Annotated in this window: 46 protein-coding genes and 1 tRNA gene (2 of these 47 running past the window's edge); 20 read left to right on the top strand and 27 right to left on the bottom strand. The window is 59.1% G+C overall.

Annotated features, from left to right (window positions below; all coding sequences use genetic code 11):
* Positions 1–473, bottom strand: partial view of a DNA polymerase IV gene (gene dinB / locus HDF16_RS04675; RefSeq protein WP_184213935.1) — the beginning only. The gene continues 697 nt to the left of window position 1, outside the view; the window shows 473 of its 1,170 coding nt (coding positions 1–473); the start codon lies at positions 471–473; its stop codon lies beyond the left edge, outside the window.
* A 67-nt stretch (positions 474–540) separates the two neighbouring features.
* On the opposite strand from dinB, the gene HDF16_RS04670 reads away from it, so the two are divergent.
* Positions 541–1,389, top strand: a complete 849-nt coding sequence (locus tag HDF16_RS04670) for a PGN_0703 family putative restriction endonuclease (RefSeq protein WP_184213934.1) — start codon at positions 541–543, stop codon at positions 1,387–1,389.
* Between the two features lie 7 nt (positions 1,390–1,396).
* Here the strand turns inward: HDF16_RS04670 and HDF16_RS04665 are convergent, their stop codons facing one another.
* The 5 genes from HDF16_RS04665 to HDF16_RS04645 all read right to left on the bottom strand — a co-directional run bounded on the left by HDF16_RS04665 (position 1,397) and on the right by HDF16_RS04645 (position 7,491).
* Positions 1,397–2,398 carry a glycoside hydrolase family 43 protein gene (locus HDF16_RS04665; RefSeq protein ID WP_184213933.1) on the bottom strand — a complete coding sequence of 334 codons (1,002 nt, stop codon included), beginning with the start codon at positions 2,396–2,398 and terminating at the stop codon, positions 1,397–1,399.
* Between the two features lie 138 nt (positions 2,399–2,536).
* A complete protein-coding gene (locus tag HDF16_RS04660; protein ID WP_184213932.1) occupies positions 2,537–4,627 on the bottom strand; it encodes an FUSC family protein in 2,091 nt (696 codons plus the stop codon).
* A gap of 2 nt (positions 4,628–4,629) precedes the next feature.
* The gene (locus HDF16_RS04655) at positions 4,630–5,850 is read right to left on the bottom strand and encodes a biotin/lipoyl-binding protein (protein WP_184213931.1); all 1,221 of its coding nucleotides are present in this window, start codon (positions 5,848–5,850) and stop codon (positions 4,630–4,632) included.
* Between the two features lie 7 nt (positions 5,851–5,857).
* A complete protein-coding gene (locus tag HDF16_RS04650) occupies positions 5,858–6,160 on the bottom strand; it encodes a YtcA family lipoprotein (protein WP_184213930.1) in 303 nt (100 codons plus the stop codon).
* The gene (locus tag HDF16_RS04645) at positions 6,157–7,491 is read right to left on the bottom strand and encodes a TolC family protein (RefSeq protein WP_348641239.1); all 1,335 of its coding nucleotides are present in this window, start codon (positions 7,489–7,491) and stop codon (positions 6,157–6,159) included. The genes HDF16_RS04650 and HDF16_RS04645 overlap by 4 nt, the downstream gene beginning before the upstream one ends.
* Before the next feature lie 600 nt (positions 7,492–8,091).
* On the opposite strand from HDF16_RS04645, the gene HDF16_RS04640 reads away from it, so the two are divergent.
* A tRNA-Ser gene (locus tag HDF16_RS04640) sits at positions 8,092–8,184 on the top strand.
* A 461-nt stretch (positions 8,185–8,645) separates the two neighbouring features.
* Here the strand turns inward: HDF16_RS04640 and HDF16_RS04635 are convergent.
* The 3 genes from HDF16_RS04635 to HDF16_RS04625 form a co-directional block, all read right to left on the bottom strand.
* Positions 8,646–11,786, bottom strand: a complete 3,141-nt coding sequence (locus tag HDF16_RS04635) for an efflux RND transporter permease subunit (protein ID WP_184213929.1) — start codon at positions 11,784–11,786, stop codon at positions 8,646–8,648.
* Positions 11,783–12,874 (bottom strand): efflux RND transporter periplasmic adaptor subunit, encoded by a 1,092-nt coding sequence (locus HDF16_RS04630; RefSeq protein WP_184213928.1) that lies wholly within the window; start codon positions 12,872–12,874, stop codon positions 11,783–11,785. Before HDF16_RS04630 ends, HDF16_RS04635 begins: the two co-directional genes overlap by 4 nt.
* A gap of 86 nt (positions 12,875–12,960) precedes the next feature.
* Positions 12,961–13,590: a TetR/AcrR family transcriptional regulator gene (locus HDF16_RS04625; RefSeq protein WP_184213927.1), complete on the bottom strand. Its 630-nt coding sequence runs from the start codon at positions 13,588–13,590 to the stop codon at positions 12,961–12,963.
* A 65-nt stretch (positions 13,591–13,655) separates the two neighbouring features.
* On the opposite strand from HDF16_RS04625, the gene HDF16_RS04620 reads away from it, so the two are divergent.
* Complete coding sequence (locus HDF16_RS04620; protein WP_184213926.1) at positions 13,656–15,140, top strand: efflux transporter outer membrane subunit; 1,485 nt, start codon at positions 13,656–13,658, stop codon at positions 15,138–15,140.
* Positions 15,141–15,161: 21 nt separating this feature from the next.
* Here the strand turns inward: HDF16_RS04620 and HDF16_RS04615 are convergent, their stop codons facing one another.
* From HDF16_RS04615 to HDF16_RS04575, 9 genes are all read right to left on the bottom strand, one after another.
* Positions 15,162–16,628, bottom strand: coding sequence for an ATP-binding response regulator (locus HDF16_RS04615; protein ID WP_184213925.1), 1,467 nt, complete (start codon positions 16,626–16,628; stop codon positions 15,162–15,164).
* A complete protein-coding gene (locus tag HDF16_RS04610) occupies positions 16,621–18,753 on the bottom strand; it encodes an ATP-binding protein (protein ID WP_184213924.1) in 2,133 nt (710 codons plus the stop codon). Before HDF16_RS04610 ends, HDF16_RS04615 begins: the two co-directional genes overlap by 8 nt.
* The gene (locus tag HDF16_RS04605; protein WP_184213923.1) at positions 18,750–19,754 is read right to left on the bottom strand and encodes an ATP-binding SpoIIE family protein phosphatase; all 1,005 of its coding nucleotides are present in this window, start codon (positions 19,752–19,754) and stop codon (positions 18,750–18,752) included. The genes HDF16_RS04610 and HDF16_RS04605 overlap by 4 nt, the downstream gene beginning before the upstream one ends.
* Before the next feature lie 7 nt (positions 19,755–19,761).
* Complete coding sequence (locus HDF16_RS04600; RefSeq protein WP_184213922.1) at positions 19,762–20,163, bottom strand: anti-sigma regulatory factor; 402 nt, start codon at positions 20,161–20,163, stop codon at positions 19,762–19,764.
* Complete coding sequence (locus HDF16_RS04595) at positions 20,147–20,542, bottom strand: STAS domain-containing protein (RefSeq protein ID WP_184213921.1); 396 nt, start codon at positions 20,540–20,542, stop codon at positions 20,147–20,149. Before HDF16_RS04595 ends, HDF16_RS04600 begins: the two co-directional genes overlap by 17 nt.
* Before the next feature lie 2 nt (positions 20,543–20,544).
* Positions 20,545–21,408, bottom strand: a complete 864-nt coding sequence (locus tag HDF16_RS04590) for an STAS domain-containing protein (protein WP_184213920.1) — start codon at positions 21,406–21,408, stop codon at positions 20,545–20,547.
* Positions 21,409–21,666: 258 nt separating this feature from the next.
* Entirely contained in the window at positions 21,667–22,563 is an 897-nt protein-coding gene (locus HDF16_RS04585) for a transglutaminase family protein (RefSeq protein WP_184213919.1), read from the bottom strand.
* A gap of 8 nt (positions 22,564–22,571) precedes the next feature.
* A complete protein-coding gene (locus HDF16_RS04580) occupies positions 22,572–25,064 on the bottom strand; it encodes a circularly permuted type 2 ATP-grasp protein (protein WP_184213918.1) in 2,493 nt (830 codons plus the stop codon).
* Positions 25,061–28,261: a transglutaminase family protein gene (locus HDF16_RS04575; protein ID WP_184213917.1), complete on the bottom strand. Its 3,201-nt coding sequence runs from the start codon at positions 28,259–28,261 to the stop codon at positions 25,061–25,063. Before HDF16_RS04575 ends, HDF16_RS04580 begins: the two co-directional genes overlap by 4 nt.
* A 172-nt stretch (positions 28,262–28,433) precedes the next feature.
* On the opposite strand from HDF16_RS04575, the gene HDF16_RS04570 reads away from it, so the two are divergent.
* Both HDF16_RS04570 and HDF16_RS04565 read left to right on the top strand, forming a co-directional pair.
* Positions 28,434–29,420, top strand: coding sequence for a transglutaminase-like domain-containing protein (locus HDF16_RS04570; RefSeq protein WP_184213916.1), 987 nt, complete (start codon positions 28,434–28,436; stop codon positions 29,418–29,420).
* A 238-nt stretch (positions 29,421–29,658) separates the two neighbouring features.
* Positions 29,659–30,369, top strand: coding sequence for a PP2C family protein-serine/threonine phosphatase (locus HDF16_RS04565; protein WP_221312474.1), 711 nt, complete (start codon positions 29,659–29,661; stop codon positions 30,367–30,369).
* 22 nt (positions 30,370–30,391) lie between these two features.
* Here HDF16_RS04565 and HDF16_RS04560 read toward each other — a convergent pair whose 3' ends face one another.
* Positions 30,392–31,717 carry a glycerate kinase type-2 family protein gene (locus tag HDF16_RS04560; RefSeq protein ID WP_184213914.1) on the bottom strand — a complete coding sequence of 442 codons (1,326 nt, stop codon included), beginning with the start codon at positions 31,715–31,717 and terminating at the stop codon, positions 30,392–30,394.
* A 224-nt stretch (positions 31,718–31,941) separates the two neighbouring features.
* Between HDF16_RS04560 and HDF16_RS04555 the strand changes: the two genes are divergently transcribed.
* The 7 genes from HDF16_RS04555 (at position 31,942) to HDF16_RS04525 (ending at position 40,660) form a co-directional block, all read left to right on the top strand.
* On the top strand, positions 31,942–33,210 hold the full coding sequence (locus tag HDF16_RS04555; protein ID WP_184213913.1) for an MFS transporter: 1,269 nt from the start codon (positions 31,942–31,944) through the stop codon (positions 33,208–33,210).
* Positions 33,200–35,197 (top strand): YjhG/YagF family D-xylonate dehydratase, encoded by a 1,998-nt coding sequence (locus HDF16_RS04550; RefSeq protein WP_184213912.1) that lies wholly within the window; start codon positions 33,200–33,202, stop codon positions 35,195–35,197. The genes HDF16_RS04555 and HDF16_RS04550 overlap by 11 nt, the downstream gene beginning before the upstream one ends.
* The gene (locus HDF16_RS04545; protein ID WP_184213911.1) at positions 35,194–36,015 is read left to right on the top strand and encodes a fumarylacetoacetate hydrolase family protein; all 822 of its coding nucleotides are present in this window, start codon (positions 35,194–35,196) and stop codon (positions 36,013–36,015) included. The genes HDF16_RS04550 and HDF16_RS04545 overlap by 4 nt, the downstream gene beginning before the upstream one ends.
* Before the next feature lie 93 nt (positions 36,016–36,108).
* A complete protein-coding gene (locus HDF16_RS04540; protein WP_184213910.1) occupies positions 36,109–36,822 on the top strand; it encodes a gluconate 2-dehydrogenase subunit 3 family protein in 714 nt (237 codons plus the stop codon).
* Between the two features lie 25 nt (positions 36,823–36,847).
* Entirely contained in the window at positions 36,848–38,419 is a 1,572-nt protein-coding gene (locus HDF16_RS04535; protein WP_184213909.1) for a GMC oxidoreductase, read from the top strand.
* A gap of 10 nt (positions 38,420–38,429) precedes the next feature.
* Positions 38,430–39,296 (top strand): sugar phosphate isomerase/epimerase family protein, encoded by an 867-nt coding sequence (locus HDF16_RS04530; protein WP_246408647.1) that lies wholly within the window; start codon positions 38,430–38,432, stop codon positions 39,294–39,296.
* A 62-nt stretch (positions 39,297–39,358) separates the two neighbouring features.
* On the top strand, positions 39,359–40,660 hold the full coding sequence (locus HDF16_RS04525; RefSeq protein ID WP_184213908.1) for a peptidoglycan DD-metalloendopeptidase family protein: 1,302 nt from the start codon (positions 39,359–39,361) through the stop codon (positions 40,658–40,660).
* Here HDF16_RS04525 and HDF16_RS04520 read toward each other — a convergent pair.
* Complete coding sequence (locus HDF16_RS04520) at positions 40,653–41,771, bottom strand: LacI family DNA-binding transcriptional regulator (protein ID WP_184213907.1); 1,119 nt, start codon at positions 41,769–41,771, stop codon at positions 40,653–40,655. The genes HDF16_RS04525 and HDF16_RS04520 overlap by 8 nt on opposite strands.
* A 94-nt stretch (positions 41,772–41,865) precedes the next feature.
* Here HDF16_RS04520 and HDF16_RS04515 point away from each other — a divergent pair, with 94 nt between their 5' ends.
* The 4 genes from HDF16_RS04515 to HDF16_RS04500 are packed head-to-tail and all read left to right on the top strand — an operon-like array spanning position 41,866 to position 46,592.
* Entirely contained in the window at positions 41,866–42,711 is an 846-nt protein-coding gene (locus tag HDF16_RS04515) for a phytanoyl-CoA dioxygenase family protein (RefSeq protein ID WP_184213906.1), read from the top strand.
* Positions 42,708–43,787, top strand: coding sequence for an alcohol dehydrogenase catalytic domain-containing protein (locus tag HDF16_RS04510; RefSeq protein WP_184213905.1), 1,080 nt, complete (start codon positions 42,708–42,710; stop codon positions 43,785–43,787). Before HDF16_RS04515 ends, HDF16_RS04510 begins: the two co-directional genes overlap by 4 nt.
* On the top strand, positions 43,780–44,598 hold the full coding sequence (locus HDF16_RS04505; RefSeq protein ID WP_221312472.1) for an alpha/beta hydrolase: 819 nt from the start codon (positions 43,780–43,782) through the stop codon (positions 44,596–44,598). The genes HDF16_RS04510 and HDF16_RS04505 overlap by 8 nt, the downstream gene beginning before the upstream one ends.
* Positions 44,595–46,592, top strand: a complete 1,998-nt coding sequence (locus HDF16_RS04500) for an alpha-L-arabinofuranosidase C-terminal domain-containing protein (RefSeq protein WP_184213903.1) — start codon at positions 44,595–44,597, stop codon at positions 46,590–46,592. The genes HDF16_RS04505 and HDF16_RS04500 overlap by 4 nt, the downstream gene beginning before the upstream one ends.
* Before the next feature lie 38 nt (positions 46,593–46,630).
* On the opposite strand, the gene HDF16_RS04495 is transcribed toward HDF16_RS04500, so the two are convergent.
* Positions 46,631–49,090, bottom strand: a complete 2,460-nt coding sequence (locus HDF16_RS04495) for an ADOP family duplicated permease (RefSeq protein WP_184213902.1) — start codon at positions 49,088–49,090, stop codon at positions 46,631–46,633.
* A 70-nt stretch (positions 49,091–49,160) separates the two neighbouring features.
* On the opposite strand from HDF16_RS04495, the gene HDF16_RS04490 reads away from it, so the two are divergent.
* Positions 49,161–49,616 (top strand): MarR family winged helix-turn-helix transcriptional regulator, encoded by a 456-nt coding sequence (locus HDF16_RS04490; RefSeq protein WP_184213901.1) that lies wholly within the window; start codon positions 49,161–49,163, stop codon positions 49,614–49,616.
* Between the two features lie 119 nt (positions 49,617–49,735).
* On the opposite strand, the gene HDF16_RS04485 is transcribed toward HDF16_RS04490, so the two are convergent.
* Together HDF16_RS04485 and HDF16_RS04480 are read right to left on the bottom strand one after the other, a co-directional pair.
* Positions 49,736–51,220 carry a methyl-accepting chemotaxis protein gene (locus tag HDF16_RS04485; protein ID WP_184213900.1) on the bottom strand — a complete coding sequence of 495 codons (1,485 nt, stop codon included), beginning with the start codon at positions 51,218–51,220 and terminating at the stop codon, positions 49,736–49,738.
* Positions 51,221–51,278: 58 nt separating this feature from the next.
* Positions 51,279–51,647 (bottom strand): energy transducer TonB, encoded by a 369-nt coding sequence (locus HDF16_RS04480; RefSeq protein ID WP_184213899.1) that lies wholly within the window; start codon positions 51,645–51,647, stop codon positions 51,279–51,281.
* 260 nt (positions 51,648–51,907) lie between these two features.
* Here HDF16_RS04480 and HDF16_RS04475 point away from each other — a divergent pair, with 260 nt between their 5' ends.
* Positions 51,908–53,305 (top strand): APC family permease, encoded by a 1,398-nt coding sequence (locus tag HDF16_RS04475; protein WP_246408645.1) that lies wholly within the window; start codon positions 51,908–51,910, stop codon positions 53,303–53,305.
* A gap of 49 nt (positions 53,306–53,354) precedes the next feature.
* On the opposite strand, the gene HDF16_RS04470 is transcribed toward HDF16_RS04475, so the two are convergent.
* Complete coding sequence (locus tag HDF16_RS04470; protein ID WP_184213898.1) at positions 53,355–53,912, bottom strand: inorganic diphosphatase; 558 nt, start codon at positions 53,910–53,912, stop codon at positions 53,355–53,357.
* A 231-nt stretch (positions 53,913–54,143) separates the two neighbouring features.
* Between HDF16_RS04470 and purS the strand changes: the two genes are divergently transcribed.
* Positions 54,144–54,389, top strand: coding sequence for a phosphoribosylformylglycinamidine synthase subunit PurS (gene purS, locus HDF16_RS04465; RefSeq protein WP_184213897.1), 246 nt, complete (start codon positions 54,144–54,146; stop codon positions 54,387–54,389).
* A 71-nt stretch (positions 54,390–54,460) separates the two neighbouring features.
* On the opposite strand, the gene HDF16_RS04460 is transcribed toward purS, so the two are convergent.
* Positions 54,461–55,360, bottom strand: a complete 900-nt coding sequence (locus HDF16_RS04460; RefSeq protein ID WP_184213896.1) for an undecaprenyl-diphosphate phosphatase — start codon at positions 55,358–55,360, stop codon at positions 54,461–54,463.
* Between the two features lie 107 nt (positions 55,361–55,467).
* Positions 55,468–56,484, bottom strand: a complete 1,017-nt coding sequence (locus HDF16_RS04455) for a hypothetical protein (protein ID WP_246408643.1) — start codon at positions 56,482–56,484, stop codon at positions 55,468–55,470.
* Between the two features lie 139 nt (positions 56,485–56,623).
* On the opposite strand from HDF16_RS04455, the gene HDF16_RS04450 reads away from it, so the two are divergent.
* Positions 56,624–57,076: a hypothetical protein gene (locus tag HDF16_RS04450; RefSeq protein WP_184213895.1), complete on the top strand. Its 453-nt coding sequence runs from the start codon at positions 56,624–56,626 to the stop codon at positions 57,074–57,076.
* Positions 57,077–57,094: 18 nt separating this feature from the next.
* On the opposite strand, the gene HDF16_RS04445 is transcribed toward HDF16_RS04450, so the two are convergent.
* Positions 57,095–57,671, bottom strand: the 3' portion of a protein-coding gene (locus HDF16_RS04445; protein WP_184213894.1) for a threonine ammonia-lyase. The gene runs 455 nt beyond the window's last position; the window shows 577 of its 1,032 coding nt (coding positions 456–1,032); the start codon falls outside the window, past its right edge — the gene reads right to left on this strand; it ends in the stop codon at positions 57,095–57,097.

The following is a 57,671-nucleotide window of genomic DNA, read 5'->3' as shown; positions in this document are numbered from 1 at the left end:
GACGCGATCTTGGCGAGAAACTTGTTCGGCGCAACACCGGCAGAGGCGGTCAGGTTTAGTTCCTCACGGATCTCCTGCCGGATCCTCTTCGCAACCCGCGTTGCCGTTGCGAGCCCGAGCTTGTTCTCCGTGACATCAAGGTAGGCCTCGTCGAGCGACAACGGCTCGATGAGATCCGTGTGGCGCTCGAAGATCTCGCGCACGGCCCGTGAGACCGCCTTGTAGCGGACAAAGTCAGGCGGGAGGAAGACAGCCTCCGGACAGAGCCTCTCGGCTCGCACCGCAGGCATCGCCGATCGTATGCCGAACTTACGCGCCTCATACGAAGAGGCGCACACGACCGAACGAGCGCCACGCCAGGCGACCACGACCGGACGGCCTCGAAGCTCGGGATTGTCGCGCTGTTCCACCGACGCGTAGAAGGCGTCCATGTCGACGTGAACGATCTTGCGAAATGCCGGTGGCTCGCTCATGGACTCTCGATTAGACTCTCGATCAACCCGAGTCGAATTCGCTAAATCTTCGCCTATTATAGGAGCTATGTCGTCCGATGAGCAATCAGGATTCGTGATCCCGGCGGGGCTAAGTCTGCGGAGCGAACTGAGCCTTCGCAGCCTCCGGCTTGCCGTCTTGAGCGGCCACCTGCACGAGCGGACGGACGGGCAGCTCCCCAGCATTATCTTCGGGCAGGATGAGCACGGACGGCATGGAAACTTTCACCCGGATGCCTACGCCGCGATCCTTCAGCGCGAGGCTTGGGCGAAGCGCCTGGAGAAGGTTCATACCGCTTCGAAACGCATGAAGCCACGTTCCAACTGGCAATGGAAGGAACTGGATTGTTCGAACAGTTCCGATGCGCTCTTGATGAACATCTTTTGCCATCCCGGAACGATGGCGAGCGGCGGACTGCGAACGTTGCTGAATGTGGAGTGCACTGCGCAGCCGGAGTTCGGGTTCAAGCCCCGAGTTCCTTTGCAGAGAGCGAAGAGCGACGCGACAGAGGTGGACCTCAGGCTTGGCGATCTTTTGATCGAAGCCAAACTGACGGAGTCGGACTTCCAATTTGCAGCCTCGAAGTTAGTCTCGCGCTATCGCGCTATCGACGAGGTCTTCGACCTGTCAGAGCTTCCCATGCGAGACGGCAGACATGCCGGCTATCAGCTGATCCGGGGCACGCTTGCCGCATACGCTCTTGGCTGTTCGTTTTGTGTGTTCTGCGACGCTCGACGGCCTGACCTGATCGAGATGTGGTTCAAAGTGATGCGGGCGGTGAGTTCCGCCGAGCTTCGGTGCCAGCTCAAACTGCTCACCTGGCAGGAACTAGCTTTTGCCCTTCCGCAGGAACTGCAAGAGTTTCTAGCCTCGAAGTACGGTATCTTTCCGGCGTGACAGACCATTACGGAGCATCGAGGTCTGTTCGCTCTCGCACGACTTCCAGATGGTCTCCGGCATCCTTCATCGCATAGATCTTCCCCCGCGCATTTTTGAAGGGCTGATGGAGGACCATCACCAGCGAACCATCGAACGTGTGGAAGAGCATGCCGTGTCCACTGTCTTCATAGACCAGCGGAGCCAGTTGCTCCCACGGCCCTTCGATGGTGCCCGTCTTCGATCGTGCGACCGTCTGAATATACTTGCTATCGTTCGAGTAGCTTGACCACAACATCAGTAGGTGGCCGTCATGCGTGCGGAAGAGTTCAGGCCCATCCGTGACGTACTGGCTGGAGTCTGTTGATGGGACAACGTCCTTGTCCAGCCAGGGTGCGTCAGATGCTTTGAAGAGAAAGATGGGCGCCGCCGCGCTCTTCGCGAGGTCGTCGGTTAGTCGCACAGCCTCTATAGTTCCATCTGTCTTCTGCAACCATTCATGAGCGTACACGAGCCACGGTTTTCCGGCGGGATCGACATAGAGCGTTCCATCCAGGGTCATGAAGTCCGACGGTGGCAGCGGCCCATTCGGATTCAAAGGATGGAAGGGGCCAAGCGGGCTGTCGCTCACCGCGCTGATCGTCCCGCGGCGGTAGGCTGGACGCACGGCATTGTGGCCGGGCGGCAGCGGCTTCGAATCATCGAAGACCGTGGTGAAGAGATAGTACCTACCCTTCCAGCGATGCACCTCCGGAGCCCACGCTCCGCTCTGCGCCCAACTCATCTCGGACGTGTGAAAGACCACGATCGGCGGCTCCCAATGCTTCAGATCGGCGCTCCGGTACACCATGGTTCCAACGCCGCTCACGCCTGAGACCTTGGGGACGTTGGAGGTGTACAGGTAGTAGGTCTTGTCCGCTTCATTCGTCAGGATCCAGGGATCATGCAAAGGCATGTTGGGCAGGGTCAACACTGCGCTCGATGCCTGCTGCGCCTTAGCTGTGGTTACGCTGAAGAGCACCGCCAGCATTAGAGGAAAGATTGTGCACCGAAGGACCCTTCTCCATGCAAATCCCGCAAGGTTGGTCCGAGGTCCAGCGTCATCATTTTGCCAATGCAATTTGCCCACCTTTGTTGTCTCCTCGTCCTCGCAGGGCATAAGCGCTACCTAGTTGAGAGCGGCGACGAACTTCTCCAACTCAGCGTGACGCGCGATCAGATGCTCCGTGTATTCACCTAGCTGGGGATCTTCCAGGAGTCCTTGATTCGTGGGCTCTGGCGTGCTCTCCGGGACGACCGGCTGGTGCTCAGCCACCAGGTCTGCCATGACGAGCAAGCGGGCGGCAAGATGGTCGCGCAGCTCTCGACGAGCTGGTTGAACGGGCACCTCTTCCTCCTGGAGGCTGTGAAGCATGGCGATCTCGTTCCAGAAGAGAGCCGCGGCGGTAAGGGTCGCGCGAAGGATGGCGTCACCCTCCTGGATGTGACGGTCACGGTCCGGGCTAAAGTCGTAAGGCACCGCGGTATTGCTGCTCCTCAGTCCAGCCACTGTCTTACCCAGACGATCTCGCAGGACGTCGGCATCGCGAAGGATAATCTCCTTCTCTTTGCCGGAGTCCAGCAGGTTCAGCAGATCTGCTCCGAGCCGGAGGACGGAGGCGAAGCCTCGGCGCATCACCGTGATCGTACGCACGGGCCAAAGTTGATCGAAGACCAGCCACATCGCCGCGAGCGCGATCAGGATGCCGGCAAGACGGTCGCGCGCGGGCGCAAGCTCGGTCGGCGCGCTTAACCCCTCGAAGGCCACAACGTAAAAAGAGAACGCTATCTGGAGACCGATGTAATTGAACTTCGGCCCGGCGGCAACCCACGCCGAGATGAACGCGACTACCGATTCGAGAACCACCAGTGAGGTGATGGAGTCCATATGCGGGAACAGGAAGACCGTCGCTCCAATGCCAAGGAAGAAGCCGCCGATAATAGCGCCCAGCAAACGGAAGACCAGCTTCTGCTTGATCGCGCCGGTGCTGCTGAGTCCGGTTACCAGCACGGTGGTCACCGAGGTTGCGATTCCTGGCCAGGCGACGGCGTGGTAGAAGATGTAACAAAATGTGGCACAGAGACTGATCTTCAAACCGAAGGCAATATTCTCTACCTGGCGAAGAGCACCGGGAATGAAGAAGGGGACCTTATGGCTGGGCAGGCTCACCAGCTCCCTGTTCTTGGTCGGATTGATGTCCAGTGGCATGGTCAGGATGGCGTGCAACGACCCTTCCACGCGATCGAGCAGGGTGTAGCTTCCCTCTGGACCAGGTCTTAGGCTGCTGCTCGGCTCGGTTGGAACTCCAGGTAAGAGACGGTGGCATTCGTCCGCGATGCGCGCGCACCGGAGTTGCACCTCCGGATCGACAGTTACGGGGTTCTGCAGGCCGAAGGCGGCGGCATTGTCCATCAGCTGCGCCAGCATCGTGATCCGAGGACGTATGGCAATAGGCAGTGTCCCGGTGTCAAGGTCGCGCTCGACGATCGTGTTGTAGAGGGCGATCATTCCCGCCTGGCCAGCGATGGCTATGCGCGAGACCTTGCTCGCGGCCTCAAAGCGCTGAGCCGGAGGCGCGTCATTGGCATAGAGCCGGAACAACGTTTCGAGCGCGGAATAGCGAACGTGGCGTTGCTCCTGGAGCGCTGCGGCAGGGTTGCGGACTCCGAAGATGTACTCGACGACGATGGCGCTGCCGAGCGAGATGCAAAACGTACCCAGGAGATAGAGCGAACTCTTTACCAACCGGTCTGCGGGCGCATGCAGCTCCCAAAGGCTGATCACCGTGCAGTAGATGAGCCCGAAGGTCGAGCCCAACGGTGGCGTGTTAGTCGTGACCACGAGCAGGCCCGAGACGAACGTTACAACAGCGACGCTCAGCAACCGGGCTACGGGATCGTTGTCCGTCAAGATCACCACGCCAAGTTCCACCGCAATCGCGAAGAGCACGATCGCGAAGGAGAACACGCCGCTGCGCAGCGAGACGGCGGGACTGTCCCTGCCAATCAGGAAGATGAAGTACATGCCGATCGAGAGGAACGGCATCTGCAGCGCCTCCAGCAACAGCAGCGCAATGATCGAGGCAAGTACGACGCGCATCGTGCTGCCGAGCCGTCCGGGCACGGGCTCGAGGTCCTGCAAAAGAGCGTGTACCCAGGCCCGGGGAAGGGAGGTGAGCTTGCTGGCCAGCGGAACCACATCCGCAACAGCGGTCGCCATGGCTAACGCACGACCGTCACAGCGGTCGCTCCGATGCGGAAGAGTTCGGGGTCAGGGTCGTTCACCCGGATACGGACCGGGAAGCGCGAAGAGAGATGTACCCAGTTCAGTGTGCGCTCGATGTTAGGCAGGCCTTGCGCCACTGCGCCATCCTCCGGGAAGACACCGTAGCCCACGCTCTCAACGGTGCCATTGAAGCGGCGGTCGGGGTGCCCCATCAGGTAAAGGTCTGCGTGCTGACCGATATGGATGTTCTTCAGCTTCGACTCGCGATAGTTTGCGATCACATACCAGGTGCGCGTGTCGATCAGGGTGAAGAGGGGAGCTCCCGGTCGCGCATAAGCGCCCACCGAGATGTTCATGTTGGTGACGTAAGCATTGAACGGCGCCACGACGCGTGTTCGTTCGAGATCAAGGCGCGCGCTATCCACCTTCGCCGCTTTCGAAGGCCGCTGCGAGACCAGCGTGTCCACCGTGTCGATCGTATGCAATGCTTGGCCTAGCTTTGCCTCCTGCTCGATGGAAAGAGAACTCGCCTCAACCTTTTTCAGACTTGCCTGCTGTTGCGACGCCTGCGCCTGGAGCAGGGCGGCCTGGGCCTCGTCGTAGTTGCCCTGGGCGACGCGGACCGCGGTATTCGCCTGGTCGATCTGTTCGACCGTGACGTACTTCTTTTCGAGCAAAGGTTCGATGCGATGCAAGTTGTTGGTGACCAGTTTCAGTTGTGCACCAGAAGCCTCCACTGCGGCTTTCGCTCGCGTCACGGCTGCGGTGGCCACGTCGATGTTGCTGCCCGCTGTCTGTATCCCGGTACGAGAGTTGTAGACCCCGGCGCGAGCAGCTTCGGCGGCGCTGGCCTGTGCGGCAATATGACGCTTCGCGTCGATGATCTGCTGCTCCAGAGCGTCCTGGTCAGAGAGCGCCTGCTGGAGAGCGTACTCGTAGGGGCGAGGATCGATGACGAAGAGCGTATCGCCTTGTTTGACGAAGGCGTTGTCCTTGACCGGGAGATCAACCAGCCGTCCGCTGACCTCGGGTGCAATCTCAATGAAGTTCGCTCGCACGCTGGCGTCATCGGTTCGGGGATGAAGGTCGACCTGCAGCGTGACGATGCCAAACAGGAGCAGCGCGGCTACAACCACGACAATGCCGATGATGCGTCCTGTGCTGGATTTAGGCTTAGCCGCTGCGGGAGAAGCTGATGTTTGATCCATCGTGTCCATGTGGCTCCTACCGGAAGAAGATCAGCCACAGAAGGCTGGTAAGCAGAATGACGAGGCAGGGATAGAAGAGGGCCAGAGGGCCCACTTCGTTCTCCAGGTGGAAGCGAACCAGCGCGACCCGCGCCGCGAAGGTTAGCGGAATCGCAATCGCGATGCAAAGCATCCAGACGGGGAAGAACGATCCGATGACGTCGATGTTGGGGGCGTGATTGCAGCCGGCAAGGAACAGGCAAGCCGCGGCAGTCGCAATCGATCTCGCAATCGATCTCGCAATCGATCTCGCAATCGATCTCAAGGATAAGAGGGTCATTTCGCGGGTCCTTCAGGTGCGTGAAGTTTGGTTGCCGGAGGCAGGCTTCGCAGTAGATTGCCAGTGACAAACTCCAGGTCTACGGCTTCGAGGAACAACTGCGACCGTGCCGATACTCCGGAAAGGCGGGCCTGCGCCAGTTGACGCTCAGCCGTGACCACATCGATCAGGTTCTTCACTCCATATTTGTAGGCCTCAAGCGAGGCCCCATACGATTCATTCGCAGCCTCAAGCAACGCCACCGCAGCCTGCTGCTTCCGCAACGCCGTCCGGAATGCGATGTAGGCGGTCCAGACTTCACGCGTCGCCTGGTCGCGCTTCTCTGTCAGTTCATCCAATGCCTCGCGCTTCTTCGACTGCGCTGCAGCGAGCTCGTTGCGCCTCGCTCCGCCGTCGAAGACCTTCCACTCTATGCCAAGTATGGCGGCCCATGTTGGCTGACTGGCCTGTCCGAGGGAGCCAGCGTCCGGCGATGGCCAGATCGATGTCTGCGCACCATTGCCTGAAAGCGTGATGCGCGGCCGGTACTCTCCCTTGGCCACGCGGATGCGGTCGTCCGCGGCGCGGATCTCCGCAGCCTGCGCGGCGAGGTCCGGCCGGTCCTTGATCGCGCGATCGATCAGCTCTTCAATCGACACAGTCAATTGCTCCGGCAACGGCGCGTTGGTCATGGCATCGATGTTCACGTTTGGAGAAGGTTCCGCTCCCACTGCCTCGGCAAGCTGCACCCGGGCGATCTTCTCGTCGCCATCGGCCGACTCCATATCGAATACATCCTGCGAGGTCTCCGCCTTCGCATTCAAGACATCCGGGACGGTGGAGCGACCGTTTGCGAGCTGCGCCTCGGCAGCGTCCTGCGTGGTCTGGCCGGTCTTCAAAGTCTCTCGCGTTGCCTGCAGGCGCTCCTGTGCGGTCAGCAGCCGATAGTAGGCCGTGGCCACGCGGAAGGCGACCTCTTGGTTGGCCTGCACAAAGTTGGCGCCCGAAGCGATCTTCTCCGCCAGCGCGCCGTCCACGCGGGCCTCTCGCGTCCCGAAGTCGTATAGAAGATATTGCAGCTCCAGCTCAGGCTGCACGATCGGGATCTCGACCATGTTGTACCCACGCGGCTCCAGCGCCTTCGGAAACGGGCTAATCGTGCGCTGATCGCCCCCGATCGCTTGGAAGACGATGACCGGTAGATACGCGCTCTTCGCGATACCAAGTTCATTTGCCCGCTGCCGCGCTCGCTCCCACGCGATCCGTGTGCGTGGGTTGTTCTGTTCCGCCAGGTCGATCAGTTCGGTCAAGGTGTAGGTATGCGCGGCGTCGAGCTGCGCGACCGTCGCCACGGGCACATTCCTTGCGGCGCAGTCAGCCGATGCGGCGGGAGATAGTGCGGTCCCCGCGCAACTGGTTTGTCCCAGCAGCCTTGCTGCGGCGAGGCTAAAAAGCGCGCAAAGAAGGAGACAGCTTCGCAGCGCAAGGCTTGGAAAAGCGACACTCCGGGAACTGCCGGTTCGCGATGATACGGCCGGCCCCGGATGTTTCAAGAAGCGTCTGTTCTTATTCTTACGAGACAGGTCATACCCCAGTCGAGATCGAATTCGCGGCGCAACTTTCACCTGCCGGCCACATCTGCGAGTGTATCCGCGTGCCCCCAATCTAATACGTCACGGGTGAGTTGCACGAACAATTTCATGGCTGCGGTTGACGGGTGATGAGCCTGCCCCACTCGGAAGTATCGATCAATATCCGAGAGCTGGGACCACCCGTTCCGGTGGCCATCAGGTGTTTGTCCGGATCCAGTCGACTGCTCCGCGCCATCGACCACGCTGGTTTCTTCAACCGCTGATTTCAGCTGAAGCCTTAAAAAGGCGAAGCGAAGTGGACCCCGCCACGCTATAATCACGTCAGCACAACGTTGCGCCCGCAGCGCTGGTATCAAAGCCGGAGAGTTGGCCGAGTGGCTGAAGGCGGCGGTTTGCTAAACCGTTATAGGACCAAAAGTTCTATCGGGGGTTCGAATCCCCCACTCTCCGCCAGACAGTCCCGCAGGGATATCTCTAAATCAAAGCGAAACTTTCGCCGATCCCGCCCGACATTCCGCATGTTTTTGCGCGGTGCATGGCTTCGGGGAAAGTTATGTAGCACCTGGGGAAGACCTGTCGCAGGTGCCTCTCCGTCACGGTGAGGCGCGAAGATCTCCGTTCGCGGCCGTAAGCGGTGCCGATCTTCGAGAGCGTTTCGACGCGACCGGTCTCGTATTCCCTCCGCCCATCTCCGGCGCTCAACCACTGAGACGGGTCGGCATACAGAAGAGGAGTATTCTTCCGGAGTGCAAAGGGTGGCGAACTATTTTTCCGGGCGAAATCAAGACTTCCCCCCGGGATGCAAGCCGCGAACATTAGCGATTGCAAGAGTCTCTTCAGCTCAGTAAGTGTGAAGGCATCTCGGGGAACCGCCATAAGGTTTGGCGAATCCCCGATAGGACGCCTTCGCCTACTCAATGCACAAGCAACTCCGCCTGTTGTGCCGGCTCTCGAACCGTCGGCTTTACTCGGAACCAGATGGTGTAGAGCGCAGGCAGGAAGACCAGCGTCAGCACGGTGCCAACTGCGGTTCCACCGATCAGCGTGTATGCGAGCGAGCCCCAAAACACCGAGTAGGTCAAAGGGATGAATGCAAGCACGGCAGCGAGTGCTGTGAGGATAACGGGACGTGACCTTTGTACCGTCGCCTCGACCACTGCGTGAAAATCATCGAGTCCTTCTTCCTTGTTCGTCTTGATCTGGCCGATCAGAATGAGCGTGTTGCGCATCAGTATTCCGGCAAGAGCAATCAACCCTAGGATTGCGTTGAAGCCGAACGGTACATGAAAGAGCAGAAGCGTTGGGACAACACCGGCAAGTCCCAGCGGAGCTGTGAGAATCGTCATGGCCAATGCGGATAAGGACCTAACCTGAATGATGATGACGACCAGCATGCAGACAAGCATGATGGGAAATATCTTGGCGAGCGCGACGTTGGCTTTCAACGATTCTTCGGTGTTGGCGCCAACTTCGATCCTGTAATCCGGAGGCAATTTGGCGATGATGGGCTGGAGCGATTTCATCACCTCCGCTGATACCTGCGGCGGCTGTACCTCCTCGTCATGGTCGCTTTGGACGGTAATGGTCGGCGTACGATCGCGGCGCTTGAGGATCGGATCTTCCTCCTGAATCTCTACGTTGCCCACCTGGCTCAGTGGCACCAGTTTGCCGTCACTGCTTCTCAACGTCATGTTGAGCAACTTGGTGGGATCGAGGCGATTCGGTCCCGAGGTCCGCGCCACTACATCGACGGTGCGAATGTTCTCGCGCACCTGGGTCACGGTAAAGCCGGTCGTCAGGAATTGAATCTGCTGACCGGCATCGTTCGATGAGAGGCCGAGGAGACGAAGTCGATCCTGATCGAGGATGAAGCGCACGGAGGGGGCCCGCTCATTCCAGTCTTCATTGGCCTGACGAACATGGGGATTCGCCTGCATCTTCGCCAACACCTGATCGGCGATGGTGCGGACCACATTCGGGTCAGGTCCCATGACGCGAAACGCTACGGGATACGGAGAGTAAGGACCAAACACAAAGCTCACAGCACGAACACGCGCCTCTGGAGCGAGCCCGCTTGCGACCTCCTGGCGGAGGCGGACCATCAACTTGTCCCTCTCCTTTGCATTGGGAGTGAGGATCATCATCTTTGCGAAGTTAGGGTTCGGCAGCTCCGGATTGTAGGCCAGCCAGAAGCGGGGAGCACCGCCGCCGACATAAGAGCTAACGATCTTCGCCTCGGGCTGCGCCCGCACCCATTTCTCGATTCGGACGACCGTGGCCTGCGTCTGCTCGATCGTCGCGCCTTGCGGGAGCACAACATCTACCAGCACCTCCGGGCGGTCAGAACTCGGGAAGAACTGCTGCTTTACGAAGCCCATCCCAAATACCGACGCGAAGAATATAAGTACCACGGCACCGGCGACCGGAAACTTATGCTCGACAGACCAGACGATCACACGACGCAGCTTCCGATAGCCGGCCGTCTCATAGATCGCTGCGTAACCTCCCTCCAGCGCCTGAATGTTCGGCAGGAGCTTCACTCCCAGATACGGTGTGAACGTGACCGCGACGATCCAGGAAAGCAGCAGCGCAATGCAGACGATCCAGAAGATGTTGCCTGCGTACTCTCCGGCGCTCGACGCCGCGAAGCCGACGGGCATCAGACCGATAATGGTTACCAGCGTCCCCGCAAGCATCGGTGCGGCTGTGTGGCTCCATGCGTAGGCTCCCGCTTTGACTCTGTCCCAACCTTCTTCCATCTTCACGACCATGGTTTCAATCGAGATGATCGCGTCGTCGACGAGCAGGCCTAGCGAAAGAATCAGGGCGCCCAGCGTGACGCGGTCAAGATCTTTTCCGGTGGCCAGCATGACGACAAGGGTCGCGGAGAGCGTGATGGGAACAGCTGCGGCAACAACAATACCGACTCGCCAGCCAAGGCTGATAAGGCTGACGATCATAACGACCATGAGGGCCACGAAGAACTTAAGCTGGAACTCTCCGACCGATTCGAGGATGACCGCAGACTGGTCCGTCACCTTTGAGAGTGCCATCCCGGTTGGCAGGTTCGCCTGAATCTTCTTCTGTTCCGCTTCCAAAGACTTGCCGAGTTCCAGACCGTTGAAGCCATCGCGCATGACGACGTTCAACATCATGGCCGGCTCGCCGTTGTGCCGGACCAGGAAGCTCGCGGGGTCTTCGTAACCACGCTGAACGTCAGCGATATCGGAGAGCTTGAATGTTCGGCCTCCACTGGTGATGGGAGTATCGCGAATCTTTTCGAGATCGTTAAGCGCACCGTCGAGCCGGATGTACACCTGCTGATTCTGGGTGTCGATGGAGCCGGCTGGCGTCACTGCATTCTGCCTGACGAGAGCGTCGAAGATATCGCGCGCACTGATCCCAAGCGTTGATAGCCGCTCATAAGAGAACTGCACGAAGATTCTCTCAGGGCGCTCTCCGAAGAGGTTGACCTTCATCACTCCGGGGACGTGCAAGAGATCCTGACGCAAGGTCTCAGCCTCTCGGGTCAGCAGCCGAGGAGGTAGCCCCGGTGCCTCCAGCGAGTAGATGGCAAACGCAACGTCTGAATATTCGTCATTCAGGATCGGAGGCAGCACTCCCTGCGGAAGCCGCGAAGCCTCATCCTGAATCTTCTTTCGCCCCTGATAGAACTCGTCCGGAACAGCCTTGGGAGGAGTGAAGTCTTTGAGCGTGATGGTCAGGAATGCGAGACCCGGCCTTGTGAATGTTTCCACATGGTCGTAGTACGTGAGTTCCTGCATCCGCTTCTCTAAAGGTTCAGCGACCAGGTCCTGCATCTCTTCGGCAGTTGCGCCCGGCCACGCCGCCACGACGGTGAAGACCTTGACCGTAAAGTGCGGGTCTTCAGCACGTCCCAACTTGAAGTAGGCCAGCGTGCCAGCGAGAATCACCGCGAGGAGAAAGAAGAGTGTGACGGACCGTTCACGGATCGCAAGCGCGGAGAGGTTGATACCGTGCGAGGCCGCCTGCTCTTTTTCAAAGTGGGGCTTTTGAATCTGAAATTCGCTCATCGGATCGCCGCCTTCTCTTCGGCCACACGAACCTGCTGGCCTTCGCTGAGGAGATGTGCCCCGAGGGCGACGATCTGATCTCCCGGATGTACGCCGTCGGAGAGAGTCGCATCCTCATCTCCTAAGCGCGCGATTTTGACTGGCTGAAATGAGACCGTTGAGGCTTTCTCATTCAAGGCCCATACACCGGGTCCCTTGCCACGGTCGGTGATTGCAGCAATGGGCACTGTCATCGCATCCGATCCCGCAAGTCCGGGAAGTTGAATCGTGACCGTTGCGCCCAACGGAGCTTTCGCTTCAACGCCACCGAGAACGTATCGAGCTTCAAAGGTGCGCGTCATCGGGTCCGCGGCATCCGAGAGCTGACGGAGACGAGCGTCAACACTATCGGTCTTGCCGTAGACGATTGCGCGGACGATCGAGCCCAGCGCCGGGCGAATCGTCTCAGGCAGGTTGATGGCAGCTTCGCGTGGACCGGCATGGGCCAGCTTGATGACGGTCTGTCCGGCGGCGACAACCTGCCCCGGCTCTGCGAGTGTCTCGACGACAGTTCCGTCGGAGTCGGCGACGAGGAGGGAGTAGTCTCCTTCGTCCTTCGCTACCTGCGCCTGGGCCTCTACGGCTGCGAGCTGTGCCTGCGCCGCATCAGAGTTTGCTTTGAACTGGTCGTAGGTCGACGCCGAGACCGCTCCGGTGCTTACAAGACCGCGATAGCGTGCTTCATCGGCTGCCGCCTGTTGCGCCTTGGCCTTCGCAGCTTCCACATTCTGCGTCTGCGTTGTGATGGCATGTGCGAAGTCGGTCACGTCGATACGCATTAGCGGCTGGCCGGAGCGGACCGTCTGCCCGACATCGACGAAGCGTTTCGTCACCTTGCCCGGGACGCGAAAGCCGAGGTCGCTCTGAACGCGAGCGGTCACGACACCGGTAAACGAATGTTCGCCGGCCTTCGCGCCGCCGACAGAGATGATGCGAACCAGCTCGGGCTGAGTTCGTGGGTCGGCTTCGATGTGAGACTTGCAACCCGCGAGAAGAGAAGCCAGGGGGATGAGAGCGACGAGCGTGTTTAGGGATTTCCGAATCGACATTTGGTTCCACTCCAGAAAGCAACTGGAATTGAAACTAAATACGAGTGACGAAATTGTCAACTCGTAACTTTATCTCACGGTCAAATTCATGCGGTGAGGGAACGAATCGCAACATTTGCCACAGCGAGGGCTTCGTCTTCGAGGCTCTTGCCGGCCTGCTCCAAAAGCATGGGATGAAAGAACAGATCTGTCATGTTGGAGATCGCCCCGCAGGTTTCTTCCAAGGGGGTCTTACGCTCAAAGTCACCGGACTCCCGGCCCTGGACGATGATCCTGCGGATGAGCTGAAAGCGGGCATCCTTAAATCGAGCCAGGGACCCCCAGCGCTCCTCGAAGGAGACCAGCACCATGTCGTGAATCTTTCTCTCGTCGTTGAGGAAGCCCCAGCCCTTGCTCTCTAAACCTGTAAATACGCGGCGCAATTTATCAACTGGGGACTTTACGGCAGCCACCAGCTCTTCGACCTCCGCCAGCGCCCGGTTCAGGCATTGCGAACAGATCGCTTCGCCCAGAGCCTGTTTGGAATCGAAGAACTTGTACAGGTAGGGAGTGGACAAATTGATGGCCTTCGCGATGTCGGCGAGGGTAGTCTTCCGGTAGCCGTAGAGGCGAAAGTGCTCGTCGGCGGCTTGAAGAATCTGCTGCCGGCGTTTGTGATCGATTGGCCCTCTTTGCCCGGGTGCTCCACCAGCTTCGATGATCGTTTCCTGCTCCATACCCCGATGCTAAACGATCGAGCGACTTGACACAAGGTTACGATTTACGTTATTCATAACTTGCCATGAATGGATCGAACCAATCGCTCTCGTCGAACAACGGCCGCGCAACCAAACTCCTCGCCACCATCCTGGCGGCGATCTTAGCGGCAACCACGCTTCTCACGGTTGGATGTGCGGTAGGGCCAAGGTACAAGCAGCCGGTTGTCAAACTGCAGCCGTACCACAACGCTCCGGAGATCCAGGGACGCACGGATGCTCCTGCGGCTCCAGTGCTCGATACGTGGTGGACGGGGTTCAACGACCCTGCTTTGACCAGGATCGTCGAACGCGCTCTCGCACAGAACCTCGATCTCGCCGCATCGGTAGCGCGCGTCGAGCAGGCACGAGCCGTGGCGAGGCAGGCTGGGGCGAAGCGCTTGCCTAATGTCAATCTCCAGGGAGACAGCAACTCGTTTCGCCAATCCCTGGATAGCCCGTTCGCGCGGTACGCTTCAGCATCCCCGGGATACGACCGCAATCAGAGCTACCTTGACCTGGGCGTGGGAGCGACCTGGGAGGCCGACATCTTCGGAAGTCTGAGACGAGGTGCAGAGGCTGCAAATGCAGAGATGCAGGCTGCCGAAGCGGAGCGTCTGGGGACTCGAGTGTCTGTAGTCGCCGAAGCCGCCGATGCCTATATGCAGATCCGTGGGGCCCAGGTCAGACTCGCGGTTGCAGAGGACCAGATTGCTACCGATGAGCACCTTCTCAAGCTCGTCGCTCAGCGTAAGGGTGCAGGCGTAGCCTCCGATCGCGAACTCGCACAGGCGGAGGCGCTTCTCTCGCAGGCGAAGGCTACCGTGCCTACACTGAACATTATTCTTGAAGCTCAGTTGAACCGGCTCGATGTGCTGATGGGGGCGCAGCCCGGCACGTACGCTGCGGAGTTGAGTACGACCACCGATATCCCTGTTATCCCAGGCATCGCAAACGCTTTGGACGCCTCCGAACTGCTTCGCCGCCGCCCGGATATCATCGCCGCAGAGCGGAGAGTTGCAGCCTCGAATGCCCGAATAGGGGAATCTATCGCCGAGTATTACCCGAAGATCTCTCTTTCAGCGCTCCTCGGAAATCAGGCGATCAGCCCTGGGGACTTGTTCCGCGCGCGGGCCTTTCAGCCTTCCGCGGTAGCTGGTTTACGTTGGCGACTGTTCGACTTTGGGCGAGTGGACGCTGAAGTGAAGCAGGCACGGGGAGCAAACGCCGAAGCTCTGGTGCAGTACCGTAAGTCCGTCTTGCGGGCCACTGAAGATGTCGAGGACGCGTTCAGCGCATTGGCCCAATCCGAGTTGCGGAGCCGTGAAGTTTCTCATGAAATTTCTTCTCTTCAACGAGTGAAGGATCTTTCGGAACAGTCCTACAAAGCCGGCGTCATTCCGCTTACAGATGTGCTCGACGCCGATCGTCAGCTGCTCATTGCGAAGGACGATCTCGCTTCAACCCGGGAGTCTGCTGCACGCGCTGCCGTCAGTTCGTTCAGAGCACTGGGAGGCGGCTGGAGGCTGTAGCGGAGGCAGGTCCTCGCAGCCCTAAGCCATCCTCTTTCCATCCGTGTCCGGGATAAACACCTCGATGAGGGTGCCCCGGTACGGACCGTCTGTTCTCGTACGGACACGAATCGTCCCACCGTGTTTCTTAACGACCTCCGCGCTCAGCCAAAGACCAATTCCGGATCCGTTTGTTTCCTTGGTGGTGTAAAAAGCATGGAAGATTTTTGAAACGATAAGATGCGGAATTCCTGGACCGGAATCGCTGAAGAGGAATCGCACGCCTTTCGCACCTGTGCGCTGGTCGGACGACTCCACGCACCGTGCAATCAAACGTCCACCTACACCCCGCATGGCATCTACAGCATTCGAGATGAGGTTGCCGAACACCTGGCGAATCTCACCGGGATAGACCTTGAGAGGGCGATTGCAGTGTATGACTGAGACGACTTCAATCTTGTTGCTGAGCATCTGCGAGCGAAACATCGCCAGGGTTCCGTCAAGCAGATCTCCAGTGTTTGCAAACACCTGATTTTTTGATTCGCGATGATAGGCAAGGATCTGCTTGGTGATCTCGCTGATTCGAACGAGCTCTGTCGCCGCCTGCGTCAGATAGCCGTGAACATCACTCCCCGCAGGCGTACCTTCTATCGACAGGAAAAGAAGATTGGACATTGCTTCAAGCGGATTATTGATCTCATGAGCGATGACGTGGGCAAGCCGTCCGGTCGCTGCCAGGCGCTCACTCATCTTTATCGTCTCTAAGAGCTTCTTATGATCGGTGATCTCCGTCACGAGAAAGACTGCACCGTTACTGCTCTGTGGGTCGGATTCTATGTTGTCGAAGCGGGCCCTGAACCACCGTGAGTTCCAGGAGACCTCTACGGATCTCCCTCCAGTTCCTTCTTCCAGGAAATCGCTGAAACGTTGTTCGAATCTCGACTCGAAGACCGAAGCAAGAGGAATTCCCTCCACCTCCGATGCAGTCAGGACGAGCGATTCCAGAAAAGTACGATTTGCTCTCAGGATCTTGCCCTCTGAGTCGACGAGCGCAAGGCCATCGCTAAGTCCGTCAAAGGTGGTTTGCCACTGCCGCGAAGATAGATTCGATAGCGTCTCCGCCCGACGCAAGCGAAGAAGCGCGCTGACCTGCGCAAGAAGCACCGTAGGCTCAACGGGTTGCGTCAGGTAGGAATCCGCGCCTCCCTCCAGTGCTTGAACTTTGCTCTCATCAGAAACAAACGAAGCGGAGATTTGCAGCACCGGGATGCTCGCGGTTAAGGGGTTCGACCTTAGACGGCGGCAGACATCGTAGCCCAGCATATCGGGTAGATTTACGTCAGAGATAATGAGGTCGGGAAGAGACATCGCCATCGCCAATCCCTGCGTGCCATTCTCCGCTTCCGCGATGGAATAGCCTGCCCGGGTCAATATATGCCGAAAGATATAGCGGGTCTGTTCCTGGTCATCGATGATCAGGATCTTTCGAGGCGACATAGGTTCAGGCATCACGATCGTCCTTCTTCGTGTGCGCAGCTAGTGTATTCATTAGTTCCCTGACTCTTATGCCTGCATCCGGCAGAGTTAGATTCTGCTTCGGGAAGATTGCGATCGTATTCCCTCTGAAGAAGTCCAACTCGCTGCCATCAAGAACTTTGGTGGAATGCAGAACCACGGGAGTCTCAGCGATATCCGGCGAATTCCTCAGATCCTTGAGCACTTCCAAACCATTTAAGCCCGGCATATAGAAGTCCAGGAAGATGATACTAGGTCTAAGCTCGTGGGCCATTTGCAGGCCTTCGCGACCATCCCTTGCTTCAAATACCTCATATTGAGAATCGGAGATCTCCCCGCGCAGCAGATAACGCGAAACCTCGTTGTCGTCGATCATCAGAATCCGCGGTCGATTCGTCATCGATGTGATCTTTCGCACCGCAGCGATCATCTGGTCGGGGTGAAATGGCTTGGCGAGGTAGGCATCAGCTCCGAGTCCATAGATCTTTCGTTCGTCATCCGAGACGCTCATTACCAGAACTGGTATCGAATTAGACTTATTTTTCAACTCCTGCAAGAAATTCCACGATGTTTCTGCTCGTAAAAGCAAATCCAGAACGACCGCAGCCGGACGGATCTTCGATATCAGTCTCTGAGCCTGGTCGACGGAGGAAACCGAGTATGTTTGAAATCCCGCAGCCGAAAGGTACCGAGCATAGATGAATGCCGTCTCGGAATTATCTTCAACGATTAAAACGAATTGTTTAGCCGGGTCTATCTCCGGCAGTTCTATTTCGACGGGCGGCGCGCTGCCCCGGTAATTCGAAGGAACCTTGAGTATGAAGGTCGATCCCTGGCCCACGACACTTCGAACTTCTACAGTGCCTCCCAGCAGCTCCGCCAGCTTCCGAGAGAGAGGGAGTCCCAGGCCCGTGCCTTTAACTCTTCGCTGCATGCTGCTTTCGATCTGCGCGAACTCCTCGAAGATGACCTGCAGGTCAGATTCAGAGATGCCAATCCCTGTGTCGGCAACGCAGAATTCGACACTTGTGTCGATCCTTTGAGCCGTGACGCGCACCTCTCCGCGCGGAGTAAATTTGATCGCATTGGAGATGAAGTTGCGCAAGATCTGCGAGACCTTCTGCTCGTCTGTAAACAGTGCAGGCAGTTCCTCCGGAACTTCGAAGATCAAACTCAAGGAGCTGTCGGCGAGCAGCGGTTTGAGCATTCCACGAAGAGCGCCAAAGAGATCGGCAGCATCGAAGCTCTTGGGCTTCACTTCCAGGCGACCGGCTTCCACCTTTGCCAGATCGAGAAGATCATCCACCATCTCCGACAACTCATGGGCCGACTTCTGGATGAACCGGATCTGTTGGTCCTGCTCGGAACTAAGTTCGCCATCCATGCGATCCAACAGCATGCGAGTCAGTGCGAGCATGGAATTCAGAGGGGTACGAAACTCATGCGACATGTTCGAAAGGAAGCTGCTTTTTAATTCTGAAGCCCGCCGCAGATAGTCTGCGCGCTCGTCCAGTTCGGCATAGAGAGCGACCACACCCCGGTTGGTGTCCTGCAACTCGCTGTTTAGCTGGACCAGTTCCTCTTTGCGTTCGCGTAGTTCGTTGAGGGTACGGAGAAGTTCGCGATTCTGTGTTTGGAGTTCGTCGATTGGAGTCGCTGGATGTTGTCTCTTCAACTCGGCCGAGACTCGCTGAAGAGTTGCGGCATCGATCGCTTCACCGGCGTGGGGAATAAGCTTTCCGAACTGTACCTTGGTTCCGTGCCGCGTGGTTTCGATTGAGAAGGCGTCCATAAGACGCTTTGTTCCCAGAAGCCCCATCCCCATGCCGGTCTTCGAGCGATAGGAGCCGCCCAGAACCTCGTCAAGGTGAGGAATGCCTCCCCCTTGATCGGTGACCGATATCAAGAACAGGAGACTCGTCTGATCCACGGTGAAGGAGACCGCGCCGCCACGGGCATAGCGGAATGCATTCCGTGCGATCTCGGAGACGGCAGTCGCAATCCTTATCTGGTCATGATGATCGAACCCCAGAGTTTCAGCGATCAAACGTGCTCGTTGCCGGGCGCTGACGACATCCCGTTCGTTGGCGAGCATCAGGCTGTGAAGCTCGTGATTCATTGGAGCGTTCCTCCAATCGGTGCCAGCAATACCGTTGCGTCGTCCCTCTTTCTGGCGAAGTCCCGATAAAGCACTCCTGCGATAAGAGCAGGATTTCGGTTTTGCAGTCCAGGATAGGCGGCGAGGCTCGTCTTCGTGCCGAGTCCATCTGAAAACATCAACAAGGTCGTAGTCCGCTCGATTGGATAGCTGTATTCCTGGGGGACCCGCGGCATGATGGCACCCAGGGTGCCATTTTGTGAAACGAGGCTTCTGGAATTTGTGCCCGTGATGAGAGATGCTCCGATATTCCCAACCCCGGCATAGGTAACAACCAGTCGATCGTGGTCCACCACGGCAAGAGACATTGCTGCGCCCCTGGTCTTCTTGAGAGCATCATGCGATCGCGAGATGATATCAAGGACGGGTTCGCGAGAAAAGCGCCGCACGGTTGCGATGGCCTCCTCTGCGGCCTCCGCCGCCCCAGCGCCGTGCCCCAGGCCGTCAACCATCATGTAGAGCGATTGTGAGCTTCCGGCCTCGGTGAAGAAGCCGTCTCCGCATTGAGTCTCGCCATGAACCGGAATGCTCACAATGCCAAGCACCTGTTCCGGCACGGTTCCACGCAGAAAACGGCTCCATTGAACCGTACCCTTGCCAGGTATCGAGTAGAGCGAGGATTGATCGGAGAGGCGGTTGACCGCGCCAAGTCCTTGTCCTGCGGTGCCGACAGTGGAGTACCCATCTTCCATCGCTCGTCCGATGTCTGAAATACCCGGCCCCGAATCCATCCCGAGAATGTCGAGCCAGTTCGTCTCCTTCTTGGTGAAGGGACATATCAAGAGTTCTCCACCCTGGGCGTGCAGCAGGATGTTCGTTGCGACTTCCGTGACCGTGATGCCGATATCGCTGCGTCGCTCCTCGTCAAAACCAAGCTCCTGCGCAGCCAGGTTTGCGGTTCTCCGAGCCTCTCCGATGGAGCTGCGATCCGTGATCAGGATCGATTTCTGTTGTCGCCGCAAAGGTCCACTACTTCCAGCGAATGATCGTTACGGTTGTACCCCGCCCCGGCTCGCTATTGATTTCGAATTCATTCACAAGCCGCTTGCTGCCACTGAGTCCAAGCCCCATTCCACCGGCAGACGTATAGCCGTCCCGAAGCGCGAGCTCGATGTTGGCGATGCCCGGCCCCTGGTCGTCGAAGATCAGCCTGATCCCCTTCTTTGTCCCATTTTCGACGATTTCAGCGGTCATCGTGCCACCGCCGCCGTGTTCCAGCGTGTTGCGAGCCAGTTCACTCGTTGCGGTGACGAACTTCGTCTGGTCGACCAAGCTGAACTTCAGTTCAGCGGCCCAGGACCTTGCCACCTGACGCACTCGAACCACATCGTTCGAGACGTCGATACGATATGTCTCACGCTTCAGAGCCATCAGTCTCTTCGGGCTCCGGTCCCTCGTCCATGTACTCCTGTAGAAGCTGCATCCCGCGCTCGACGTTCAGGGCGGTCTTGATCCCTGGAAGCGCCATTCCGAGTTCAACCAATGTAATCGCCACGGCTGGTTGCATCCCCGTGAGAACTGTCTGCGCGTCGAGCACCCTGGACATCGCCGCAATGTTCGCGAGCATTCGCCCGATGAATGAGTCGACAATCTCCAGTGAGGAGATATCGATCAGGACGCCGCGAGAACCATATCTGGCAATCTGGGATGTCAGGTCTTCCTGCAGCGACATAGCCAGCTCGTCATGCATGTCCACCTGGATCGTGACCAGAAGGCAGTCTCCGACCTTGAGAATAGGTATCCGATCCATACTTAGAGTTCCTTTGGCTTAGGAGCGCTTCCCTTTGTCGAGACGACCGTCTTACCCGAGCGCTGCAGAGCCAATGCAAAGGCGTCCGAGAGCTTCGCTTTCGTCTGAATATCGGTCAGGTCGATACCCAGGTGCACGATGGTCTGTGCAATCGCCGGACGTATGCCGCTCAAATAACAATCCGCTCCCATCAGCCGCGCGGCGGTGATGGTCTTGATGAGATGCTGTGCGACCAGAGTGTCGACCGTAGGCACGCCGGTGATATCAATAATGGCGACCTGGCTATTCGTGTCGACAATTGCCGTCAAGAGAGACTCCATCACGACCTGGGTCCGCGCGCTGTCCAGGGTCCCAATCAACGGGAGCGCGAGGATTCCATCCCAGAGCTTCACCACAGGCGTTGAGAGCTCCAGCATCTCCTCTTGTTGACGCTGAATCGTCAGTTCCCTGAAGCCAATCGCGTTCGTGACGGTCAGCATGGATAGTTTGTCCAGCAGGTTCCCCGCCGCCCATATTTCTGTGACCAACTCGGACGGGTTGGACTTCATGGCGTCCCGCAATGCGTTAAACACGGGCTGCTTCATCGAAAGCACGAAGAGCGCGGTTTCGGCAGGGGTAAATCCCTGATCCATCCGCGACTTCGCTACATCCTTGAGAAATTCCTTCGTAGAGGCGAATGCCGCCGACTGGACATCCGAACTCGTCTGTGAGGCCTCGGTAAAGAGACGCAGCAGCTCGGTCGCCTGCTGCCTGATTTCAGTGTCGCCCATGAGGTCGGTGCGACGTGTACTTGTAGCCATCTCGCTGAGCCACCCTGAAAGAATGGCGGTCTCGTTGGCCTTAATCACTTGCTGGAATGCACTCATTTTAAGTCGCCTCGCCCTAGCTTTACAGGCACCTGATTCTATCGCATCCCCTGCCGACCCAGAGCGAAACTCTGTCGCTTGAGACGCATAAGAAGTTGCGGGCTAGCCGGTAAACGATGCGCACCGGTTGTACTGTCCGTTAATCGCGAGGTGCCGGCTGGAATAGCCGCCAGATCGTGTTCGCCCTGACATCTTCGCTTATGCAGGTCCACTTCGTGAAACCTACGACAAATCTCTTCATTCATGGAGAGGAGTCAATCAAAAGGCGATACGGGGTAAGACGTCGATAGGCTCCATGTCCACTTCTACTTGAAGATCGTGTGAACCCCCACCAAGGATGAGCCCACGAAGCGGGCTGACATCGCCGTAATCTCGTCCCCAGGCCAGGGTGACGTGCCCGTCGGTCGGGGCGATGTCGTTGGTTGGATCCATGTCGATCCATCCGGCCCCTCGGCAATAGGTAGAGATCCATGCGTGAGATGCGTCCGCGCCGATGAGCCTCGGCCTGCCTGCCGGTGGATACGTCCTGAGATAGCCACTGACATAACGGGCCGCAAGTTTGATCGACCTGAGGCAGGCAATCTGAACGTGTGCGAAGTCCTGGCAGACTCCACCTCGCTTCTTGAACACCTCTTCAGGAGTGGTCCGAACCGTCGTCACGCGTGAGTCGAAGCGGAAGTCTTTGTGGATGCGCGAGGTGAGTTCCGTGAGAGCGTCAAGCATCATCCGGCCTGGCGTGAAGGACTCCAGAGCATACGCTGCGAAATCATTCGCGATCCGAATGCGAGGCGACTCGAACTGATACTGGTAGGCGTCGAGTCCCTCGGGAGTGTGATCTTCACGCAACAGGAGGGTCGATTCCTCCCAGGGAAGAGATGCGCGGGCGTCCGGTACCCGATCGCCTGTACGCAGGACTTCGCTGAAGGACTCGACGATAAGCTCCTTGTGAGGCTCTTCGATCGTAAAGAACCAGAGCGCATTCCCGAAGTAGTCGATGCGCTCGTCAAGCGTCTTGGGTTCAGGGAAGATCTTCAGCGAGTTTTGAACGACCTGGTTCTGCTCATAAGATCGCGGCTTCAGGCACGCTACGTGACTGCCCACCGACACCGGAGAGACATACCTGTACGTCGTTCGGTGGTTGATCTTGTAAAGCATGGCCTACTTCATTGTCCCATGGTGATTGGAAGAGTTCGTGCGTGGCTGAAGTAGCGGCTGGACAGGTTGTTCGACCAGGACGGCAGCAGCTGTTCAAAGTCGGCGAGTAGCCGGTCGAGCCGCCCAAGCGCTGCATTGCGGCGTCCAAGCTTGTCCTGGGCGGGATAGAGCATCGCCTGGAGGTCGAGGCTGCGAAGCCGGTTCAGCGCGTTCACCATGGTCTTCAGGTCGCCGGTATCGTGCCGGGGCAACTTCTCATAGAGTTCCACAAGGTGCTCGATCTGGAAGGCAAGCGAGCGGGGGTTGGTCTCATCCATCATCAGTACATCGATCACAGCAATCGGCTGAAGTGTGGTGTAGTACCGAGTCCGATAGGTTACGGAACTATCCGCGACATCAAGTAGATAGGCGAGATAGTCCCAATTCTCCGCGGAGAGCGGACGGGTGATGACGCGAAGCTGCCGCGTCATGTAGATCGCCCGCTCGAGTCGCCTGCCGATGCTCATGAACAACCAGCCCGAGCCGCGAATGAGGTTCTCCCGCTCCATGCCGGAGAAGGCGGAGAGCAGCTCCAGGCACCCGGTGAGCATCCCGGAATACTCGGCTAAAGGCACGCCCGGCTCTGCGTCCATTGCCGTGCGAAGTTGTCCGATGAGCAGCGTCAAGTCGGCGGACAGGCGCTCGCGCACATTGCCGCCGATGCGCCCCACTTCAGCCAGAGTGCTTGGCAGACTGTCCCAGCGCTTGATATCGGTAAGCATCGAAAGAAGTTCTTTTTCGAAGAGAGCAAAGGTGGTCGCCGCAAGCTTCGTCTTGCGAAGTTTGCTCTTGCTGGAGCCGAGACTGCTGTGCAGACTCATAAGCCCGCCAAGCTCCGATACCTCCCCGTGCCGAACCTTGGGGACCAGGCAGCGCAGGATGCGGGCGATGTTTTCGGCGCGCTCGACATACCGGCCAAGCCAGAAGGTGTTGTCGGCGACGCCGCTGGGGACAATGTGGGAGGCGCGGCGCAACTCCAGGGGCTCGTTGACGGGCCGCAACATGCTGAACGTATCCACCGGATCGTTTGAGAGCACCCAGGCGTCCTTACTATGGCCGCCACGCTGCATCGAGACCACCGTGCCATCGGCCTCGGAGACACGGACGAGACCGCCGGGGAGCGCGATCCAACCATTTGGCGTATTCAGTACGAAGGTTCGGAGAACGATGCTCCGAGGGTTGAGGCGATCATCCTCCCAGACTGGGGCAGTCGAGAGCGTCACCTGCTCTTGAGCGACATACTCGTGCGGGAAGGCGCGTACACGTTCGATGAGTTCGGCTTTTTTGGCTTCGGGAAGCTCCGATCCGAAGACCGGCTCCATGCCGCGTGAAGGGAAAGCTGGCTTCACGACGACGGAATCGAGATGGTTGAGGACCCAGTCCAGCGCGCGATCCTGACCGCACCACCAAGTGGCCACAGACGGCAGCTTCAACTCTTCTCCCAGCAAGTGCCTTGATAGACCGGGAAGGAAAGGCATGATGGCGGCGGACTCGATCAATCCGCTCCCCAAAGCGTTTGCGACCGTCACGTTGCCGGCAACGATCGCCTCTACCAGCCCAGGGACGCCAAGCAGCGAATCACCGCGCAGCTCCAGTGGATCGCAGAATCCGTCGTCCACCCGGCGCAGAATCACGTCCACCTGCTCCAGCCCGCTGACTGTCTTCAAGTAGAGGCGGCGATCGCGCACAGTCATATCTGAGCCGACCACAAGCGTGAACTGGAGATACTTTGCCAGGAACGAGTGCTCGAAGTAAGTCTCGTTATGCGGCCCCGGCGTGTACAGCACGATGCGTGGATTCTCGCGCGGAGCCATGGCGATGAGCGCCTCGCGCTGCGCACGGAAGAATGGAGCCAGGCGTTTTACGTTGGACTCGCGAAAGAGCTCAGGCAGAAGGTCGGAGACGATGGTGCGATTCTCCAGGGCGTAGCCGCTGCCCGACGGAGCCTGCGTGCGGTCCGCCAGCACCCACCATTTGCCATCCGGCGAGCGAGCCAAATCGACGGCCAGCATATGAAGATGGCTATGCTTCGGAACTGGCACGCCGACGAGGGGCCGCAAGAATGAAGGATTGCCGTACAGGAGCGCCGCAGGAAAATGCCCGTTCTTCAGCAGGTTCTGGTCGCCGTAAAGGTCTTCAAGCAAGCGGCTGAGGAGCTCTGCGCGCTGAATGATGCCGGCCTCGATAAACTTCCATTCTTCTTCGAGCAGCAACAGAGGTACGACATCCGTCTTCCACGGGCGGTTCACGCCCAGCGGATCGCCGTACATGTTGTAGGTGATTCCGTTTTCGCGGATGCTCCGTTCGGCAAGCGCCCAGCGTCGCCGCAATTCCTCGGTGCCCAGCTGGTCGAGCGAGTGGATCAGTGGCTCCCAATGCGGGCGTGGACGCACGCCGTCAGTCGACGACTCTTCGTACGTCGTTCCGTAGCGGAGCGCGGTCTGGTAGAGGTCGCCGATCAAGGCACCAGCTCCTTTGGCCCGAAGTCGAGCGATGCACCCGGCGCCGGGAAACGCAGATCGAGCGTCATGGGATAGACAGGATTTTTCTCTTCCGGGGGCGTGAGCATCGGCTCCGACGGCGGCTCAGATACCACGAAGCGCTGCAACTTGCGAATCTTCGCCTCCTCCGCATCGCGCGGCCGGGCGGTATAGATCGTTCCATCCGGCGCTGCCGAGAAGTATGTGCAGCGCGCGATCGCACGGTTCTTCCACGTATCGATCAGGTCGAAGGTCAACGGGGTATGGATGGGAATGGTGGGGTGCAACGTGGCGGCTAGCCGACGAGCGCGGTAGCGGATGCCCGCTATGGCTTCGCCCTCGGCTCCAGTCGAGGTCAAAGGTACGCGGCGTCCGTTGCAGGAGACCACGAAGCGCGAGCCCGATGGCAGCCCGGCCACCTTGAGCTGCATGCGCTCGAGCGATGAGTCCACGCTGCGACCTGTGCCGCCAGCGCTCGTCTCTTCTGCAAGAACGTTCCAGGGCTCAAGCGCCTGACGAAGCTCCAGCGTGACGCCCTCCGCTGTGACGCTTCCGATCTTCGGAAAGCGGAACTCGAGGTGGGTGCGGAACCAGCTCTCTTCAAACTCCAGGCCCACCGAGCGAAGATAACGCAGGACCTCCTTGAAGTCGTCGTGAACAAAGTGCGGCAGCATATAACGGTCGTGCAACGTGCCTTCCCAGCGGATAAGCTCGCCAGTGAAGGGCTGCTTCCAAAGTGTGCTGACGAGCGCTCGCACCAGCAGCATCTGGACCAGTCCCATGCGGAAGTGCGGAGGCATCTCAAACGCACGCAACTCCAGCAGCCCGAGACGTAGCCCCTGTCCTTCGGGTGGGTACATCTTGTCGATGCAAAATTCTGCCCGATGCGTGTTGCCGGTCACATCCACCAGCAGATTACGGAATAGACCGTCGAGGATGTACGGCGGAACATCTCCGCCCGTCAGCTGGCTGAAGGCGACTTCAAGTTCATACAGCGCGTCCACGCGGGCTTCATCGACACGCGGATGCTGGCTGGTCGGCCCAACGTACATGCCGGAAAAAAGATACGACAACGAAGGATGCCGCTGCCAAAAGGTGACCATGCTGCGCAGCAGGTCAGGCCGGCGAAGGACGGGGCTTTCTGTCACGGACTTGCCGCCGAGCACGATGTGGCTGCCGCCGCCGGTAGAAAGATGGCTGCCGTCATAGGCGAACTTGCCCGCGATCAAGCGGTTGCCGTGCGTCTCTTCATGCAGGATTGCGTTGAGCTCTTCAAGATCGTCCCAGTTCGCCGTAGGCGGCAGGTTCACTTCCAGCACGCCGGGGTCCGGAGTGAGCCCGTAGAACCGCAGCCGCGGATCATACGGCGGCGGATAGCCCTCCAGCCACACCGGCATGCCAAGGTGCTTGCAAGTGTCTTCGACTGCAGCAATCAGGTCGAGATAGTCCGCAGCCACAGGCGTGTAAGGAAGGAAGACGTGGAGGCGGCCTTCCACTGCCTGAACGCACAGGGCGGGGCGGATGAGTTCCGGTGCAGTCTCTGCCGTGCTCGACAGCGGAGGCAGGAGATCAGGGTTAGGTTCAATTGCGAAGAGTTCCGGATGCCGGGCTGGCGACGCAGGCAGTTCTTCCGTCTCGTAAGTGAGTTCATCCGGAGCGACGAAGGGCACGAGATCGGCGGTGATGCGGTAGCCGATGGGCGAATCACCGGGGAAGAGGATCAGTCGCTCCGGGCGCTCGAACCATAGCTGGCTCGACCACGCGAGGCGGCCTTCAGGCTGGCGACGACGCAACGGAAGAATGTATCCGGTAGGTTCGTCGGCTTGGCCCGGTTCAAATGCGGGAAGGATGCTCTGACGGGTGACTTGAAGACGGTGTGAGAGTGCTTCGAGGAAGCGCCGACTGTCATCTATGCCGAAGCTGGTGACATCATCTTCCCAAGCAATCAGGTTTCCATTCTCCCAGATGGGCACGCCATCAACGCGGGAGACACAGAGGTAGGCCCAGCGTGGTAGAGGCTCCCCGGGATACCATTTGCCCTGGCCAAAGTGCAGCAGACCGCCGGGGGCAGTACGCTCGCGCAAGCGGCGAATCAAGATCAACGCCCGGGTGCGTTTGATCGCGCCCAGCGCTTCGAGGTTCCACTGTCCGCTTTCGGGCTCGTCCACGCCTACAAAGGTCGGCTCACCGCCCATCGTCAGCCCCACGCCCTCATCGGCCAACCTGCGATCGACCTCATGCGCCACCTCGCGCACCTTGGCCCACTGCTCGTCGGAAAATGGCTTCGCAAGGTTGGGCGCTTCGTTCAGGCGCCGAACAGACACGTTGAAGCTGAAGTCCACCTTCGCTGGTTCCACCGTGCCCCCGATTGGAGCCGCCTGTGAGGGGTTCGGAGTACAGACCAGCGGAATATGTCCTTCGGCGGTGAAGAGGCCAGAGGTCGGGTCCACGCCGATCCATCCTGCACCGGGAAGGAAGACCTCGGCCCAGGCATGCAGATCGGCGGAGTCAGTCTTTGGCGCCGCCGGATCCGCGTTGCCGGGATTGTCCGGAGCCAGCTGAATCAGGTATCCCGAGACAAAGCGCGCCGCCAGTCCTCGCGATCGGAATAGCTGTACGAGCAACCAGGCAGAATCGCGGCAAGATCCGGTGAGCTGATCGAGGGTCTGCTCGCAGGTCTGCACGCCCTGCTCCAGGCGCACGGTATATCCGATGCGGTCACGCACCCGCGCTGCCAGGCTTCCGACGAACGCAACTGTGCTCTGTGGCTCTAGAGGGATCTCTCTCAGAAGGGCCTTGAAGAGTGGGCCTGCGGGCGCAATCGAGCGATACGGCTCAAGGTTCTGCGCCAGATCGTCTGGATATTCAAACGGAAACGTCTCAAAACCGGGATCAAGGAAGAACGCGAACGGATTGATCGGCGTCATGTCCGCAACCAGGGTCACATCGACGACAAACTCCGATACCTTCTGCGGAAAAATCACGCGTGCCAGGTGATTGCCCAGCGGATCGAACTGCCAGTTCAGGATGTGCTCGGCCGGTTTCAGCTTTAACGCATAGCGAATGATGGGCGTTGCACAGTGCGGCGCGGGCCGCAACTGGATGACCTGGGGCCCAAACGAGACCGGTCTTTCATATCGATAGGCGGTTCGATGATGGAGCTCTACAGTTTTGTCCATGGATATCTCATGCTATATGTTGCATCAGACATGTATAGCGTCTATCGAACGACGGGCAATCTTTCTCGGTTCAGCCAATCCGATTCGAGAGCCGCTGCGATACGCAGAGCCGCGCTAAACTTGTGATTCGCGAAGACGACTATTCGACCTCAACTTAACTCAGGAGTCTTCTTTGCTCATTTTTTCCGACTTCGACATTCAATTTCGTCTCCCTGCCCCAACGGCGATCGTCGCCATGCTTCATCTGCATCCTTCGGTCGAGCCAAATCTGCGCTCCGGCAATCAGCTTGTGATCGAGTCGCTGGACGATCCCTTCAGTCACAGCCCGTCGTCGACCGACTACACGAAGTCGATCGTCCCCTCGCGCGAGTACACCGACGCTTTCGGAAACCGCTGCGCGCGCTTTATTGCTCCTGCTGGATACTTGTGGCTGTCTGGTTCCAGTGTGGTGGATGCCGATGAAGGTGCAGACCAGCCTCATCCCGACGCGAAACAATCCGAGATCGACGATCTGCCCCCCGAAGTACTGCAGTTTCTCCTGCCCAGCCGCTATTGCCAGGTTGACCAGTTCGGCGCACTTTCGCACGATCTGTTCAGCCAATATCCATCCGGATGGGAGCGTGCCGTGGCCATCCGCGATTGGGTGCATGAGAAGGTAGCTTTCAACTACAACGCCGCCCGCCCCACCAAGACTGCCATGGATGTGCTGACCGAGCGAGTGGGCGTCTGCCGCGATTTCCAGCATCTAGCCATCACGCTGACGCGCTGCCAGAACATTCCTGCCCGCTATGTCACCGGCTATATCGGGGACATCCGCCGACCCTTCAGCGGACCGGGCGACTTCAGTGCGTGGTATCAGGTGTTTCTTGATGGCAAGTGGATCGATCTGGATGCTCGCCACAACTTTCGCCGGTTGGGAAGGATCCTCATGGCAACGGGACGCGATGCCGCCGATGTTGCCATCACGACCAGCTTCGGGACTGCTCACCTGACCCACTTCTATGTGGATTCGAGGGAGATCGACGCAGAGGGGAAGACATTGCCACTGCCATCAGCCGGTCTGAGGGAGAACGGCGACCTGCCTGTGGCCGAGCACAGCACTCCGACTCAAACGAACAGCGAGTCGAGTCCTACACAGACTCAATCGGCTACATCCTAATGGCTCTTCTTTGGGAGTTTCAGCAAACCCAGCCTGGCAACTGGTATGCAATGGAGCTCCGCTTTTTCCCGCGAAGGTCGTCTGCTTGTACTCGCGCCGAAGAATCTACGAGAGCAGATCTCTGTGCCTGGAGTGGCGAACCGCACGCTACAATTCCGTAAAGTGTAACGGGGAGCGTGCGATGGGTTACGCAGAGTTGGGGTTGCCGTTACCAGGTCAAGAGCCATGGCGAGCGGACTTGGGCCATGCGAACGGGATCGATCTTCATGCCCAGTACCACTCCGAACGGACCGGGGGAGATTTGTTCGACGCGGTAGAGGTGGGGCCGCGCGTCGCTTTCCTTTTGAGTGATATTGCAGGCAGAAGGCCCGAGCTCGATCCAATCTCGGCGGAGATGCAAAGAGCATTTCGGGCGGGCTCTGCGGAAGCCTTCAGCGCCGTCGACGTGAACCTGATGGAAGCCACGGAGATGTTAGTCCATGCGATCAACCAGGCAATGATGGCGGTGGCGAAAGGGGCTCGTTTCGCCCCGACGATGGTTGGTTGCTACGATGCGCAGCTTGGAGTGCTCGCATACATCAATGCCGGCGGCCAGACGGCGTTGTTTCGCGATTCACAAGGCACCAGGGCTTTGCCGAATGCGTCCGTGCCGCTCGGACTATTTAGTCACCTGCCATATGACGCTTCGATTCAAGCATTTGAGCCGGGGGCAATGCTGATGGTGGTGACTAAGGGCGTTACGGGCAGCATGGCGAACAAGAATCCGTTTGGTCCGAAGAGAGTCATTGAACTGCTAGAGAGCGCGAACTATAAGTCCGCGAGTGGGGCATGCCAGGCGGTGCTGGCGGCTGCGCATCGGTTTGAGAAGAATCGCTGGGAGTGGGTGCCATTCAGAGGGAATTCGGTACGAGAAGATATGACCGCCTTGGCTCTAGTGCGGATCATCTAGGCCTGGGCAGCGAGCGCATCGTTCAAGAGGATCGCAGGAATAGACGCAGATCGCGGAGGTTGTTTCCCGTCGGCCCGGTTTTGACCAAAGCCCCGATTGCATTCAACAGCGGATCCGTATTGAATTCGAGCAGGGCATCCTCGACAGAGAGACCAAGCCTGTTCGCCTCCTGAACTGTATGTTGATCGCAGATGGCGCCTGCAGCGTCGCTGCCGCCGTCGATGCCATCGGAACCAGCACTGAAGATCGTGACATCTTCTCCGCTCAGAGCGGCCTGCTCCCCACACCACAGGGCAAAGTGCCCGTTCCGTCCGCCCAAGCCCGGTACGGCTGGTAATTGGACGCCGATCTCTCCCACCGAGATGAGACAGCTCTTTCGATACTTCTCAGCGAGCATCCTGCTGCGGTCGAGTAGGTAAGCTCCAGCCTTGCGGTACTCCCACTCATCGCATGTGTTGTCGATCACGACGTGAAAGCCTGCGGCACGCGCATGAACGGATGCTGCTTCGGCAAGGTCATCACTTGAAAGCACTGTTCGCCATTGAGACCGAGCAAAGATCGGCTCGTCCGTGCGAGGTGTCTCCGGGCATTCAGGGCTTTCAAGAAAGGCCCTGACGCTTTGAGGGACCTGCGAATGCTGACCCAACTCATCGAGTATGTGCAGGCAGTCTGCAAGCGTAGTGCTGTCAGGGAGTGTTGGGCCCGATCCAATTGCGTCGGGGGTGGATGTCGGGACGTCCGAGACGAGCAGTGTCAGTTGAAATCGGGCTGCTGAAGCGGCCTCCGCGAGACGCCCGCCTTTTACCGCCGAAACATGTTTCCGCAATGCATTCATGCGGGCAATCGACAGGCCGGAGCTGATCAGGGTGTCGTAGAACGAGTCTATGTCTCGAAGAGAGATTGACTCGTGGATCGGTTGCTCCATCATGGCGGACGCGCCTCCGCTGATCAGGAACACGAAAACGCTTCTAGCGGTTGCAGTACTTAGCATCGCGAGAGCGGCTTGGGCTGCGTCCAGGGAGACAGAGTCCGGGATGGGATGCGCACCCGCAAAGAATTCGGTGTTGGGCCAATCCGTTTTGTGATGCGCAGGTCCGACAACAATTCCGCGACGCCGCAGGCTCCGCACCGGGTTGAGGACCTGTTCGATAGCGGAATACATGGTGGCTGCAGCCTTGCCAACGGCGATCGTGATGACCTCATCCACCTCAGAGAAGGGAATCACAGATCCGGAAAGAACGAAGGAGTCCGCACTGACAGAGACCTGCGACGAGACGCGATGGCCGAGGTCAACCGTCTTGAGTGAGTTAGCGAAGATGGTTCGCGCGATCTCTGCCAGTTCCGTCAAATGTTTATGCCTCCCCTGAATGGCCCGTCTCGCCTCGCAATGACAATGTAAAGCGGTTGAACGTATCATGATCGCCTTACAGATTGAACCTCATGCAGCGTTCTTCGCTTCGTCGTGATTTTTTTGTCTAAGGAGCAGTCCTGAGCCTCTCCAGCCGCGGTTCCAATCTAACGCCTCCTTGGGTTTCCGCGCAGCCAGAGACAGCCCACGCGAATACGCTAGCGGTGCTCGGTCGCCGATGGTGGTACGTTCTGCCCGCTGTCTTCATCACTTATAGCCTCGCCTATCTGGATCGTGCGAACTACGGGTTCGGCGCAGCGGCTGGCCTGGCCGCGAGCCTTCGGATCGACGGCAGGCAGAGTTCCTTGCTGAGTGCGCTGTTCTTTCTGGGCTACTTCATCTTTCAGGTGCCGGGTGTGATCCTCGCCCGCAAGCGGAGCGCGACCAGGCTTGTGGCCCTCTCGCTCGTCGCCTGGGGATCTCTGGCAGCCATGACGGGCGTGCTTCACAGCTTCTGGATGCTCGCTCTCGTAAGGTTTTTGCTTGGCGTCGCGGAGAGCTTCATCTTTCCCGCGATGTTGCTCCTCATCACGCGTTGGTTCACCCGGCAGGAGCGGTCGCGCGCCAATACGATTCTGATGCTTGCGAATCCGATCACCGTTCTGTGGATGTCAGCCATTACGGGCTTTCTCATTCAATCGATAGGGTGGCAGCGAACGTTCATCATCGAAGGCATTCCTTCCATCCTCTGGGCGTTTGGATGGATCGCAATCATCCGCGACCGGCCGGGCCAGACGAAGTGGATGACGCCTGGCGCCTCGGCCGCGCTTGAAGCACAACTGGACGCCGAACAGAGTTCGATCGCGCCCATCGGCAGCGTTCGACTTGCGCTGCTTCGCCGCGATGTTCTCCTACTCATCGCGGCGTACTTCTGTTGGAGCCTCGGAGTCTACGGCTTTGTGCTCTGGCTCCCAACTATGGTGCGGCAGGGTGCAGCACTCTCCATGGGAAGGACCGGACTGCTGTCGGCAGCACCTTATCTCGTCGCTGTTTTGCTGATGCTGCTCGTCTCGCGCAGGTCAGATCGCACCCTGCGCCGGGTTTCGATGATCTGGCCGTTTCTGCTGAGTGCGGGCCTTGGGCTCTTCTTCTCATTCGCCTTCGCGCAGAGCAGCTTTGCCTTTGCCTTCGCTGGGTTGGTCGTCGCGGGTGCCTGCATGTACACGCCGTACGGTCCCTTCTTCGCAGTGGTTCCGGAGCTTGTGCCGCGCAACGTTGCCGCAGAGGTTCTTGCCACAATCAACAGCTCTGGGGCTCTGGGCGGGTTCTTTGGAAGCTACGCAGTCGGTTGGCTGCAGGCTGTCACGGGCAGTTCGCGTGCGGGATATCTTCTTATGGCGATGTCGTTTGTTTGTTCTGCGGCACTGATGTTCTTCGTGCGCGATCCAGGTAGATCAGGTCGAGGTAAGGTGGTCCAGGCACATGCTCACTGATGCCGAAATTCTCGATAGCAGTCCGGCACTCTTCGCCGATGTGAAGACCCACGCGCCGGGCCCAAGCGGTTCGCTGCCCATCACACCGGAGATGCTGCTGAACGAACCCTCGGGCAATCTCTTTGGTCTGTCGCAAAACGCAGGCATGGGATGGGAACCCGCACGGCTGCTCGACCCCGAGTTTCTTATTCTGAGTACGCACGGCGGAATGCGCGCGCAGGATGGTACTGCCATCGCGCTTGGATTTCACACCGGCCATTGGGAGGTAGGACTGCTGGTGGCGGAGGCGGCGCGCGAACTTCGCAATCGACACGCCATTCCTTTTGCCGGCGCATGTACCGACCCCTGCGACGGACGGACCCAAGGCACGGCGGGGATGCTCGATTCGCTGGCCTATCGCAACGATGCGGCCATGGTGTTGCGGCGGTTGATGCGATCGCTGCCGACGCGGAAGGGCGTGCTCGGTATCGCCACATGCGATAAGGGACTGCCCGCGATGATGATGGCGCTTGCCTCCTCGGGCAGCTATCCCAGCATTCTGGTGCCCGGGGGCGTGACTTTGTCGCCCGAAGGGGGCGAGGATGCAGGCAAGATCCAAACCATCGGCGCTCGCTTTGCGCAGGGCCAGATCACGCTGGAGTATGCGGCGGAGATGGGTTGCAAGACGTGCGCCTCTCCGGGCGGGGGCTGTCAGTTTCTGGGCACTGCGGCTACGGCACAGGTCGTCGGAGAAGCGCTTGGGCTTTCGCTGCCGCACACAGCGCTGGCGCCTTCGGGACAGCCTATCTGGCTCGATGCGGCGGCACGTTCGGCGCGGGCTCTACTGCGCATGGCGAAGTTAGGAATCGGCACACGAGACATTCTCACGCCTGCCGCCTTGCGCAACGCGATGGTGGTTCACGCTGCTTTTGGAGGATCGACCAATCTCCTGCTCCACATCCCGGCGATTGCTCACGCCGCAGGTCTTCCTCGTCCGAGCAAAGACGACTGGGCCTCGATCAACCGGCAGGTTCCGCGTCTCGTCGATGCGCTGCCCAACGGTCCGCACGGCTATGCCACAGTGCAGGTCTTTCTTGCGGGAGGCGTGCCGGAGGTGATGCTTCATCTGCGCGAGGCTGGTCTGCTCGACACTGCGGTGCGAACAGTGTCAGGCAATACGCTCGATGAAGTCCTCGACTGGTGGAAGCAGAGTGAACGCCGCGCCGCTCTTCGAGCGCGGCTCATGGACCTCAATGGCATCGATCCCGACGACGTCATTCTCTCGCCTGATCGCGCACGCGCGAGCGGCATGACTGCCACCGTCTGCTTCCCCTCCGGCAATCTCGCTCCCGAAGGTTCGGTTATCAAGAGCACCTCCATCGATCCGTCACTCATCGATGAGGAGGGCGCGTACCGGCACTCCGGTCCGGCGCGCGTCTTCATCACCGAGGCCGCTGCGATCGACGCTATCAAGAGGGGCAACGTCTCACACGGCGACGTGATTGTCCTGATCTGCGGAGGTCCGGCCGGTGCCGGTATGCAGGAGATCTATCAGGTCACTTCCGCACTCAAGAATCTGCCCTTCTGCAAACACGTCGCGGTACTGACCGATGCTCGTTTCAGTGGTGTGTCAACTGGCGCGTGCATTGGGCACATCTCTCCTGAAGCGCTCGCTGGAGGGCCAATCGGCAAGGTGCGTGAGGGGGATGTGATTGAGATCGCCGTCGACAGACGGGCACTGCATGGCTCCATCGACTTAGTAGGCGAAACGGATGAGAAATTCACTCCGGAAGAAGGCCGCCGACGCCTCGAGGCGCGCGCACCGCGTTCGGATCTCGCAGCACATCCAGACCTGCCCGATGACACGAGGCTATGGGCAGCGCTGACCAACGCAAGCGGCGGGGTCTGGGGCGGCTGCGTGTATGACACGGACAGCATCCTCGCCCAGTTGGAACGCGGTGCTGAGACAGAAGCACGACACCCAATTGAAAGGAAGATCGACGCATGAAGCTATACAGAACCACCCAAGGCATCCTGGTCGAAGCTGAGGGTAGCTTCCACACTCTTCCTAACAGAGGCTGGAGCGAACTTCTCGCCGACCCAGACCTCTTCTCGATTGCGCGGCAGGCGGCCGAGACTGCACCGGTTCAAATGGGCGCGGCATCGATTATCGCTCCTATCGTCGAGCAGGAAGTCTGGGCGGCGGGCGTCACTTACTTTCGCAGCCGGGATGCTCGAATCGCCGAGAGCAAGGAGGCTGGTGGAAGCTCATTTTATGATCGTGTCTACGCCGCAGAGCGACCTGAACTGTTCTACAAGGGTGCGGGATGGCGGGTGATCGGGCCCGGCGGGGCAGTGCGGATCCGGTCCGATGCAAGCTGGTCGGTACCCGAGCCTGAGCTCGCGCTGGTGATCAATCCATCCGGAAAGATCGTCGGCTATACCATCGGCAATGACATGAGTTCGCGAGATATTGAGGGCGAAAATCCGCTCTATCTGCCGCAGGCCAAGGTCTACGATGGAAGCTGTGCGCTGGGTCCGGCGATTCTTCTTGCCGACGAACCCCTGTCGAAATCAATCAGCATCGAGATTGAAATCCAGCGTAAAAGTGCAGTTATCTTCCAAGGAAACACTACGCTTGCTGAGTTAAAGCGAGAGCCAACGCAACTTGTCGAATACCTCTTCCGCGACCAGGGATTTCCGCATGGCGTCTTCCTGATGACAGGGACCGGCATCGTTCCCGGCGACGACTTCACCCTGCTCTCCGGCGACGTCATCCGCATTTCGATCGCCGGGATCGGCATTCTTGAGAATCACGTCGCGTAACAGCGGCGACGTCAATCAGAGTAGGTTGTTGACCGCGTTGGACTGACGTGAAAGCGAAAGTGTAGTCTTCTTTGCGAAGAGAAGGAGACTGCAATGCTGCGTCGTGATTTTGTGCGCGCGCTGGTTTCGGTTGGATTGTTGCCGAAGGCGCTGCTCAGTCAGCAGACACCAAAGTCTGCGCCTCCGCCGCCTGCGCCGGTGCCCTGGACGCTGGGGCTGAATCCGAAGACGCCGCTTCCTGTGACCGAGACGGCGGACGGGATCGCTACAGGCGAAGCGATTTTTTTTACGGTCGCGCAGATGGCGGCGATGACACGGCTGTGCGAGTTGCTGCTGCCCGCGATGGCCGGTAAGCCTGGAGCAGTGGAAGCCGGGACGCCAGGGTTTCTGGACTTTCTGATTGGGAAGTCCGGCGAGACTCGGAAGAAGGTCTACAGCGGGGGGCTGGAATGGCTGAACGCGGAGGCCATGCGCAAGTACAAGCGGAGCTTCGCAGAGCTCGATGCGACGCAGGCGGATGCGGTGATCAAGCCGTGGCTACGCATCTGGATGTCTGATCATCCTCCGACGGAGGCTCATGCGGACTTCATCAACATTGCGCATGAGGACATACGAACTGCGACGATGAATTCCAAAGCGTGGGACGATGCGAGCTCGGCAGCGGGGCAGGACTGGGTGACGGGCGGGCTGTACTGGTCGCCGATTGAGCCGGATCTGGCGGGGCTTGGAGCGACGGCGACACACCTGCCTCCCCATGTGATGGCGGTGCCGAAGGCGGCGCATAGTATGCCTTCTTATCCGCGTTGAAAACAATGCAAAGACTATAGGGACGATGACGGACAAAAGCTTCGATGTATTGATTATCGGGTCGGGCCATGCAGGCGGGATGGCGGCGAAGGTGCTTACAGAGAAGGGCGCTAGGTGCCTGATGCTGAACGCGGGGCCAGTGGCAGACGTGGCTCGGGATGCGAAGCGGAAGCCTGCTTACGACTTGCCGTATCGCGGGTTCAAGCCGCCGGGGAGGTTGGAGCATGTCTTCCAGGCCAGCGAGTTCAATGCGAATGTGTGGGTGGATGAGCAGGAAGTCCCCTACACGTTCGATCCGGCAAATCCTTACAACTGGGTGCGGGTGCGGCTGTTTGGCGGAAGGTCTCTCTTCTGGTCGCGGCAGTCGTTCCGACTGAGCGACTACGAGTTCAAGGGCAAGTCGTATGACGGGTTCGGTGAGGACTGGCCGATCTCGCTTGCGGACCTTGCGCCCTACTACTCGCGTGTCGAGGACATCTTTCAGGTGGCGGGCGCGAAGGATGGGCCGCCTCAGATGCCGGATGGGAACTTTGTCCCGGTGGATGACGTTTGGTCGGAGTCGATGGATCGGTTTGTGAAGGCAGCGAAGCCCCATGGGATGCCGGTATGCAAACAGCGTCGGGCGCAGGGAAGAGATGGGCTGGCTAGTTCGGTGAACCTGCTGCTGCCGGATGCGGAGAAGACCGGCAAGCTGACCTCGATTGCGAATGCGGTAGTGCGGGAGATCACGGTCGACAAGAATACGGGGCTGCCGGATGGGTGCCACTTCGTCGATAGGCTTTCGCGGCGCGAGATGCATGTGAAGGCGCGGGTGGTGGTGCTGGCGGCGGGGACGCTCGAAAGCACGCGGCTGCTGCTGAACTCTGGGTTGGGAAACTCCAGCGGCGCGATAGGCCACTATCTCATGGACCAGGTGTACGGGCCAGGAGTGACGTGCTCAGTCCCGGAGGCAAGAAACGGGAAAGCGACGAAAGCGCTAATGGGCGGCGGCGCGATCGTGCCCCGCTTCCGCAATATCGACACAAAGCATGATGCGTTTCTGCGGGGGTACGCGCTGAATGTAACAAGCAGCATGGGCGGGCTCGACCCGCGGAACTTTGCAGCGTATGGGACGGAGTTGCAGGAGAAGCTGCGGGAGTATCACGGCAGCGCCTTCTACATGAGCATGATGGGTGAGGTGCTGGGTCGGCATGAGAACCACGTGCTCATCGACAAGCAGAAGGTGGATGCCTGGGGGATCCCAGTGCTGCGGATCGAGACGAAGTACACGGACAACGAATACAAGATGGCCAAGGACGCTATCGCGGTGAGTATCGCGGTGGCCGAGGCAGCGGGATTCGAGGTTCTGGCGAAGAACGAGGTGCCGAATCCGCCGGGCTACAGCATTCACGAGGTGGGGACGTGCCGGATGGGTGATGATGCGAAGACGAGTGTGCTGAACAAATGGTGTCAGAGTCATGACCACAAGAACTTGTTTGTGGTCGATGGGGCGAGCTTTGTGAGCGCAGGATGGCAGAACCCGACGATGACGATTCTTGCGCTTTCGATGCGGGCTTCGGAGTATCTGGCGGACGAGATGGGGAGATCAAATGTTTAACGGAGGCAGGATGATTTCACGCAGGGAGTTTACAGGTGGTGTAGCCGCGTTTGCGGCATTGGGATTCAAGAACCGGGCGATGGCAACCCCGCTGGGACTGCCGCTAGGCGTGCAGCTTTATTCCGTGCGCGACCAGATGAAGGAAGACCTGGACGGCGCTCTGGCGGGAGTGAGCGCGGCGGGCTTTACGGTGGTGGAGGCTGCGGCCCTGCCGAAGAAGCCTGCGGCCGAGGTGCGGGCGTCGCTCGATAAAGCGGGATTGAAGTGCGTCAGCGCACATCATCCGTTCGGCGATCTACATGCGCGGTTCGATGAGATTGCGGAGTATGACAAGGCCCTGGGAGCGAAGTTCATCATCTGCGCGAGCCCGGGACATCGCGACGCGACAGCAAAGGGCGCGGTAACGCTGGACGACTGGAAGTACTGCGCAGACCAGTTCAACGAGATGGGCGCGAAGCTGGCCACGCAGGGCGTTCGCTTCGGGTATCACAACCATGTGGGCGAGTTCGCAGAGACCGAAGGTAAGACGCCGTACTTTGAACTGATGCGTCTCACCGATCCGGCGAAGGTGACGTTTGAGATGGATTGCGGCTGGGTATCGGTGGCGGGGAAAAAGCCCATCGAGATTATGAAGAGCTATCCGCACCGGATCTCCATGCTGCATGTAAAGGACTTCACGCTCCCGGTGACGCCGTCTCCTGAGTCGCACGATGCGAAGGTTACGGAGCTGGGGCGGGGAAGCATCGACTACCGGCCGGTGTTTGCGGAGGCTAAGAAGTCTCAGCACATCGAGTACGCGTTTGTGGAGCAGGAGTCGTTCGATATGCCGTGGAAGGAATCGCTGAAAGTCGACGCGGATTATCTGCGCAAGCTTTAAGGGGGAACCTTCGCAGCTTCGCGTCTTCAGTTATGCAGAGCATCGGCGACTAGAATCGACTGGTGCGAACTTCGATACTTGTTGCAAATCTCTTCTTAGTGCCGGTCACGCTTTCGCTGACCGGCTGCGGGAAACCTGTAGTGGACGTGAACCCTGCCGTGACGACGATCGGGCAGGCGACGCCGATCTCTGTTCATGTCCATGACGGTCATGGAGTGAGCAAGGTGACCCTGACTCTAACGCAGAACGGGGCTAAGTTTGAGACGTCGCGGGGCGAGACTGCCTCGAAGGAGAAGGACCCCACCTTCAACTTCACGGTAGGCACAAAGAGCTATCCTCAACTGCGCGATGGCGTGGCGAAGCTGGCGATTGATGCGACGTCCGCCGGGTTAATGCACGGGGCGACACACTGGGGGCAGGACGTCAACGTGGTGACTCAGCCTCCGATGGTCAGCGCGGACTCCGATCAACACTACCTGTACCAGGGCATGGCCGATCTGGCGACCTTCAACGTAAGTGGGTCGTATACGTCGGCGGGCGTGAGGGTTGGTGACCAGAGCTTCCGCGCGTGGCCGATGCCGGGCGGGAAACCAGGCCTTTTCTCGTTGTATGCGTTTGCCTGGAACATGCCGCAGAGCACCGTGCCGATGGTCTTTGCTGCGAACGCAGCGGGCAACGATGTGACCACGCCGCTGACGGTGATCTTCCCGAAAAAGGAGCAGCCGGTCTATACGCAACACGAGATCCAGGTCTCCGACCAGTTCATGCAGAAGGTCTTGGGAGAGCTTGACCCCAACGGCACGGGCGATCCGGTGGAGCGTTTCGTGAAGATCAATACGGAGATGCGGAAGTCGAACAACAAGACGCTGTCGGATCTGCGGCTGAAGACGGCCGACCATTTCTTATGGCATGAGGTGTTCACGCGGCAGGCGCATGCACAGGCCGAGGCGACATTCGCGGATGTGCGGAGCTACATCTATCATGGCAAAAAGATCGATCAGCAGGTGCACCTGGGATACGATCTCGCGGTGACGCAGCATGTCGGCGTGGAGGCTTCGAACGACGGGAAAGTCGTGTGGGCCGCGCCCCTGGGTATCTACGGCAACTGCGTCGTGGTGGACCATGGATACGGCCTGCAGACGATCTACGGCCACATGAGCCGGATCGACGTCCACGAGGGCGACATGGTGAAGCGCAGCCAGGTGATGGGGCTGAGCGGCATGACGGGCATGGCGGGCGGAGACCACATTCACTTCGCGATGCAACTGGACGGAGTGCAGATCGACGCGAAGGAGTGGTGGGATCCGCACTGGATCCAGGATCACGTCGCTAAGCGGGTCGATCTGACTGGGTTCGTTAAGTAGAGGGTCGGTTTCGAGAGAACTTAGCCTTTGACTGAACGGTTGCCGGCTCACGTGTAGATAGCCGAATCACGAGTGTTGTCTCCAGGTCGATCAGGCGTCCCGGTTCATCCTGCAGCAGCGCGGCAACTACTAGCTGGCTCAGCTCGATCCTTGGCACATCCACCGAAGTCAACGGCGGCAGCATGAATCGGCTGAAGTAGGTGTTGTCGAAACCTACAACGGAAACATCTTCCGGAATCTGCACGCCCCTCGAATGCAGGCCGTGGTAAACACCCATTGCGACCATGTCCGTCGTTGCGATCACGGCCGTAAATTTATGCGTGCCGTACATAAGCTCGATGGCTTTGTATCCAGCATCCGCTCCCGGCCCATGAACATCCACGATATGAGCCTTGACTCCCTTGACCTTACAGGCGCGGATTGCCGCCGCGAAGCCCTGGTCTCGAAGCCGGTGAGAGAGCAGGGGTGTCCCGTGGCCCTTTTGCGAGTTCTTTACAAACAGAAAGTCGCGGTGTCCAAGGCTTATGAGATGTTGGACCGCCGCGCTCATCCCTCCCTTGGAATCGACGCGAAGGATGGAAACCTTTCCTTCTGGCTTACCTACGTCGAGAAAGACAGCCGGGAGGCCGCTTGCGAGCACCAACCGCCGCGAAACCTCATCATGCTCCGACGTAAGGACAGCAAGGCCGGCGAGTCTTGACCCCAGCAACTGCTTGACGGCATCACGATGCTGCTTCGGCAGAAAGTTAGTGGCCATCAATGAAATCTGATATCCGTACTTTGCAGCCTCATCCTCCATGGCCTGCGCTGTCTCAGCAAAAAATGGATTTTGCAGATTGGAAACGATCACTCCAAACACCCTGGTCTGTCGACGGGCCATGTTGCTGGCATAGATATCCGGCCGATACCCAAGCGTCGCGATCGCCTCCTGGACGCGTCGCCTCGTCTCCTCGCCGATGCGGCCATTTTCGTTCAGTACGGCCGAAACCGTCCCCAAGGACACGCCCGCAAGCGCTGCCACGTCCTGAATCTTCGGCCTCTTGGCCGTTGCCTGCGCCGGCCTACGGGCTGCGATCTTTTTGAGTTGCTTCGTGGGGACGACACCCTTCATAGCTCCAGAGTAAATCCCGAATTCAAATGACGCTTGACAAGTCTTCCCTTGGAGGTCGATATTTTGATGAAACGTTTCATCATCGAGGCTGACTATGAACTCTACTTCGCCCGCTGTTGCCGAAGATTTCCAATCCGAGCTGGATGCAACCTTCGAAGTCACTCCCGAGCAGGTTGCTTCTTACAAAGAGAATGGATATATCAAGCTTCGAAACGTGCTCAACGCCGAGATGCTGGAGCACTATCGCAAGGCGATCTCCTTGCGGGTTGCCGAACTCTCCGCAGACGCCGCACCTCTCGATCAGCGCACTACCTATGGCAAGGCCTTTCTGCAGATCATGAACCTTTGGACCGAGTCTCCGGAGGTCAAGGAGTTCGTCTTCGGCAAGCGTCTGGCGCGTATCGCGGCGGCACTCATTGAAGCCACCGGGGTTCGTATCTATCACGATCAGGCTCTCTACAAAGAGCCCAGCGGCGGCATCACACCGTGGCACGCCGACCAGTATTACTGGCCTGTCGATAGCGACAAGACCATCACCGCGTGGATACCGCTGCAATCCACGCCACTAGAGATGGGCCCACTCGCTTTCTGCGAGAAGAGCCACCGCTTCCAGATCGGTCGTGATCTTGAGATCAGCGATGAAAGTGAGATGACCCTGAAGCAGGCGCTCAACAGCTTCAGCATGGAGGAAAGCTCGTTCGATATCGGCGACGTGAGCTTCCATGCGGGATGGACCTTTCATCGCGCTGGAGCGAACTCCACAGATCGGCCACGTGAAGTGATGACGATGATCTACGTGGATGAAGACATCCACCTGGCCGCGCCAAAGAACAAGAACCACATCATGGACGCTGAGCGTTGGGCTCCGGGTGTCGCAATCGGAGAGGTGCTAGCATCTCCGTTGAACCCTATCATCTATTCGAGCAGAACGAAGTCATGATTGAATCGCGCGCAGCCATCGGTCACGGTGATGGCACGTTTTCTATCGAGACGATCCGACTCGGCGAGCCGCAGCGAGGCGAAGTTGTGATCGCCATCAAAGCCAGCGGAGTCTGCCACACCGACTGGGACTCGCTTCGCTGGGGACGTCGCATCGTCCTTGGTCATGAAGGTGCGGGCGAGGTGCTGAGCACTGGCGAAGGTGTAACAACCTGCAAGCCGGGCGATCGCGTCATGCTCAACTGGGCCATTCCCTGCGGTGTCTGCTTTCAATGCGAGCGTGGCAAAGAGAACATCTGCGAAGACAGAGGCACCGTGCCAGACGCACGCTTCCGCCACTCCGATGATGCGCCCCTCAACGCCTCCTTTTCGCTCGGCACCATGGCCACCCATGCCATCGTTCCGCAGGCCGCTGTGTTGCAGCTTCCCGAGGCAGTGCCCTATGAGGTCGCGGCCATCATGGGATGTGCCGTGATGACCGGCTTCGGCTCCGCGGTAAACGCGGCGAAGGTTACGGAGGGCAGTACGGTCGTAGTTCTTGGATGTGGAGGAGTCGGTCTCAGCACGATTCTCGGCGCATTGCATTCGAGGGCCGCACGCGTCATCGCAATCGACGTCAACCCAACTCGCTTGCAGCTTGCCACTCAATTCGGAGCCACCGAAACGCTGCTCGCCAATCGAGAAGACAAGGGCCTGCTCGAAGCTGCGAAAGAGGTTAAGCGACGCACGAATGGTCGCGGCGCGGACTACGCTTTCGAATGCACCGCCGTTCCCGAACTTGGCACCGCTCCGCTGAGCATGATCCGCAGCGCTGGAACTGCCGTAGGCGTCAGCGGAATCGAGCAGATAGTCGCCGTCGATATGGAACTCTTCGAGTGGGACAAGATCTACATCAATCCGCTCTACGGAGCGTGCCGCCCTCAACGCGACTTTCCTCTTCTTATCGATCTCTACCTCAACCACGGCCTCCCGCTCGATGCGTTGGTCACTCGCCAGTATCCGCTGGACGCGCTCGAGCAGGCCTTCCAGGACATGCACGATGGAATCAATGCCAAGGGAGTTCTCGTTTTTGACTGATTTGTTCCACACCCTCGAACTGTCCGATCCGGCATACGAGCTAGATGGCCTTCGCTTCGCGACCGTCAAGAGCAGAGCGCTTGGCCGTCGTGGCGACGTGACACTCTGGGTGCCAGACTCGGACAACATTTCGACCCTTCTGATCCTCCTGCATGGCGTTTATGGAAGTCATTGGGTATGGTCGCTGAAAGGCGGCGTTCATCGCACTGCACAACACATGATGGAAGCAAAAGAGATTGCACCGATGGTGATTGCGATGCCCAGCGACGGCCTCGCTCGCGATGGCAGCGGCTACCTCACATGGAGCGACAAAGAAGATGTGGAGCGCTGGATCGTAGAAGAGGTACCCGCCATCGCGAGGCTCGCCGCACCTGGCCTGTCACCCAATGCAAGCATTGGAATCGCCGGACTCTCAATGGGCGGCTACGCAGCTTTACGGCTAGGCGGCAAATATCCTGAGCGCTTTTGCGCGATCTCCGCGCACTCCGCGTTCCCCGACATTGACGGGATGGCCGCCTTTGCCGAAGAGCCTCTTGAAGACTATCTCGCCTGCGCCCCTCGCGAAGACCTAAGCGCTTCGAATTGGCTGATGCGAAATCGCGCCGTCTTACCTCCACTGCGATTTGATTGCGGGTTGGATGATGCCCTTATTGAAAGCAATCGCGCACTGCACACGATGCTGGGCAACGAGAACATCGCTCACGAATACGGCGAATATCCAGGCGGTCATGAGTGGTCATACTGGCGAGATCACGTCGCCGATACCTTACGCCACGTCGACAAGCATAGCCACAAGGAGAAGTCCTTTTGAAGCCTCTTTGCATCGCAACTCTGTGTTTGTTCGCGAACATCCTTGTGGCGCAGCAATCGGCCGCCATTCATGTCGATGCGTCACGCGTTGAAAACCACGTCAGCCCGCGGATGTATGCGTCGTTTGTGGAGATGATGGCGGAAGACGTGAAGTGGGGCATGACCGCGGAGATGATCCACGACCGCTCGTTCGAGGAAGCCCCGAACTATCTAGGGTTACCGGCCGCTTGGCAGCTTGAGCCCGACGAACGCAACGACATCGTCGGCGCAATTCGCTTCCAGCCAAGCACCGACGAGGCCTATCCTAAAGTCAACCAGGCCACGAATGAGCCGGAGCATTCTCTCCGTATTACTGTTGCGCCGGGCGATATCACTGACGAACGCCGAGGCCTATCTCAAGGGCGACTCTCCATCGAAGCCGGTCAAACCTACGAGGGATATCTCTGGATCAAGCTCCCCACGAAAGACGCATACTCAGGCGGCATCACCGTTGCGCTCGAAGCCGACGTGACCGACGGAATGACCTACGCCACTGCTGAGTTATCGAATGTATTCGGGGACTGGCGCAAATACAGTTTTACGCTCAGGCCTACACAGACAGATCGCTTCGCCAAGTTAAGCATTCTCTTCCGCGGTAAAGGCACGCTGTATCTCGATCAGGTCTCGCTCGAATCGGGAGCGGCCACGATGCAGGTGCGTAACGACGCCGAAACCATGATTCGCGGTCTTCATCCCTCGTTCATGCGGTGGCCCGGCGGCAACGTCGCCCAGGACTATCACTGGCAGTGGGGAATTGGCCCGCGTGATCTTCGTCCGACATGGATCAACAAATCATGGAGCAACGCCCCCGAGCCTGGGGATCTGGGTACCGATGAGTACCTGGCCCTCTGCGCCCGTCTTCACATCGAGCCCTCCATCACCGTCAACGTCGATGGAGCAGGGGCGACGCCCGAAGAGGCCGCCGCGTGGGTCGAATACGTTAACGGCCCCGCAACGTCGAAGTACGGCGCCATGCGGGCCGCCAATGGACATCCTGCACCGTACAACGTTAAGCAGTGGGAGCTGGGCAACGAGATCTTTGGCGACTGGGTGCGCGGCCACGTCACAGGTGAGCAGTACGCGCAAGCTGCGGTCCGCTATGCTCATGCCATGCGGGTCGTCGACCCCACATTGCAACTCATTGCCGTGGGCGAAGGCATCTTTCAGAACAGCGATGCATGGAACTCCGCAGTCTTGAAGACAGCCGGTCCGGAGATCCAATATCTGGCCGTCCACGATTACACATCGCTTGCCCAAAACGCGAGCCAGCCCAACCCACGTGCGGCCATGATGGCGAGGCCCAGCGAGTTCGAAGCAAACTACAGGCACATGGGCGACCTTATTGCACAGGATGCACCAGGTCGCAACATCAAGCTCATCGTGAATGAATGGAACCTCTTCTACGACGCTGACGAGATCGAGTCTATGGAAGGTGCCGTCTATGCCTCTCGCATGATGAACGGCTTCGAACGCGATGGAGACATCGTCGCGGCAAATTGCATCTCTGACCTGTTGAATGGATGGGTGGGTGGCGTCATCCAGGCAAGCCGAGACCGCATCTACGGCTCGGCACAGTACTATGCGCTGAAGATGTACTCCGACCATGTCGGTACTGATCGCCTGCACTCGGAGCTCACTTCGCCGGATTTGCAACCAGGTATTTTAGCCATCGATGCTGTAGCAACTCGCTCAGCAGACGCCACTCAACTCTTCATCAAGATGTCGAACGCGGATGACAAACAAGCGGTATCAACGACGATCGACATCTCCGGCTTCCCGCACACAGCGAACGTGAGTCTGGCCATCCTCAGCTCACGAATTCGAGGCGAACGAAACACCTTCGAGAATCCGGAGAGACTAAAGACTTCAGATACGCAATTGAGCTGTGCCCGGACCTGCGTGGTAAAACTCCCGCCGAACTCTGTCGCTATTCTTACCTTTCGCTCTGCCCGCTAGCCGCTCACTGATCAGCTCAAACAATCTGGGTCAGGCAATCACTCGGATCTCAGAGCTTCGACGGCGTTGACGCGCGCGGCTCGGGCTGCCGGGATGGCGCTCGCCACCAGCGCTGCGGTGAGGATCACGATCGCGGACACGCAAAATGAGAGTACGCCGGGCATGTGGATGTCGGCGACATAGACCGCGATACCGCGTGTGCCGGCTGCTCCAAAGAGGACGCCGGCCACGAGCCCGATGCCAGCAATCGTTAGGCCCTGGAGCAAGACATCGCTCATGATGTCGCGGGGCTGCGCCCCAAGCGCCAGACGGATGCCGAACTCGCGGGTGCGTCCGCTCACAGAGAAAGCCAGCACTCCGGCTACACCAACGACGGAGATCAGCAGAGCGACTGCGGCGAATCCACCGAAGACGATGGCGTTGAGCTTGTCTGAGGTGAGTGCTTCAGCGCGGATGCCTTCAAGGGTGCTAGGGAGTTCGACCGGCTCCTCGGCGGAGATCTCATGGATGGTGCGGCTGATGGCGGGGACAAGGGCGTAAGGGTCCCCCTGCGTCCGCACTAGAAGGCGACCGTACCATCCTTCCTGGTCGGTGGGCTGATAGATGGTCATGGCGGGTGCTGGGATGATATTTTCGTCGTCTATATCCGCGACGACCCCGATGATACGGCGAGGTTCAGGCGAGAGTCCGATGAACTGAATCACGGGATCGGTCCAGTGAAGCTCGCGATTGAGGGCATCGCCGTTCGGGAAGAGCTCTTTGGCGAGAGCCTGGCTGATGATGACAACGCGTTCGGCTCCCTCCTTGTCTGAGTCGCGGAAGTCGCGACCCTCGATGACCGGAACACCGAGGGTCCCGAAGTAGTTGGAAGAGACGACGCGGAACCTGGACCGCCAATCCTCGATGCCGTGGGGGCGGGCGGCGCCGGTGGCGGCGAAGGTAAAGTTAATGCTCAGGCCCCGTTCGTCACGCCAGGGCACGCTGAATCCGGTGGCGACATTCAAGACGCCGGGAAGGGCGGAGACACGGCGACGGACCTCCTGGTAGAAGTCACGGACCTGCGCCGGGCTGCGGCCGAAGTTCATGACCGGGAGATTGATGGCGAGGACGTGAGAGGTGTCGAAGGGCGGTCGCGTCTGCTCAAGCGTGTAGAGCGTGCGTACAAGGACGGCGGCGCCGGTCAGCAGCAGGAACGAAGCCGTGATCTGAAGGACGGCGAAGAGCCGGAGGCGACGGTTGCTGCTGGAACTTGTGCTGCGGGTGCTGGTCAGGCTGCCGGCGAGTGAACCGCTGCTGGCAGGCAGTCGCGGAATGTAGGCGAGGAAGATGGCGGCGACGAGGGATAAGGCAACGCCGAAGCCAACGAGGCTGAAGTCGAGCTGAATCTCCTGGGCGCGGACGGAGAAGCGTGCCGCGTAGCGACCGATGATCTGAACCATGGGCCACGCAAGCAGTAGCGCTGCGGCGACTCCCGAGCCACAAAGGACAAGGCTTTCGGCGAGCAGCGAACGGCGGAGGACGGCGGTGCTGGCACCCAGGGCGGAGCGGACGGCGAGTTCAGGTTCGCGCCGAACTGTGCGGGCGAGAACGAGGTTGGCGACATTCGAGCAGGCGATCGCGAACAGTAGAGCCGAGGCCGCAAACAGTACCCAGAGAACGGTGTTGGCGCGTGAGTTGATCTGGTCGTGCATGCGGGTGACATCGATGCGGAAGTGGTCTTCGGTCTTGTAGACATCAGGATGGGCCGCAACGATACCCGCGTAGCGGGTGCGAAGCTCGGCGCGGGCCTGGTCGAGGGTGGAACCGGGCGCGAGGCGGGCGAAGACTTCGGTCATGCGGTGGGTTCGCCCCGTGACCATGGTGGCCGAGAGATGATGCGGGCTCGTCACTACGTTGCCAATCATTTCGGTCTCGACCGGATAGGGGACGGACGGCTCGAGGACGCCGACGATGGTGGCCATACGGGCGCCGTCACCGCTTTCAAGGCGAACGTTCTTGCCGAGCACGGCGGGGTCGGCCTTGAGCGAGTTGCGCCAGAAGCGATAGGTGAGAACGATGGCGCCAGGAGCGTTGGGACCGTCATCGGCAGGGGTGAGCAGGCGCCCGAGGACAGGCCGCAGCCCCATGACTTCGAAATAGTGGCCATCGACCACCCCGGCAGGCACTTCACGGGGAGTGCCGAGGCCGACCACGGTAAACGGAATCGCGGAGATGCTGCCCATCTCAGAGACGGTGGCCAGATTTTTATTGAGGTCGTCGATCTCAGGAACCGAAAAGGTTGAGTTCTCCTCCTTTATCCCCGGAGCGCTTTGGCGAAGATAAAGGAGACGCGCCTCGTCCCGGTTTGCGAGCGGACTCAGTAGAACCGCGCGGACGACGGAAAAGATCGCAGCGTTGGCACCAATCCCTAGGGCGAGGGTCAGGGCGACGGTGATCCACAAAGCGGGAACGCGGGCGAGCGAGCGGACGGCAATTTTAAGGTCGCGAAGGAAAGACATAGGAAGTCTCCGAGGAGCGGCGCAAGGTGGCGGCTTGACAGACTATGTTGATATCAACATAGTAGAGTAGATGTCAACAGAAAATTCCGTTCCGTTTGAGACCACCCTGCGAGTGCGAGATTGCTGCCTGTGTCTCAGCGTGCAGCGGACCGCCAGGGCACTGGCTCGGCGGTTTGATGAAGCTTTGCGACCGGCGGGTCTGACGAATGGGCAGTTTTCCATGCTGATGTCACTCAACCGGCCCAAGCCTGCGACGATGAGCTCCGTGGCGGGGATTCTAGCAATGGACCGAACCACTCTGACCGCCGCGCTGAAGACGCTGGCGCGCCGAGGGCTGGTGGTAGTCGCACCCGATCCTGGGGATCGTCGCAGCCGGCTGCTGACTCTGACCGATGAGGGACGGGCAGCGCTCGCAGCGGCCGTTCCCATCTGGGAGCAGACGCATGAAGAGGTTGAAGCGCTGTTGGGGGTAGCAGGCGTGGTGGATGCTGCCGGACTTAGGAAGGGCCTGCTGGCGCTCTCTTGAAGGGGCAAGGTCGGCACGACAACCTTTGGGTCTGGAAGGTCGGAGTGGGCCGACGGCTCTTTGCTTAAACAGCACTCTGCGCGGCATATAGCCGCGCAGAGTGTTTTGGAGCAAACGAGTTAGGACGCGTAGGTTGCTGAGGTCTGACCGGCACGCCTGATAAAGCTGTTGCGAGCGGGAGTGCCGGATTCGGTGCCGTTGACCACGGTGCTGAGAATCTTGACGATGTCTTCAAGAGACTCGGACTGGTCGGTCAACTCTCCGGCAGCCTTGGCGCTCTGTTGAGCGCTCGCGGCGGAGGTCTGCGTGAGCTGCTCCATCTGCGAGATTGCCCGAGCAATGTTGCTGATGCCGTGGGTCTGTTCGACGCTGCCGAGACTGATCTGATCGACGAGAAGTTTTACACGGGAAGATTCGTCGGTCACTGCCTGGATCGCTGTGCTGACCTCGTCAACCTTGGTCTTGCCACTGTTGGACTTAAGGATCGAGTCTCCGATCAGTTCAGCAGTGTCGCGCGCAGCCTGTGCCGAACGCTGTGCGAGTGTGCGAACTTCGTCGGCGACTACAGCGAATCCGTTGCCTGCCTCTCCGGCGCGGGCTGCTTCGACCGCTGCGTTGAGCGCCAGAATATTGGTCTGGAACGCAATCTCGTCGATCACCTTGATGATGCGGGAGATCTTTCCGCTCGAAGACTTTATCTCTTCCATCGCCAGGACGAGGTCGGAGAGCGAACGATTGGTGTGAGTGAACTTCTCCTGCGACATGGACATCAGGTTCGCAGCGGAACGGCAACCGTCGGTATTGCTCTGAGCCATTGCCTTGATCTCTTCAGACGCAGCGGAGGTCTCTTCGAGCGATGCCGCATGATGCGATGCGTCCTCGGATACAGATTGACTGGATGATGAAACTTCTGTGGCAGAGGCCGCAATGCGCAGCGCGCCGTCCGAGAGCCGGTTCACCAAATCGCGAAGTGGCTTTGAAACCTGCTTTTCCAGGATGAAGACCGAGACCACGGCGAAGGCGCTCGCCAGGAGGAAGAGGACGAAGCCAAGAAAACGCTGCTGGTTGTTCGAAGCCGTTACAGCGTCGAGTTCCGCTTTGTAGTTCTTGTTTCCGACCGTCTCGTGAAGTTCCTGAAGTGCATTCTCCAGGCGCTTGCTCTCCTGCTCAACCGCAGTGAGGTCACCCTGGTCCTGCGTGCTCATATTGGTCGTCGACAGCATCTTGCTGTAGGTGGCCTTGGCACGAAGATGAAGTTGAGTGAAAGTGTCCAGAAGGGTTGCAGCGGACTGCTGCAGAGACGGATCGTAGGCCAGCTTTTCGCTTGCCTCCTTCAACGTATCCTCTCCTGCTCGCGCTTCAGCATCGGAGGCGTTCAGGACAGAGGCGTCCTGCTGCATCACGGCATCCTTGTAGGCTTTGTTCAGCTTCTGGAAGCTGGCTTGGGCCGCCTGGATATCGGATGCAGCAGGGAACAGAGACTCCGAGGCAATGTTCATGTGCTTCTGTGTTGATGAAGTAGTTATCTCCACCATGGTGAGAAATAAGATATAGCCGATTGCCAGCACGCCGATGCTGAGCAGTAATTTGCCTCGAATACTCATTGTTCAACGCCTCGATCTAAGCAGCGACTAAAGGGGATAAATCCGGCAGCAACCACGACTAGTTGTCGAAGTTGATTTGGATCGTCATTGTGTCGACGCCGGCTCCGGCTGCGAACTTCCAGTGCTTTACAGCGTCTTCAGCGGCGGAGGAGAGGATCTTGTTGCTACCCTGGCCTTCGACTTTGGTCACGCTTCCCGTCGCGTCGATCGTGGTGAGCACCTTGACGGTTCCGGTGATGTGGAGGCGCTTTGCCATCTCGGGATAGACGGGGGGAACTTTGTGGACGATTGGGCGATCGTCGGCATGCGCTTGGAGCGGGTTCAGAAAGAGAATGCCGAGAGCGAGAGAGAGCATGCCGAAAGACGCCATTTTGCGGCGGCTTCCAACGGAGATAGTGCAGGGGGAGGCTTGCGAGATATTTGTCATGAGCTTTCTCCTTCGTACAGAAGTTTCTTGCGCCCTCTGTTATCGACAACCCTACTGGGTGTCTTCAGCGAACTGGATACCACGGTCGTGTTAGTCCGCGGCGCCATGTGGGGGATACTTTCGGCTGGTACAGTTCAGCATCCCCTCTATCAAGCGCGTCGAGGCCTCCGATTTCTCTCAGTCCGCGCCGCCAGTTGAATTACGATCATTCGATTGGGCGATCTTTGACCCTGATTTCCATCTGCTTGGAGGTGTGGGGATTGGCAATTTGGGGTGGAAGGACGGCTGCGGCGGGACGTAGCCGGAAGATGGGCCTGCTCGCGCTGGTGGCCGCGACCTACTTCATGGTCTCCGGCGGCCCCTACGGCATCGAAGACATCCTCGGAAACGCCGGTTACGGCAAGGCGCTTATCCTGCTTCTGCTTATCCCGCTCGTCTGGAGTCTCCCCACCAGCCTCATGGTGGGCGAACTCGCCAGCGCCCTTCCCAAAGAGGGTGGCTACTATTGGTGGGTCAAGCGAGCTCTAGGTGGTTTCTGGGGATTTCAGGAGGCCTGGCTTTCTCTGGCCGCCAGCATCTTCGACATGGCCATCTACCCTACGATCTTTGTCCTCTATCTCACCCGGCTAGCCCCGTCATGGACAGCAGGGAATTACGGAACTCTCTGGGCTCTGGCGGTCGTGATCGTCTGCGCGCTCTGGAACCTCCGTGGCGCGCGCTCTGTGGGTGATGGCTCCATCGGCATGTTCTGCCTGCTGATCTCACCCTTCGTCATGATCGCGATTCTCGGCTTCTGGAAGGGCCTCTTTGGCGGCATTGCCGGCAGCGGATTCGCCGCACTCTCCCACCCCGTAGAGCATCCCGCGCTCTCAGGAGCGATTCTCGTCACGCTGTGGAACTACATGGGCTGGGACAACGCTTCGACCGTTGCGCAGGAGGTCGACAATCCTCAGCGCAACTATCCTCTTGCCATGATCGGCGCTACGACCCTCGTCGCGCTCTCGTACATCATTCCGCTCGCGGCCGTGGGCCTCACAGGCATGCCGGCAGATACCTTTTCGACCGGCTCCTGGACGGACGCGGCTCGCACGCTTGGCGGCCCCGGCATCCTCGGTGCGGGCCTCGCGCTCGCCGTCGTCATCGGCGGAATGCTCAATGGCGCAGGCATCTTCAATGCTCTCGTGATGAGCTATACCCGCGTCCCTTACGCTCTTGCGGAAGAAGGTCTTCTGCCTGCGATCTTCACCCGCATCACCGCCGCGGGAGTTCCCTGGGTCAGCGTCGTCTGCTGCTGCGCCGCCTGGGCGCTGGCACTCCGGTTTTCCTTTGAGCGCCTCATCTCCATCGACCTAGTCCTCTACGGTGCTGCTCTGATGCTGGAGTTCGTCGCCCTCGTCGTCCTCCGCATCCGCGAGCCCGATCTGCATCGTCCCTTCCGCGTCCCCGGAGGTCTTCCCGGGGCCATTGCTGTCGGAGTTGGCCCCGCCCTGCTCATCGCGTATTCCCTATGGGCTGCCCGAGACGAGAAGGTCGCCGGCATCCCCGCTCTTGTCTTCGCGTCCCTAGTCGGTCTGGCGGGCGCGATCATCTACGCCGTTGCCCTGCGCGGACGTCAGCCCGTCACCACCGCCGCAAACGAAGCTGGCCGCCCGATCTAAACGGGCGGCCAGTCACTTCCGTAAAACGCACAACTTACAGCGAGAAGACTTATTCCACCGGAACAGGCTTCGGCTGCGGATTCAGCTTGTTGTCAATGAAGCGCTGCTGCGCCTCCAGCACCTTCATCCGTGCGAACGCCGCATCGCGCCATCCCCGGACTTCGACCCGCTTGCCCTCAAGGTCCTTGTAGATCGCGAAGAAGTGCGTGATCTCGCGCAGCATGTGCGGATAGATCTCTGAGAAGTTCCAGACATCCTTGTAGCGCGGATTGCCTTTGCCGACGCAGAGGATCTTCTCGTCGCCCAGACCCTGGTCGGTCATCTCGAGCACGCCGATCGGACGAACCTCCATGACGCAACCGGGAAAGCTGGGAGCATCCACAAGCACTACGCAGTCGAGCGGATCGCCGTCCTCGCCCAGCGTGGAGGGAATGAAACCGTAGTCGCCAGGATAATGTACGGGCGAGTAAAGATTTCGATCCAGCCGGAAGACGTGCAAGTCCTTGTCGTATTCGTACTTGTTGATGCCTTCGCTCGGGATCTCGATGACGGCGTTCACGACCTCGGGGCACTTCGGCCCGACTGGGAGCTCCAAATAATTCGTCATGGTTTCAGTAGTCTCTTCTCGCTTCGATTTGTTGGATCGTTTTGGTGCAGACCCATGCGGGTCAAAAGGTTTTGAAAGACCCGGGCGCGGACCGCACCCTCTGCCGGAGATCGTACACCAGCAGGGATCTGAGTAATGCGGGCCCTGAGTATGATGATCCTATTCTAAATGACGCCGCCCACCCTTTGGCATCTTCGATGGACCTCCTTCACACGTTTATAATCAGGCTTAATGAAGGCTCACGTTTACGTCACTCTCAAACGCACGGTGCTTGACGCCCAGGGGCAGACCGTCGCCGACGCGTTGCGTCGCATGGAATACAAAAACGTTACCGATGTCCGCCAGGGCAAGTACTTCCTCCTGACCATCGAAGACGGCATTGACCCGGAAGAAGCTCGCGTCGAAATCGAACGCATCGCCCGCGAAGTCCTCACCAACCCGGTTATTGAAGAGTTCACCTTCCGCACCGAAGCCTGATCCCTCCGCGAAAGCATCACATCGGGTGTCCCGTTCATGCAGTCTCACCGTACGAGCGGGACCTCCCGCCACTAGTACCCGATCGTGTGCAGATAGAACACAACGCACGAAGCCACAAGGCAGTAGATCCCGAACAGATACCACCGTCCCGACTCGAGCCAGCTGCTAAGCCACTTCAGCGCTACAAGACCGGCGAAGAAGGCGAATACAGCGCCGAGAAGCGCGCTCACGATGGTTCCATGCAAATCAATCGGTGTTCCCGCCGCCGTCGCCTCATGCGTCGCCTTCAAAAGGCGCAACAGTTCACGAGCGACCACTGGGGGAGTCAGCACCACGGCCAACGCGAAGCTGAATCGTTCAGCGCGTTCCTTCGTCGCGCCAACCAGCATTCCGGCAGAGATCGTCGCGCCCGAACGCGAGAAGCCCCGGAAGGGAAGACATAGCCCCTGCACAGCTCCGATCCATCCTGCCTGTCGCATGGTTACGGTGGCTCCAGCGCGGAGATCGGCGGAGTGATCGACAAAGGTTGCCGTGCGCCGCTTCTCGAGCAGACCGGCGATCAGGATAATCACGCCAGCCGCAGCGAGCGCCGGGGCCACCAGATCCAGTCGCCCGAATAGCAGCTCGATCTCCGCCTTCGGGGCACCCTTGAACGCGGTCTTCTCGATGATCTTGATGATGACTTCGCCGATGACACCGGTCAGCAAAGTTGCCCAGACGATCCGGATCGCCACGCGCTTGAACGAATCCGCTGTCGCGAAGTAGCTCTTTTTCCACTGATTCCAAAAATAGGCGATGACGGCGAACATGGTCCCGGTGTGCAGCATCACCAGCACCAGTGTCATCTGGGGAGAGGACGGATCGAGTCCAAGCAGCTTTTCCGCCACCACAACGTGCGCCGAGCTGGAAACCGGCAGGAGTTCAGCAAGCCCCTGCACGATGGCAAGGATCAAAACCTGAAAAATTGGCATGAGCCTATTTTATAGCGTCTCGATGAACGGTCCCTTAAGACACCCCAACCGTTGTCATCCTTCGCCGCAGGCGGAAGACCTGCTTCTCGACCGCCACAAGCATGAACCTAGTCTCGATCATTGCCAAAGATCGAAATTCCTTGCGCGACGCGATACGCGACGCTCGCTGCCCGCGCCGTGTAATCCGACTTCGGGTACTCGGCCTGCATCTCCGCCGCTAACGACTTCGTCCGCTCCGCCGCCGCATCAGCCTTCTTTTTGTTTTCGTCGACCATGTACATCGAAACCAGCACCCCCTGCCGGTACGTCGCGTCGTAGAGCGCCTCGTCCGACTTCGGCCCGCCCGGAAACTGCTTCGCATACTTCTCGTACAGCCCGGACTCCATCTCCGGACACTTCGGCAGCCCCTGCCAGTCACCGCAAAGCTTGTTGTCGATCAGGTAGAACGCGGCCATAGCTGCCCACTTCGTACTGGGATACTGCTTCATCAGACGCTTCATATCGCCTTCGTATATCTGGGGTCGAAGGTAAGCATCCTGCTCCTTCGCCGAAGGCAGCGAACTCACATCGAGCTTCTCCAGCCGCCACCTAACGTCCGCCGACCGCCAAGCCGCCTCAGGTGCGAGCGGCGAGTTGGGGAAGTATTCCGCCACCCTCCGATACATCAGGTGAGACTGCACTGCCGCGTCCTTTGGAGCATGCGGCTGCTCGGCTTCACTCTCAAGATTCGCCGCCGCTCCAAACAAAATTGCGTCTCCATTAGGTGTCGAGGGTGAGACAACCCCCTTGTCGCGTATCCATCCCGAGGCCGGCGTCACATTGTCTTCGTCGGACAGCTCAGGGACGTCGCTGTCGTCGGTCTTGTCCGCGATGTCGGTGTTCGCGAAGACCCGCGCCCATTGTCCGTTCCGTTCGGTCACCACCACCTCGTGCCCCGGCGTCACCAGCGAGATCCGCTGCGAGTCCGCATCCGCGTTCACATACACGATCGCCTGATGCAGCAGCGTAGCCTTGGCCGATCGGTCATACCCGGACTGGTTGTCCTTGCTCTTCTTCTGGCCCGACGCCACACCCACACAAGTCACGAGCATCAATCCCGCCACGCCGCATACCTTACCGATCATTCGCCCCTCGCAATTATTTCTATTAGACGCCCACTTACAAGCCGCGACACCATCGCCCGAAGCCTGGTCTTTCTCCTTCACCCGAAATTTCAACTACGTGGAAGTAGAAAACTCTCATTGGCGAGTGTAGATTTGCGACATGAAGGCTCTTACGCTGAGTTACCCCCTTCACGCCGCTCTGTCGATGACACTCTTTGCCGCTGTTGAAGTGCTCACCGGATGTGGCGCGGCTGCCCCCTGTACTTACACGAGCGCCGTAACGATCTCACCTGCGGTCGGTGCAGCCGACCATCTGGCGGTCGCCCCCGGAGACCAGCAACAGTTCTCCGCGCTCTCCCAGCGAGAGCCGACGACAGCCTCTGCCGGTTGTGCTGTCCCGACTGCCAACCCGACTAACGTCACAAAGCTCACGCCAGCATGGACCGTCTCCGATTCCACGAACGTAAAGATCAGCTCAGCGCAGGACGCCACAAACGGCCTCGCGACCTGCATCGGAACTACGAAATCCACGGTGACCGTAACTGCGCTCGGTGCTCTCACGGCGGGCGGAGCCACCAAAGCCCTCGGGACCGCAACTCTGACCTGCAAGTAGCTCGCTGTGACTGATAAGTCAGGCCAATACTGACTCTGCCATGAGCTGATCTTTCAACTCTTGTTCGATGTTTCCGCCGCTCAAAATCACGACAACGCGTTCAGCCTTCGGCAACTCCGCGGCATGAAACAACGCAGCCGCTAGCGTCACCGCCCCGCTGGGCTCCGGCACTAGCTTGGTCGACTGGAGATAGAACCGCGTAGCCGCGAAGATCTCCTCTTCGCTTACCGCCACGATCCCGTCCACATACTTCAGCACATGCTCGAAGTTCAACCGCCCCAACGACTGTGTCCGCAGCCCATCTCCGATTGTCCGCGTCGTCTTCTCTGCTGGCCACTCCACCAGCGTTTTCGTTTCAAAAGACTCCTTGGCATCGGCGGCCAGCTCCGGCTCTGCCCCCCAGACTTTCACCCCCGGCGCTGTGAGCTTAGCGGCGGTGGCAGTGCCGCTGAGCAAGCCGCCGCCGCTCACCGGAGAGAGGATCAGCACCTCTTCACCCACAGGTTTTCCGGTGGCCTCTTCAAGCTGCTCCACGATCTCAAGCCCGCATGTTCCTTGCCCTGCGATGATCCTCGGATCGTCGTACGGTGGGATG

The sequence above is a fragment of the Granulicella aggregans genome, from assembly GCF_014203275.1.
GTDB lineage: Bacteria > Acidobacteriota > Terriglobia > Terriglobales > Acidobacteriaceae > Edaphobacter.
The sequence above is the reverse complement of the archived record's forward strand: the minus strand, read 5'-3'. Positions and strand labels throughout refer to the sequence as shown.

Excerpts from the sequence above, each read along its gene's own strand:
- HDF16_RS04670 (WP_184213934.1), top strand. The coding sequence starts at position 541 with ATGTCGTCCGATGAGCAATCAGGATTCGTGATCCCGGCGGGGCTAAGT.
- HDF16_RS04665 (WP_184213933.1), bottom strand. The coding sequence starts at position 2,398 with ATGCTGGCGGTGCTCTTCAGCGTAACCACAGCTAAGGCGCAGCAGGCA.
- HDF16_RS04660 (WP_184213932.1), bottom strand. The coding sequence starts at position 4,627 with ATGGCGACCGCTGTTGCGGATGTGGTTCCGCTGGCCAGCAAGCTCACC.
- HDF16_RS04655 (WP_184213931.1), bottom strand. The coding sequence starts at position 5,850 with ATGGACACGATGGATCAAACATCAGCTTCTCCCGCAGCGGCTAAGCCT.
- HDF16_RS04650 (WP_184213930.1), bottom strand. The coding sequence starts at position 6,160 with ATGACCCTCTTATCCTTGAGATCGATTGCGAGATCGATTGCGAGATCG.
- HDF16_RS04635 (WP_184213929.1), bottom strand. The coding sequence starts at position 11,786 with ATGAGCGAATTTCAGATTCAAAAGCCCCACTTTGAAAAAGAGCAGGCG.
- HDF16_RS04630 (WP_184213928.1), bottom strand. The coding sequence starts at position 12,874 with ATGTCGATTCGGAAATCCCTAAACACGCTCGTCGCTCTCATCCCCCTG.
- HDF16_RS04625 (WP_184213927.1), bottom strand. The coding sequence starts at position 13,590 with ATGGAGCAGGAAACGATCATCGAAGCTGGTGGAGCACCCGGGCAAAGA.
- HDF16_RS04620 (WP_184213926.1), top strand. The coding sequence starts at position 13,656 with ATGAATGGATCGAACCAATCGCTCTCGTCGAACAACGGCCGCGCAACC.
- HDF16_RS04615 (WP_184213925.1), bottom strand. The coding sequence starts at position 16,628 with ATGCCTGAACCTATGTCGCCTCGAAAGATCCTGATCATCGATGACCAG.
- HDF16_RS04610 (WP_184213924.1), bottom strand. The coding sequence starts at position 18,753 with ATGAATCACGAGCTTCACAGCCTGATGCTCGCCAACGAACGGGATGTC.
- HDF16_RS04600 (WP_184213922.1), bottom strand. The coding sequence starts at position 20,163 with ATGGCTCTGAAGCGTGAGACATATCGTATCGACGTCTCGAACGATGTG.
- HDF16_RS04595 (WP_184213921.1), bottom strand. The coding sequence starts at position 20,542 with ATGGATCGGATACCTATTCTCAAGGTCGGAGACTGCCTTCTGGTCACG.
- HDF16_RS04590 (WP_184213920.1), bottom strand. The coding sequence starts at position 21,408 with ATGAGTGCATTCCAGCAAGTGATTAAGGCCAACGAGACCGCCATTCTT.
- HDF16_RS04585 (WP_184213919.1), bottom strand. The coding sequence starts at position 22,563 with ATGCTTTACAAGATCAACCACCGAACGACGTACAGGTATGTCTCTCCG.
- HDF16_RS04575 (WP_184213917.1), bottom strand. The coding sequence starts at position 28,261 with ATGGACAAAACTGTAGAGCTCCATCATCGAACCGCCTATCGATATGAA.
- HDF16_RS04550 (WP_184213912.1), top strand. The coding sequence starts at position 33,200 with ATGCTCACTGATGCCGAAATTCTCGATAGCAGTCCGGCACTCTTCGCC.
- HDF16_RS04545 (WP_184213911.1), top strand. The coding sequence starts at position 35,194 with ATGAAGCTATACAGAACCACCCAAGGCATCCTGGTCGAAGCTGAGGGT.
- HDF16_RS04540 (WP_184213910.1), top strand. The coding sequence starts at position 36,109 with ATGCTGCGTCGTGATTTTGTGCGCGCGCTGGTTTCGGTTGGATTGTTG.
- HDF16_RS04535 (WP_184213909.1), top strand. The coding sequence starts at position 36,848 with ATGACGGACAAAAGCTTCGATGTATTGATTATCGGGTCGGGCCATGCA.
- HDF16_RS04530 (WP_246408647.1), top strand. The coding sequence starts at position 38,430 with ATGATTTCACGCAGGGAGTTTACAGGTGGTGTAGCCGCGTTTGCGGCA.
- HDF16_RS04520 (WP_184213907.1), bottom strand. The coding sequence starts at position 41,771 with ATGAAGGGTGTCGTCCCCACGAAGCAACTCAAAAAGATCGCAGCCCGT.
- HDF16_RS04515 (WP_184213906.1), top strand. The coding sequence starts at position 41,866 with ATGAACTCTACTTCGCCCGCTGTTGCCGAAGATTTCCAATCCGAGCTG.
- HDF16_RS04510 (WP_184213905.1), top strand. The coding sequence starts at position 42,708 with ATGATTGAATCGCGCGCAGCCATCGGTCACGGTGATGGCACGTTTTCT.
- HDF16_RS04495 (WP_184213902.1), bottom strand. The coding sequence starts at position 49,090 with ATGTCTTTCCTTCGCGACCTTAAAATTGCCGTCCGCTCGCTCGCCCGC.
- HDF16_RS04490 (WP_184213901.1), top strand. The coding sequence starts at position 49,161 with ATGTCAACAGAAAATTCCGTTCCGTTTGAGACCACCCTGCGAGTGCGA.
- HDF16_RS04485 (WP_184213900.1), bottom strand. The coding sequence starts at position 51,220 with ATGAGTATTCGAGGCAAATTACTGCTCAGCATCGGCGTGCTGGCAATC.
- HDF16_RS04480 (WP_184213899.1), bottom strand. The coding sequence starts at position 51,647 with ATGACAAATATCTCGCAAGCCTCCCCCTGCACTATCTCCGTTGGAAGC.
- HDF16_RS04470 (WP_184213898.1), bottom strand. The coding sequence starts at position 53,912 with ATGACGAATTATTTGGAGCTCCCAGTCGGGCCGAAGTGCCCCGAGGTC.
- purS (WP_184213897.1), top strand. The coding sequence starts at position 54,144 with ATGAAGGCTCACGTTTACGTCACTCTCAAACGCACGGTGCTTGACGCC.
- HDF16_RS04460 (WP_184213896.1), bottom strand. The coding sequence starts at position 55,360 with ATGCCAATTTTTCAGGTTTTGATCCTTGCCATCGTGCAGGGGCTTGCT.
- HDF16_RS04455 (WP_246408643.1), bottom strand. The coding sequence starts at position 56,484 with ATGATCGGTAAGGTATGCGGCGTGGCGGGATTGATGCTCGTGACTTGT.
- HDF16_RS04450 (WP_184213895.1), top strand. The coding sequence starts at position 56,624 with ATGAAGGCTCTTACGCTGAGTTACCCCCTTCACGCCGCTCTGTCGATG.